The 47,953-nt window shown below is 67.2% G+C and carries 42 protein-coding genes and 1 tRNA gene (1 of these 43 only partly in view); 22 read left to right on the top strand and 21 right to left on the bottom strand.

Going from position 1 to position 47,953, the window contains the following annotated elements; all coding sequences use genetic code 11:
- Positions 1–429: 429 nt before the first annotated feature.
- Positions 430–2,361, bottom strand: a complete 1,932-nt coding sequence (locus IPF36_RS03935) for an ATP-binding cassette domain-containing protein (RefSeq protein WP_195427352.1) — start codon at positions 2,359–2,361, stop codon at positions 430–432.
- A 606-nt stretch (positions 2,362–2,967) separates the two neighbouring features.
- Between IPF36_RS03935 and IPF36_RS03930 the strand changes: the two genes are divergently transcribed.
- A complete protein-coding gene (locus IPF36_RS03930) occupies positions 2,968–3,861 on the top strand; it encodes an amino acid ABC transporter substrate-binding protein (protein ID WP_135706296.1) in 894 nt (297 codons plus the stop codon).
- 145 nt (positions 3,862–4,006) lie between these two features.
- Here the strand turns inward: IPF36_RS03930 and IPF36_RS03925 are convergent, their stop codons facing one another.
- Positions 4,007–4,516 carry a hypothetical protein gene (locus IPF36_RS03925; RefSeq protein WP_135705604.1) on the bottom strand — a complete coding sequence of 170 codons (510 nt, stop codon included), beginning with the start codon at positions 4,514–4,516 and terminating at the stop codon, positions 4,007–4,009.
- 251 nt (positions 4,517–4,767) lie between these two features.
- On the opposite strand from IPF36_RS03925, the gene IPF36_RS03920 reads away from it, so the two are divergent.
- On the top strand, positions 4,768–5,100 hold the full coding sequence (locus tag IPF36_RS03920; protein WP_133093043.1) for a multidrug efflux SMR transporter: 333 nt from the start codon (positions 4,768–4,770) through the stop codon (positions 5,098–5,100).
- 570 nt (positions 5,101–5,670) lie between these two features.
- Positions 5,671–7,350, top strand: a complete 1,680-nt coding sequence (locus IPF36_RS03915) for a 4-hydroxyphenylacetate 3-hydroxylase N-terminal domain-containing protein (RefSeq protein ID WP_195427351.1) — start codon at positions 5,671–5,673, stop codon at positions 7,348–7,350.
- A gap of 76 nt (positions 7,351–7,426) precedes the next feature.
- Here the strand turns inward: IPF36_RS03915 and IPF36_RS03910 are convergent.
- Positions 7,427–7,501 (bottom strand) — tRNA-Arg (locus IPF36_RS03910).
- Between the two features lie 376 nt (positions 7,502–7,877).
- Here IPF36_RS03910 and IPF36_RS03905 point away from each other — a divergent pair.
- Both IPF36_RS03905 and IPF36_RS03900 read left to right on the top strand, forming a co-directional pair.
- On the top strand, positions 7,878–8,171 hold the full coding sequence (locus tag IPF36_RS03905) for a hypothetical protein (RefSeq protein WP_133093045.1): 294 nt from the start codon (positions 7,878–7,880) through the stop codon (positions 8,169–8,171).
- Positions 8,172–8,252: 81 nt separating this feature from the next.
- Positions 8,253–9,029 (top strand): PP2C family serine/threonine-protein phosphatase, encoded by a 777-nt coding sequence (locus tag IPF36_RS03900; protein WP_133093046.1) that lies wholly within the window; start codon positions 8,253–8,255, stop codon positions 9,027–9,029.
- Between the two features lie 49 nt (positions 9,030–9,078).
- On the opposite strand, the gene IPF36_RS03895 is transcribed toward IPF36_RS03900, so the two are convergent.
- From IPF36_RS03895 to IPF36_RS03850, 10 genes are all read right to left on the bottom strand, one after another.
- Positions 9,079–10,431 carry a sigma-54-dependent Fis family transcriptional regulator gene (locus IPF36_RS03895; RefSeq protein WP_133093047.1) on the bottom strand — a complete coding sequence of 451 codons (1,353 nt, stop codon included), beginning with the start codon at positions 10,429–10,431 and terminating at the stop codon, positions 9,079–9,081.
- Positions 10,428–13,568 carry a peptidase domain-containing ABC transporter gene (locus tag IPF36_RS03890; RefSeq protein ID WP_240745890.1) on the bottom strand — a complete coding sequence of 1,047 codons (3,141 nt, stop codon included), beginning with the start codon at positions 13,566–13,568 and terminating at the stop codon, positions 10,428–10,430. Before IPF36_RS03890 ends, IPF36_RS03895 begins: the two co-directional genes overlap by 4 nt.
- A complete protein-coding gene (locus IPF36_RS03885; protein ID WP_133093048.1) occupies positions 13,549–14,301 on the bottom strand; it encodes a peptidylprolyl isomerase in 753 nt (250 codons plus the stop codon). The genes IPF36_RS03890 and IPF36_RS03885 overlap by 20 nt, the downstream gene beginning before the upstream one ends.
- Positions 14,302–14,394: 93 nt before the next feature.
- Positions 14,395–15,774 carry an HlyD family efflux transporter periplasmic adaptor subunit gene (locus IPF36_RS03880; protein WP_133093049.1) on the bottom strand — a complete coding sequence of 460 codons (1,380 nt, stop codon included), beginning with the start codon at positions 15,772–15,774 and terminating at the stop codon, positions 14,395–14,397.
- A complete protein-coding gene (locus IPF36_RS03875) occupies positions 15,771–18,416 on the bottom strand; it encodes an FHA domain-containing protein (protein WP_135705607.1) in 2,646 nt (881 codons plus the stop codon). The genes IPF36_RS03880 and IPF36_RS03875 overlap by 4 nt, the downstream gene beginning before the upstream one ends.
- A gap of 272 nt (positions 18,417–18,688) precedes the next feature.
- Positions 18,689–20,116 carry an efflux transporter outer membrane subunit gene (locus IPF36_RS03870; RefSeq protein ID WP_165971429.1) on the bottom strand — a complete coding sequence of 476 codons (1,428 nt, stop codon included), beginning with the start codon at positions 20,114–20,116 and terminating at the stop codon, positions 18,689–18,691.
- Positions 20,117–20,350: 234 nt separating this feature from the next.
- Complete coding sequence (locus IPF36_RS03865; protein WP_133093052.1) at positions 20,351–20,614, bottom strand: hypothetical protein; 264 nt, start codon at positions 20,612–20,614, stop codon at positions 20,351–20,353.
- Positions 20,615–20,671: 57 nt separating this feature from the next.
- A complete protein-coding gene (locus IPF36_RS03860) occupies positions 20,672–20,941 on the bottom strand; it encodes a hypothetical protein (protein WP_133093053.1) in 270 nt (89 codons plus the stop codon).
- A 332-nt stretch (positions 20,942–21,273) separates the two neighbouring features.
- Positions 21,274–21,708, bottom strand: coding sequence for a DUF4399 domain-containing protein (locus IPF36_RS03855; protein ID WP_133093054.1), 435 nt, complete (start codon positions 21,706–21,708; stop codon positions 21,274–21,276).
- Positions 21,709–21,753: 45 nt separating this feature from the next.
- Complete coding sequence (locus tag IPF36_RS03850) at positions 21,754–22,179, bottom strand: DUF4399 domain-containing protein (protein ID WP_133093055.1); 426 nt, start codon at positions 22,177–22,179, stop codon at positions 21,754–21,756.
- Positions 22,180–22,460: 281 nt separating this feature from the next.
- Between IPF36_RS03850 and IPF36_RS03845 the strand changes: the two genes are divergently transcribed.
- Positions 22,461–23,675, top strand: coding sequence for a formylglycine-generating enzyme family protein (locus IPF36_RS03845; protein ID WP_135705608.1), 1,215 nt, complete (start codon positions 22,461–22,463; stop codon positions 23,673–23,675).
- A 50-nt stretch (positions 23,676–23,725) separates the two neighbouring features.
- On the opposite strand, the gene IPF36_RS03840 is transcribed toward IPF36_RS03845, so the two are convergent.
- Positions 23,726–25,774 carry a protein kinase gene (locus tag IPF36_RS03840; protein WP_135705609.1) on the bottom strand — a complete coding sequence of 683 codons (2,049 nt, stop codon included), beginning with the start codon at positions 25,772–25,774 and terminating at the stop codon, positions 23,726–23,728.
- Between the two features lie 426 nt (positions 25,775–26,200).
- On the opposite strand from IPF36_RS03840, the gene IPF36_RS03835 reads away from it, so the two are divergent.
- The 5 genes from IPF36_RS03835 to IPF36_RS03815 all read left to right on the top strand — a co-directional run bounded on the left by IPF36_RS03835 (position 26,201) and on the right by IPF36_RS03815 (position 30,270).
- Positions 26,201–26,470 carry a hypothetical protein gene (locus IPF36_RS03835; RefSeq protein WP_116320898.1) on the top strand — a complete coding sequence of 90 codons (270 nt, stop codon included), beginning with the start codon at positions 26,201–26,203 and terminating at the stop codon, positions 26,468–26,470.
- A gap of 50 nt (positions 26,471–26,520) precedes the next feature.
- Entirely contained in the window at positions 26,521–26,790 is a 270-nt protein-coding gene (locus IPF36_RS03830; protein ID WP_133093058.1) for a hypothetical protein, read from the top strand.
- 91 nt (positions 26,791–26,881) lie between these two features.
- Complete coding sequence (locus tag IPF36_RS03825) at positions 26,882–27,154, top strand: hypothetical protein (RefSeq protein WP_133093059.1); 273 nt, start codon at positions 26,882–26,884, stop codon at positions 27,152–27,154.
- Between the two features lie 115 nt (positions 27,155–27,269).
- The gene (locus IPF36_RS03820) at positions 27,270–27,512 is read left to right on the top strand and encodes a hypothetical protein (RefSeq protein ID WP_133093060.1); all 243 of its coding nucleotides are present in this window, start codon (positions 27,270–27,272) and stop codon (positions 27,510–27,512) included.
- 859 nt (positions 27,513–28,371) lie between these two features.
- Positions 28,372–30,270: a DEAD/DEAH box helicase gene (locus IPF36_RS03815; RefSeq protein ID WP_195427350.1), complete on the top strand. Its 1,899-nt coding sequence runs from the start codon at positions 28,372–28,374 to the stop codon at positions 30,268–30,270.
- A gap of 83 nt (positions 30,271–30,353) precedes the next feature.
- Here the strand turns inward: IPF36_RS03815 and IPF36_RS03810 are convergent, their stop codons facing one another.
- The gene (locus tag IPF36_RS03810; protein ID WP_195427349.1) at positions 30,354–31,613 is read right to left on the bottom strand and encodes an SUMF1/EgtB/PvdO family nonheme iron enzyme; all 1,260 of its coding nucleotides are present in this window, start codon (positions 31,611–31,613) and stop codon (positions 30,354–30,356) included.
- A gap of 154 nt (positions 31,614–31,767) precedes the next feature.
- Positions 31,768–32,871 (bottom strand): L-histidine N(alpha)-methyltransferase, encoded by a 1,104-nt coding sequence (egtD, locus tag IPF36_RS03805; protein WP_195427348.1) that lies wholly within the window; start codon positions 32,869–32,871, stop codon positions 31,768–31,770.
- A gap of 524 nt (positions 32,872–33,395) precedes the next feature.
- Between egtD and IPF36_RS03800 the strand changes: the two genes are divergently transcribed.
- The 4 genes from IPF36_RS03800 (at position 33,396) to ilvA (ending at position 37,345) form a co-directional block, all read left to right on the top strand.
- A complete protein-coding gene (locus IPF36_RS03800; RefSeq protein ID WP_133093064.1) occupies positions 33,396–34,100 on the top strand; it encodes a TerC family protein in 705 nt (234 codons plus the stop codon).
- A 131-nt stretch (positions 34,101–34,231) separates the two neighbouring features.
- On the top strand, positions 34,232–35,026 hold the full coding sequence (locus tag IPF36_RS03795) for a thymidylate synthase (protein ID WP_195427347.1): 795 nt from the start codon (positions 34,232–34,234) through the stop codon (positions 35,024–35,026).
- Positions 35,023–35,523: a dihydrofolate reductase gene (locus tag IPF36_RS03790; RefSeq protein ID WP_133093066.1), complete on the top strand. Its 501-nt coding sequence runs from the start codon at positions 35,023–35,025 to the stop codon at positions 35,521–35,523. The genes IPF36_RS03795 and IPF36_RS03790 overlap by 4 nt, the downstream gene beginning before the upstream one ends.
- A 214-nt stretch (positions 35,524–35,737) precedes the next feature.
- The gene (gene ilvA / locus IPF36_RS03785; RefSeq protein ID WP_195427346.1) at positions 35,738–37,345 is read left to right on the top strand and encodes a threonine ammonia-lyase, biosynthetic; all 1,608 of its coding nucleotides are present in this window, start codon (positions 35,738–35,740) and stop codon (positions 37,343–37,345) included.
- A 47-nt stretch (positions 37,346–37,392) separates the two neighbouring features.
- On the opposite strand, the gene pmbA is transcribed toward ilvA, so the two are convergent.
- Entirely contained in the window at positions 37,393–38,760 is a 1,368-nt protein-coding gene (gene pmbA / locus IPF36_RS03780; protein ID WP_133093068.1) for a metalloprotease PmbA, read from the bottom strand.
- A gap of 66 nt (positions 38,761–38,826) precedes the next feature.
- On the opposite strand from pmbA, the gene yjgA reads away from it, so the two are divergent.
- Entirely contained in the window at positions 38,827–39,432 is a 606-nt protein-coding gene (yjgA, locus tag IPF36_RS03775; protein WP_304524018.1) for a ribosome biogenesis factor YjgA, read from the top strand.
- Positions 39,429–40,076 carry a molybdopterin adenylyltransferase gene (gene mog / locus IPF36_RS03770; protein WP_135705615.1) on the top strand — a complete coding sequence of 216 codons (648 nt, stop codon included), beginning with the start codon at positions 39,429–39,431 and terminating at the stop codon, positions 40,074–40,076. The genes yjgA and mog overlap by 4 nt, the downstream gene beginning before the upstream one ends.
- Positions 40,077–40,128: 52 nt before the next feature.
- Here the strand turns inward: mog and IPF36_RS03765 are convergent, their stop codons facing one another.
- Together IPF36_RS03765 and orn are read right to left on the bottom strand one after the other, a co-directional pair.
- Complete coding sequence (locus tag IPF36_RS03765; RefSeq protein WP_195427344.1) at positions 40,129–41,010, bottom strand: AEC family transporter; 882 nt, start codon at positions 41,008–41,010, stop codon at positions 40,129–40,131.
- Between the two features lie 115 nt (positions 41,011–41,125).
- Entirely contained in the window at positions 41,126–41,779 is a 654-nt protein-coding gene (gene orn / locus IPF36_RS03760; RefSeq protein ID WP_195427343.1) for an oligoribonuclease, read from the bottom strand.
- Between the two features lie 96 nt (positions 41,780–41,875).
- Here orn and IPF36_RS03755 point away from each other — a divergent pair, with 96 nt between their 5' ends.
- Genes IPF36_RS03755 through IPF36_RS03745 form a run of 3 tightly spaced genes read left to right on the top strand, consistent with a single transcriptional unit; the run spans position 41,876 to position 44,453 of the window.
- Positions 41,876–43,123, top strand: coding sequence for a M48 family metallopeptidase (locus tag IPF36_RS03755; protein WP_135705618.1), 1,248 nt, complete (start codon positions 41,876–41,878; stop codon positions 43,121–43,123).
- The gene (rsgA, locus tag IPF36_RS03750; protein WP_195427342.1) at positions 43,120–44,115 is read left to right on the top strand and encodes a ribosome small subunit-dependent GTPase A; all 996 of its coding nucleotides are present in this window, start codon (positions 43,120–43,122) and stop codon (positions 44,113–44,115) included. The genes IPF36_RS03755 and rsgA overlap by 4 nt, the downstream gene beginning before the upstream one ends.
- Before the next feature lie 32 nt (positions 44,116–44,147).
- Entirely contained in the window at positions 44,148–44,453 is a 306-nt protein-coding gene (locus tag IPF36_RS03745; RefSeq protein ID WP_133093075.1) for a DUF2007 domain-containing protein, read from the top strand.
- 33 nt (positions 44,454–44,486) lie between these two features.
- On the opposite strand, the gene IPF36_RS03740 is transcribed toward IPF36_RS03745, so the two are convergent.
- Positions 44,487–45,479: a CobD/CbiB family protein gene (locus IPF36_RS03740; protein WP_195427341.1), complete on the bottom strand. Its 993-nt coding sequence runs from the start codon at positions 45,477–45,479 to the stop codon at positions 44,487–44,489.
- Between the two features lie 167 nt (positions 45,480–45,646).
- A complete protein-coding gene (locus IPF36_RS03735) occupies positions 45,647–46,345 on the bottom strand; it encodes a pirin family protein (protein WP_133093077.1) in 699 nt (232 codons plus the stop codon).
- A 161-nt stretch (positions 46,346–46,506) separates the two neighbouring features.
- On the opposite strand from IPF36_RS03735, the gene IPF36_RS03730 reads away from it, so the two are divergent.
- Together IPF36_RS03730 and gluQRS are read left to right on the top strand one after the other, a co-directional pair.
- Entirely contained in the window at positions 46,507–47,427 is a 921-nt protein-coding gene (locus tag IPF36_RS03730; protein ID WP_133093078.1) for a LysR family transcriptional regulator, read from the top strand.
- Positions 47,428–47,437: 10 nt separating this feature from the next.
- Positions 47,438–47,953 carry the 5' portion of a tRNA glutamyl-Q(34) synthetase GluQRS gene (gene gluQRS / locus IPF36_RS03725; RefSeq protein ID WP_135705620.1) on the top strand. The gene runs 390 nt beyond the window's last position, so only the first 516 of its 906 coding nucleotides appear in the window; the start codon lies at positions 47,438–47,440; the stop codon falls past the right edge of the window.

The following is a 47,953-nucleotide window of genomic DNA, read 5'->3' as shown; positions in this document are numbered from 1 at the left end:
AAGCCCGGATCAGGACGTGGGCGCAGCCCTGCCACCTTAGGGCCGGCGCGCAGCGCAGCAGCCGTAGGCGTTCCTACGTTGCGGTCGGCAGCAGGGGCCCGCCACAGCTCTGGGCTCGTTCAAACATCGCTTTAATCGCAGGCCACCTTGGCGCACCAAGGCGTCAGGCAGTCCTGCTCTGCAACGAAGCAAAGCCCCGTACGAAAGCCCAAGCCCACTACGATAAGAGTGACCGCCCGCAGGGCAGTAAACGCGCTTTTTGGTTACTTTTTGTCGCTCGGACAAAAAGTGACCCGCCCAGGAGGGCGGAACCAGGCGGCTCAACGGCCAACAGCATGTCATAAGCAGCGACAGCGGACGCATAAACAGCCGACAGCATGTCACCAACAGCGACACCGGCGCTTGAACAAGCCGAGAGCCTGTCGCTCCTTATATCCCCTCCCCCTTCACCTTCCCCTCCAACACCTCCCACCGCTCCAACGCCTCCAGCAATTCCATCTCGATCTCATCATGCCGCGTTGCGAGCTGCGCCGCCTTGGCCGCGTCGCTGACATAGAGCGAGCCATCCTCCAGCTGCGCCGATATCGTCTTCTGCTCGGTCTCCAGCGCGGCGATGCGCTCCGGCAGGCCATCCAGCTCGCGCTGCTCCTTGTATGACAGCTTGACCGAACGATTGGCGCCGCGCGCCTCGCGCGACTCCTTGCCCCTGGCCGACTCGGCCGCCTTCTGCTCCGGCTTGCGCGCAGCCTGGATCCCGGCGGCGCGGGCCGATTGCTCGACCCAGTCGGAATAGCCGCCCACCGACTCGCGCCACACGCCTTCACCCTCGGCGGCGATGGTGGAGGTCACCACGTTGTCCAGGAACGCGCGGTCGTGAGAGACCAGGAACACCGTGCCGCTGTAGTCCTGCAGCAGTTCTTCCAGCAGCTCCAGCGTATCGATATCGAGGTCGTTGGTCGGCTCGTCCAGCACCAGCACGTTGGCCGGCCGCGCGAACAGCCGCGCCAGCAGCAAGCGGTTGCGCTCGCCGCCCGACAGCGACTTGACCGGCGAACGCGCGCGCTCCGGCGCGAACAGGAAATCGCCCAGGTAGCTCATCACGTGCTTGCGCTGCCCGTTGACCTCGACCCAGTCGCTGCCCGGGCTGATGGTGTCGGCCAGCGATTTTTCCAGGTCAAGCGCGGTGCGCATCTGGTCGAAGTACGCCACCTGCAGGTTGCTGCCGTTGCGCACCGTGCCGCTGTCCGGCGCCAGCTCGCCCAGGATCAGCCGCAGCAGCGTGGTCTTGCCGGCGCCATTGGGGCCGATCAGGCCAACCTTGTCGCCGCGCATGATGGTGGCGGTGAAATCGCGCACCACCACCTTGTCGCCATAGGCCTTGTTCACGTCGGTCAGCTCGGACACGATCTTGCCGGAGCGGTCCGCCTGCGATACCTCCAGCTTGACGTTGCCCTGCACCTCGCGGCGCGCGGCGCGCTCGGTGCGCATCGCCACCAGGCGCTGGATGCGAGATACGCTGCGCGTGCGGCGCGCCTCCACGCCCTTGCGGATCCACACTTCTTCCTGCGCCAGCAGCTTGTCGAACTTGGCCTGCTCGACCTGCTCGGCGGCCAGCATTTCTTCCTTGCGCGCCTGGTAGGCGGCAAAGTTGCCGGGGAAGGACACCAGCCGGCCGCGGTCCAGCTCGACGATGCGAGTGGCCACGCGGTCCAGGAAGGCGCGGTCATGGGTAATCAGCAGCACGCTGCCGCGGAAGGCGAGCAGCAGGTCTTCCAGCCAGCGGATCGCCTCCACGTCGAGGTGGTTGGTCGGCTCGTCCAGCAGCAGGATGTCGGGTTCGGCGACCAGCGCCTGCGCCAGCGCCACGCGCTTCTGCAGGCCGCCGGAGAGCGCGTCGACGCGGGTGTGCGAATCGAGCCCCAGCCGGGCCAGCGTGGTTTCCACGCGGGTGCGCAGCTGCCAGGCGCCGGCGGCGTCCAGCTCGGACTGCAGCCGGTGCAGTTCGGCCAGCGCGGCTTCGTCGTCGTGGTGCTCGGCAACGCGATCGGCCGCGGCCTCGTAGCGCACCAGCAGGTCATGCGCATCGCCCATGCCCTGCGACACCGCGTCGAACACGGTGATGCCCGGCTCGAACTGCGGCTCCTGCGGCACGTAGGCACTGGTCACACCGCTCTGGCGTGCGATCAGGCCATCGTCAGGCGCCGACAGCCCGGCCACGATCTTCAGCAGCGAGGACTTGCCCGAGCCGTTGCGCCCGATCAGGCCCACGCGTTCGCCAGACTCCAGCGAAAAATCGGCGTGGTCGAGCAAAGCCACGTGCCCGAAGGCGAGCTGGGCGTCGGTAATGGAAAACAGGGCCATGGGAAAAGACGACGAATGGAAAGACGGAGCCGGATCGGACGGGGATGGTTGCCGGGCATGGCGCGGCAGCCCGCATTGTAGACGACCCCGGCCGCAGGCGGCCCCAGACACGCGGCCCCCGGGCAGGCGGCCCAAAAAAGAAGGGCCCGCGCACTGCGGGCCCAAGAGTCTCTCCTCGGTGCCCTGCTCGCAAGGCACGCAAACAGAGTATCAATGGGCCCGGTCCCGCTCCAGTCGGACAAATCCGTAAGGGAAAGTCCCGTCAACCCGGCGTTGCTCGCCGGGCACGCTTGCCGCGCCGCCAGTTGTCCGGACCCGGTGCCGCGTGGAACAATGGCTTGTCCTGCACACCCGGGGTGCCGGCACGACAGGCAAGACGACACGCAAGACGACAGGCAAGACAACGCAGAGCCGGCGCCACAGCCGGCCAGAAGACGGAACGGGTGGTTGGCCTCCGGCCGCTGCCCGCGCCGGTTCCAGTCATTTTTGTACGGGGGTTACATGTTCGATCCGGGTCCGGGGCGCCTGCCTTCCTGCGGGAAGCGCGCGCCCGTCTTGTCATGCCCTGCCCTGGCCGCGCTGGCAGTGGCGCTGCTGGCTGCGGCCATGCCGGCACCATCCGCCGCCGCCAGCGCATCCACCACTGCCACCGACCCTGCCGCCGCGGCGCCGTCCGACGTCGCGCCGGTGCTGCGCCGGATCAGGCAGACCGGCGCCATCCGCATCGCCCACCGCGAAAGCTCGGTGCCGTTCTCCTTCGTCGCCGACGGCAAGCCGGTCGGCTATGCCGTCGACCTGTGCCTGAAGGTTGCCGACGCCGTGCGCGGCGCGCTGAAGCTGCCGTCGCTGCGCGTGGACTGGGTGCCGGTCACGCCGGCCAGCCGCATCCCGGCCATCGTCGAGGGCAAGGCCGACCTGGAATGCGGCTCCACCACCAACAACCGCGAGCGGCGCGAGCAGGTCGCCTTCACCATCCCGCATTACATCGCCGGCAGCCGCATGCTGGTCAAGGCGGCGTCGGGCATCAACCGGTGGCCGGACCTGCGCGGCAAGACCGTAGTCTCGACCACCGGCACGACGCCGCTGGCCACGCTGCGCAAGATGGATGAGTCCGGCGCGCTGCAGCTGCGGCTGGTCGAGGCCAGGGACCACGCCCAGGCCTTTGCCATGGTCGAGGCCGGCAAGGCCGATGCCTTCGTGATGGATGACGTGCTGCTCTATGGCCTGCGCGCCAACGCGGCGCGCCCGGACGACTACCGCGTCACCGGCGACCTGCTCACCATCGAGCCCTACGCCATCATGCTGTCGCGCCACGACGCGGCCTTCAAGCAGCTGGTCGACAAGACGCTGGTGGCGTCGATCTATGACCAGGACACGCAGCGGCTGTACCGCAAGTGGTTCCAGGCGCCGATTCCGCCGCACGGCATCCGGCTCGATATCCCGATGAGCTACCTGCTGCGCGACTCGTTCAAGTTCCCGAGCGACAAGGTGTCGGACTGACGTAGCCAGGCCAGGGGAAGGCGCGCCGCATGGACCTTCCTGATGGCCGCGCTGGTGATGGCGGCCACCGGCATGACCGGAGGTTCGACAAGCTGAGGCGCCCGCGCGCGCCCTGAACGACCCTGAGCGTCCCCCCCAGGCGCCGCTACAGCATCATGAAGGCAACGTCGGCGGCGCTGACCGCATCCGGCGGCACGCCCTTGCGGCGCTGGAACAGGATGTGCTGCAGCACGCGGTCGCGGTGCGTGGCGAAGGTCTGCGGGTCCAGCCGCAACGCCATGCGGGCGTAGTGCTCGGCCATCAGCTTGTAGACCCGGTGGCGCACCAGCAGCATTTCGTTTTCTGCCTTGAACCGGCTCATCGTCCCCGTGTGGTCGTCTTCCAGCTGGCGCATACCGACCACCACCCGCGCGTGCATGCCCCGGTAGCGGTCGATTTCCGCATGGGCCTTGCGCAGTTCTTCGCGCAGCGACCGGACCTCCTGCATCAGCTTGAGGTTGTGCTGCACGCCCCGCTGGATGCGCGTGGCTTCTTCCAACGCATGGTCCGCCGCGGCGATGGTGTCCTGCCATGGCGTCGTGTCCGCCTCCAGCGCCTTCTCCCCGGACTGCGTCGTTGGCCAGACGGCCGCGTCTTCGATGCCGGTGTGATTCATACCGCTCCCCTTACCCAAAAGCCAGCCGCCGGCATCGTAAGGTTCGTGCCGGCTTGGTCAGGCCGCAATACCGCGACTGCCTGGTAATGCACGCCCGCGGGGCGTGCCTAGTTCTGTATTTTGTTTCATTGAAAACCGCAATGCCGCTGCGCACAACCACCACGACGGAGGGACGCGGCTTTGGCGCAACATGGCGGCGGCGCTAAGATGCCGGTCTGGCTGCGTTGCCGCCCCTCTTTCCAGCCCCAACCATGAACGGATACCTGCTCCTCGCCCTCGCCATCGTCGCCGAAGTCATCGCCACCAGCAGCCTGAAGGCCTCGCAAGGATTCACGCGGCTGGTGCCCAGCGTGCTGGTGGTGGGCGGCTACGTGGCGGCGTTCTGGCTGCTGATGATGGTGATGCGGACCGTGCCGGTAGGGATTGCGTATGCAATCTGGAGCGGGGCCGGGATCGTGCTGGTGACGCTGATCGCGGTGGTGCTGTACCGGCAGATCCCGGATCTGGCCGCTTGCCTGGGGATCGGCCTGATCATTGCCGGCGTCGCGGTGATTCAGCTTTTTTCCAAGTCCAGCGCGCACTGAACAACGCCATGCCCAGACTGCAGGATGCAACGCCGCTTGGCCTGCTGGCAGCCGAACGATTTACCGCACCTCGCACGGCCCGGGCGTACATGTCACGGTGGAACCCGGCGGCACGATGATGGTACGGCCGCTCGGCGGCGGATCGGAAACGGTGCGTTGCACCGAGATGCAACTGGCGAGCCCAAGAAGCGGCAACAACACTAGTGAACGTACGAGAAGTCCGACGCGTACCATGGCGATCTCCCTGTAGGGCAAGGCCGCTGCCGGCAGGTGTCGGGAACGCAACCTTTGCCTTTGCGGAAGTATAGGCAAGCAAGGCGCAATTGGCCCCCTGGTGATCGAATCGGGATGGGGGAATTTGCCTGAGGCTGTCGCCAAGAATCGAATCTGCATCTGGCCGGATTCACATTCAGACATAGCGAAAGCGGCCCCGGACACAAACGCCGCGTCATTGCCATGGCATAACAATGTATCGTCAATGCAGCTTCGGCCTGCGCGTTTGCGCACCGAAGCTCTGGCGTGCCCGCCTTGCGGTACGGCACATACTCTTTCCGCGAGAAGCCAAGCGATATGTTCGACGACCTGCGCAATACCTACGACCGCGTCTATGTGCCGTTCACCGGCAAGGAATTCCTGCAAAGCCTGGACGATGGGCGCGAAGTGTGGATCTACGGAGAGCGTGTACGCAATGTCGCCGAGCATCCGGCCTTTCGCAACATGGCGCGCATGATTGCCCGGATGTACCAGGCGCTGCACGATCCGGAACGCCACACCGAACTCTGCGTTCCGACCGAATGGGGCGGCTTTACCCAGCGCTTTTTTCGCGCCCCGCGCGATGCGGCCGAGCAGGTGGCGCAGCGCGATGCGATTGCTGGCTGGCAGAAGTGCGCATGGGGCTGGATGGGACGGTCTCCGGACTACAAGGGCTCGTTCCTGGCCACGCTGGGGGCCAACCCGGCGTTCTACAAGGGCTACGAGGAAAACGCCCGACATTGGTATCGCAAGGCTCAGGAGCGGACCTGGTACCTGGGCCACGCCATAGTCAATCCCCCGGTGGATCGCGATCTGCCGCCGTCGGCCACATCGGACGTATTTGTGCGTGTGGTCCATGAAGACGATGGCGGCATCTACGTGAGCGGGGCCAAGGTCGTTGCCACCGGCGCGGCGCTGACTCACTACACCTATGTTGCCAATGTCGACGCCACGCCAGCGCGAGGGCCCAAGTTCATCGTACCCACCAACGCCCCGGGATTGAAGCTTCTGTGCCGGGTCTCGAACGAATATCGGGCCGCGGTACTCGGCAGCCCGTTCGACTATCCCCTGTCATCGCGCCTGGACGAGAACGACGCCATTCTCGTGATGGACAATGTTTTCGTGCCGTGGGAGAACGTCTTCATGCACGGAGAGGTCCCGCAGGCGGACGCCATACAATCCGGCTCCGGATACCTGGAGCGCGCATCGCTCCACGGCTGTACGCGTGTCGCGGTCAAGCTCGACTTTATCATCGGACTATTGGCCCGCGCGCTGGAGATCACCGGCACCCGCGGCCTGTATGGCGTTCAGGTGCACCTCGGCGAGGTGATCGCATGGCGCAACGCTTTCTGGGCCTTGTCTGATGCGATGGCCAAGAGCGAAGTGCCCTGGCATGGCCACGTCCATCCCGATCCGCACTTTGCCGGCGCCTACCGCGTACTGAACCAGGAGGCATTGCCGCGCGTGCGCAATATCATCGAGCAGGTCGTAGCCAGCGGCCTGATTTACCTGAACTCACATGCGATCGACTTCAGCGTGCCCGAGATACGAGCCTATCTCGACAAGTACCTGCGCGGTTCCGGCGGCGCGCCGGCCGAGGAACGCGTCAAGGTCATGAAGCTGCTGTGGGATGCCATCGGCACCGAGTTCGGCGCACGTCATGAACTTTACGAGATCAATTACATCGGCGGCAACGACGCCACGCGGTTGACCAACCTGTCGGCGGCGCAGAACACGGGCAACCTGGACCAGATGAAGGCTTTCGCCCGTTCGGCAATGGATGACTACGACCTGACCGGCTGGACGGTTCCAGACCTGGTCAACCCCGACGATGTCAGTGCGCTTCCGCGCAACCCGCGTGCCGCGGGGCAGAAACGTGGCAATGTCATAAATGACATTGCGGCCAAAACCGCCAAGCCAAATAGAACTGCTCCACCTCGCACCACCGCTAACGGCGCAATCGCCGTACCAGGCTGTTCGGGCCCGAGACGGCGCTGACCCTGCCCTGCCAGGGCCCTGGGACTCCGGCCGCCCGCCTGCTTGTTTGGGGATGGGAAGAAAGCTGAAGCGTGGATGGTCCCGCCGACAGGAATCGAACCTGTATCTAGCGCTTAGGAGGCGCTCGTTCTATCCATTGAACTACGGCGAGGGGACCCTGAAGCAGGAGGGGAGTATATCAAAATCCTCTTGCCGGGAGTCAGCCGACACCGCTGCGGCGCAGATGCTGCATCGGTGGTCCGCGGCACATATCAGAGGACAGAGGAGGAAAATTACGGCTGCAGCGGGGTTATGCCGGGGTGCAGAACAGTGCCGGGGAATTTCCGACAGCTGGTCGCGCCGGTGTCGGTGCCAGCCCAACGCATAGCGACGATCCGCTGATGGCGCGTCGCCGTGCCGCCAGCCGCCAACCCGCGCCGCACGGCGCCCTGGCGCCGACCCGGGCAACGGCCGCGAGCGCTGGCACGCGCCTTGCTGTATTCCGGTACCGCGCCGGCACCAAGCCGCCACTAACTGGAGACAGAAATATGGCCACCCTCGCTATCCACGATCTTGCCAGCTGCCGCGAACTTGCTTCCGACACCATGGCCCGCGTGCGCGGTGCCGGCGGGCAGTGGGTGTTCGGGTGGATCCGCCCGTTCGTGCCTTCATCGCCATTGCCGGCCGGCGCGGTGTTCAACTTTTACGAGATCAATTACAGCTTCTATGCTGATCAGATGAACAACCAGTTCCAGAACATCGATATCCGCAACAACGCGCCCAACTCCAATATCAGCGTCCAGGGCGACCAGGGCGCAAGGAACGACGGCCGCCTGGTCTGAGCGAGCGTCGTGGCACGCCCCGGCGCGACGGGGCAAGAATGGGGCAATAAAGGGGCGCGCGATGCGGAGCGGAGGCTAGATTTGGGTTTCGATTCGCACTTCCAGTGGACCTCGGCGGCCTGTACCGACGTCGGCCGCGTACGCGAACGCAACGAGGATGCGTGCCTGGACCTGCCCGCGCAGCAGCTGTGGGCGGTCGCCGACGGCATGGGAGGTCACGCCGTCGGCGACTTCGCCAGCCAGGCCGTGGTCAAGGCGCTGGCCGCGCTGCCGCCGCAGCCGCTGCTGGAAGACCGGATGGAAGCCACGCGCGCGGCGATGCAGGGGGTTAACCTGGCGCTGGTCGACGAAGCCGCGCGGCTGGGGGTGCGCTGCATCGGCAGCACGGTGGTGGTGCTGCTGGCCGGCGACCGGCGCTGCGGCTGCCTGTGGGCGGGCGACAGCCGGCTGTACCGGCTGCGCGGCGGCGAGCTGGTGCGGCTGACGCGCGACCACAACCAGGTCGAGCGCCTGCTGGCGCGCGGACTGATCACGCCCGAGCAGGCGCGCCACCATCCCGCGCAGAACACCATCACGCGCGCCGTCGGCGCCGCGGCGACGCTGGCGCCGGAGCAGCTGCTGACCGAAGTTGCCGATGGCGACGTCTTCCTGCTGTGCAGCGACGGCCTGAGCAATGAGGTCGACGACCCCGACATCGCCGCGGTGCTGGCGCAACAGGATCCGCCGCAAGCCGCGCAGACGCTGCTGCAGATGGCGCTCGATGCCGGCGGGCGCGACAACATCTCGGTGGTGGTGATCCGCGCTGCCGATCCGTACGGCTCGGACAAGACGCTGGTCAATCCCGAGCTGGACACCTGAGCAGCGCCCCTACTCCTTACTACCCCTTGCTACCCCTTGCTACCCCTTGCTACCCCTTGCTCCCGTCAGCCTGCCGGCTGGCGCGGAAATCCTTGGAATGGATGCCGTGCTTCTTCAGCAGCATCTGCACGTGCGAGCGGTTCATGTCGAAGCGCCGCGCCAGCTCGGCGACGGTGCCGCCGACTTCCTGCAGCCCGCGCTCCAGGAAGGCGCGCTCGGCTTCGTCGCTGGCCGCGCGCTTGGCCTCGCTGAGCGAGGTGGGCATGGCGATGTCGGCCCCCGCTCCCCCTGCTGTTGCCGTCCCCACCACCGCCAGCGCCGCCGGCCTGGGCCGGATGTCCTGCGGCAGCTGCGCCAGGTCGGCGGTGTCGCCAGCCAGGCAGGAAAGCCGGTACATCAGGTTGCGCAGCTCGCGGATATTGCCCGGGTAGTCATAGTGCAGCAGGAAGTCGCGTAGCCGCGGCGTCAGCCTGACCGGCGCGCGCTTGAGCATGCTGGCGGCCTCGTCGCTGAAGTAGGACACCAGCAGCGGGATCTCGTCGTGCCGCTCGCGCAGCGCGGGCAGGCTGACATGGATTACGCTCAGGCGGTAGAACAGGTCTTCGCGGAAGGTGCCGGCCTCGCTCATCTTGCGCAGGTCCTTGTTGGTGGCGGCGACGATGCGCGCATCGACCGAGATAATCTCGTCCGAGCCCACGCGCTGGATCTCGTGCGCTTCCAGCACGCGCAGCAGCTTGACCTGCCCCGTCAGCGGCAGCTCGCCAATCTCGTCGAGGAAGATGGTGCCCGTATGCGCGCTTTCGAACTTGCCGCGCCGGTCGTTGCTGGCGCCGGTGAACGCGCCCTTCTTGTGGCCGAACAGCTCGGACTCGAGCAGGCTGTCGGGGATCGCGCCGCAGTTGACCGAGATGAACGGCTTGTCGGTGCGCGAACCGTTGGCGTGGATCACCTTGGCCATCAGTTCCTTGCCGGTGCCGCTCTCGCCGTCGATCAGCACCGGCAGGTCGGTCGGCGCGGCTTTCTCGGCGATTTCCAGCGCTTCGAGCAGCTTGGGGTTGTCGCCGAAGGTCCCCTCGAAGATAAAGCTTCGCTCCATCAGCGCTTGGCGCCGCTCGCGCGGCATGCGTTCGACCTCCTGCTGCGGCGGCGCGTTCTTGGCCGCGCTGTCGGCCCCGGTTTCGGCAGAAGACGCTGCCTGCACGAAGCGTTCCTTGTGCGACAGCCCCATGACCTCGTCGCGCAGCGTGGTGGCCTGCTTGAGCAGCTTCTCGATCTCGGGCCGGTCGAGGCGCGACGCCCAGCGCAGCGTCGAGCGCAGGATCTCGATCTTCTCGATCAGGCCGGCGAACGACACCGGCGAGGTGACCGAGGCGGGGGTGGCACCCTGGTTGTATAGCTTCATGCTGCGCTCAGTTGCTTCTGCACCAGTTGGTAATACATGCCCTTGCGTTCCAGCAGCTCTTCATGCCGGCCCTGCTCGACGATCGCGCCTTCATACAGCACCAGGATCTTGTCGGCCTGCATGATGGTGCTGAGGCGGTGCGCGATGATGACCGCGGTGCGCCCGCGCAGGATCTCCTGCATGTTCGCCAGGATGTTGCTCTCGGACTGCGTGTCGAGCGCCGAGGTCGCTTCGTCGAACACCAGCAGCCGCGGGTCGTGGTACAGCGCGCGCGCGATGCACAGCCGCTGGATCTGCCCGCCCGACAACCCCATGCCGCGCTCGCCCACCACCTGCTCGTAGCCGAGCGGCAGCTTGCTGATAAAGGCGTGGGCATCGGCCATGCGCGCCACTTCCTCGATGCGGCGCCGGTCCGGGCTGTCGTCGCCGCAGGCGATGTTCTCGGCGATGGTGCCCGAGAACAGCAGGTTGGACTGCATCACATAGCCGACCTGCGCGCGGTAGAACGCCGCGTCGATCACGTTGAGGTCGTAGCCGTCCACCGACATCGAGCCCTCGGTCGGCTTGTAGAAGCCCACCAGCAGCTTGGCCAGCGTGGTCTTGCCCGAGCCGCTGCGCCCGACGATGGCGACCATCTCGCCCGGCCGGATGGTAAAGCTGATGTTCTCCAGCACGTAGGGCGTGTCCTCGCCGCCATAGCGGAAGTACAGATCCTTCATCACGATCTCGCCCTGCAGGTCGGGCAGCATCACGCGCGACAGCACGTCCTGCGGCTTCTGCTCCGGCTCCAGGTCGAGCACGTCGCCGAGCCGCTCCATCGCCACGCCGGCATCGTTGAGCTGGCCCCACAGCGCCACCAGTCCCATCAGCGGCGCCAGCACGCTGCCCATGAAGGCGTTGAAGGCGATCAGCTGGCCGATGGTCAGCTCGCGCTCGAGCACCAGCGTCGCCCCCACCCACAGCACCGCGATGGTGGTCGCGGCATTGAGCAGCTGGCTCGCCAGCCCCACCAGGATATGGAAAGCCTGCGCCTTGTATTGCGCTTCCAGCGCCTTGGTGTACTTGCGCTCCCAGCGCAGCCGCACCGGCCGTTCGATGCCCATGCCCTTGACGGTCTCCGCGCCGCCCAGCGTTTCCATCAGGTAGGCCTTGGCATCGGTCGACGCGGCAAAGACCTCGCGCGCATAGGTCTTGACCCTGGGCGTCACCACCACCGTCAGCGCCGCGATCGGGATCACGAAGGCGATCAGCAGCAGCGTCAGCTTGACGTTGTAGAGGAACATGATGGTGAAGTAGATAAACACCATCAGCAGGTTCAGCGCCGTGGTCACCGTCGACTCGGTCAGGAAGGCGCGGATGGTCTGGTTCTCCTGGAAGCGCGCGAAGATGTCGCCGGTCTTGCGCTTGGCGAAGAACGACAGCGGCAGCGACAGCGTGTGCTTGAAGAAGTGCGACATCATGGCGAAGTCCATGTTGCGCACCATGAAGTTGGCCAGGTACGCGCGGATCGTCGACATCAGCTGCGAGAACACGTTGGAGATGATCAGCCCCACGATCAGCAGGTGCAGCAGCCCCACGTTCTGGTGCACCACCACGCCGTCGAGGATGTTCTGGATGATCAGCGGCGGCACCACGCCCAGCATCTGGATCACGAAGGTCGCCAGGAACAGGTGCGCCAGGATCTTCTTGTACGGCGCCAGGTAGCCGATGAAGCGCAGCCACGGCGAGCGCTGCACCGACAGCTGCGTCATGCTCTCGCCCGGCGAGAACAGCAGGCAGGTGCCGCTCCAGCCGCGCTCGAACTCCTCCGCGCTCATCTTGCGGAAGCCGATGGCGGGATCGGCCACCCACACCCAGCGCGACGAGATGCCGTACACCACCACGTAGTGGTAGCCCTCCCAGTGCACGATGAACGGCAGCTCGAAGCCCATCAGCGAGTCGCGCGTGCATTGCACGCCGCGCGTGGTGAAGCCGAGCGATTCACCGGCGCGCGCCAGGCTGTCGAGCGTGGCGCCCTGCGTGGTCACGTTGGCCAGTTCGCGCAGCTTGCCCAGCGTCATCGGGATGCCGTAGTGCCGGCAGATCATTGCCAGGCAGGCCGCGCCGCAGTCCATTTCCTCGGCCTGCTCGACCAGGCCGAAGCGGCGGATCAGCTTCTCGCCCAGTTCGGGCCTGGAATGCAGGTCCAGCAGCACGGGACGCTTGCGCCGCTCGGCCAGCTTCTTCTGCCGATGCAGCTCGCGGTCGAGCGCGCGGATGCGCTCCTCCAGCACCTCGCGCAGGCGCGGGTTGCGCTCCAGGATCAGCTGCACGGTCTTCTCGGGAATGACCAGCAGGCGCACGTCGGTCTCGGCGACGGCCGCTGCCAGCTGCTCCTGCCGCATCACGCAGGCGCGCTCGCCGAAGATGTCGCCCTGCCCAAGTGTCGCCAGGGGGAACTCGCTGCCTTCTTCGCTGCGCACCACGCGCACGGTGCCCTGGCGCACCACGTACAGGCGCCGGTCCTCGCGCCCGTCCTGCTTCAGGATTTCCTTGCCGGCGCTGACGCGCTTGACGCCCACGCTGCGCACGGCGTCGGCCAGTTCCTGCTTGTCGAGCTTGCCGCGCAGGTCGAACAGCCGCGCGACAAAGCCGCCGGCGGAACTGATCGCGACATAGCTGGTGACAAAGGCCAGCGCGGCCGGGTTGCCCGCGACCACCGGCTCGGCCACGCTGCGCGGGATCATCAGCAGCTCGGTCTTTCCCGAGGCGCGCACCGACGACTCGTGCCGGTACTCGCGCAGCAGCGCGATATCGGCAAAGACCTCGCCAACCTTGCGCACGCCCATGCTGATTTCCTTGCCGTGTTCCTCGTTGAACACGCGCACGGATCCCGACTTGACGATAAACAGGCCGGGCGCCGCATCGCCGGCATTGCAGACGGTATCGCCAAAGCCGAAGGTCAGCACCTGCGCGGCCTCGGCCAGGCGCGACACTTCCTCCGGCGTCAGCACCGACAGGATTTCGACGCCGGCCAGGAACGTGGCCAGCGCGGATCCGCCCTCGGGCCGTTCCGGTGCTGTCGGCGCTGTCGGTGCGGCCGGCGCAGCGGCAGCGGCGGCGCCTTCGCCAGACTCGCTAGCGGGCTTCGATGACATGTTCCTGCGCCCTGCCCATCAGCCAGTCTTCGCGCAGCAGGCGCCGCACTTCCACCGCAACCTCGGTGTCGAGCGTGGCGGGATGCTTGGCGCGCACCAGGAAGACTTCAAAGAAAGAGCGGTCCGGCGCTGGGAACGGCCCCAGCAGGTCGCCCGGCTCCGCGTTGAATACCTTGGCCTCGATATCGGTCTTGAGCGAGCCGCGCAGCACCTTGCCGATCGCGCCGCCGTGCTCGCGCGTGTCGGCGATCGAATGCTCGCGCGCCATGTCGGCGAACGCGTCCGGATCGTCCTGCAGGTAAGAGATCAGCTCCTTGGCCTTGCCTTCGCTGTCGACCACGATATGGCTGACCTCGATGCTGTCGAAGCGCGGCGAGTTCAGCGCAAAGTACTCCTGCACCGCGGCGTCGCTGCAGACCTGCTCCATCATCCGCTCCTGGTACAGGTTGTCGGTGATGAACGCCTCGAACTCGTCGAGGCTGACATTGAGCGCATCGAGGTAGTGGTTCATGTCGGCGGCGCGGTGCAGCCCCTGCACGCGGCGGAACTGGTCGGCGCGCTCCTGGATTTCTTCGGGCGTGACCACCATGCCCTGACGCTTCGCGGCGTGCACCGTCAGCTTGTCGCGCACCATCTGCTCGACCAGACCTTCGAACTGCCCGGTCAGCTTGAGCAGCCGAACGAATTCCTCGACGCCGAGCACCTCGTCGTCGATACGGACAATGCCAGTCATGTCTAGGCTCCTTTTGACGGCCCTATGCGTTAGCACGGGCATCCGGATTGGCTGTTCCTGTATTCCCCCGGCTGCTGCCGGTGCTGCCGGCGGTTACCCCGCCACCTCGCGGAAGGGGTCGAGCCCCAGGTCGATCAGGCGGCGCTCGCGCACCACGATCTCCGCCGTGGCGGTCATGCCATAGCGCAACGGATACTTGTTGTCGGCCACGGTGTAGTAGTCGCGCGCCAGGCGCACCCTGCCCTCGTAGACCGGCTGCTTGTCGGGGCCCGGCTTGGTCGCGGGCGAAATGAATTCCAGCGTGCCTTCGATGATCCCGTAGCGCTGGTACGGGAAGGCGCTGAACTTGAGCTTGACCAGCAGCCCCTCGCGCAGGAAGGCGCGGTCGCGCTCGGCAATGACGATCTTGACCACCGGGCGCGCATCCTTGGGCGCGATCCCGCCCAGCGGCGTGTTGGCCTGCACCTTGTCGCCGCGCTGGGTGGAGGTGACATCGGTGATCACGCCCGACACCGGCGCCAGGATCAGCAGGAAATTGTCCTTGTCGATATTCTCGAAGCGGATGCGCGCGGCGGCGTCCGCCACCAGCCGCGCGGTCTGTACCTGCAGCCGCAGCTTGTCTTCGGTGCTGGCGATCTCGCGCAGCGCCGCGTCGTACTGCACGCGCAGCCCGGCCAGGTCCTGCCCGCTGCTTTCGAGCAGCGCGCTGGCCTGGGTCATCTCGCGGGACAGCCGGGCATCAAGCTCGCTCAGCCGCGACTGCGCCACGCGCAGGTTGTTCTCGGCGTCCTGCGCCGCGGCGCGCTTGGCATCGAGCTGCGACTGCGACACGCCGCCGCCGCCGGGCAGCGCCAGCAGGCGCGCATAGCGGTCCTGCTCCTGGCGCGCAAACTCGCGCGCGCGCCGGGCGTTTTCCAGGTTGCTGCGCGCCTCCTGCAGCTGCGCGCGCTGTTCCTCGGCCAGCCGCGTGGTGCCCTGGGCAAGGCGGTTCTCGTGCTGGCGCGTGGCCACGTCGATCTGCTGCTTGAGCGCGTTGGCGCGGCGTTCCATCAGCGCCTTTTTCTCCGGGAACTGCTTCCATTCGCGCTCGGAATCCTCCAGCTTGAGCTGCGCTTCCAGCGCATTGGCGGCGGCCTCGATCGCGCCGCGCGCGTTCAGCCGCGCCAGCACGTCATCCTTGGACACCGGCTGGCCTTCGGCGACGTACAGGTCGGCCAGCTCGCCGTCGACAGGGGCATAGAAGCGCCGCACTTCCGATTCGGGTGCCAGCGTGCCTTGCGCGGTGACGATGACATCGGCATGGCCGACGAAGGACCACACCAGCCCGCATACCACCAGCGCAAACGTGGTGACGATGGTCAGCATGCCCAGCCGCGACGGTTCGGCGGTAAGCAGGCCGATACCCTCGGCGCTGTGGTCTTCGAGCGCTTCCGACAGCGGCTTCAGGCCGGCCTGGCGGGAATCGTCTTTCATGGCTGCCTCGCTGGCTGCTGCGGCGCGGGGTTCGCCGCGTTGGCCGCGTTGGCCGCGTCACTCGGGGCGGCATCCGCGGGCACCTTGCCGCTGTCTTCGCCGCCGATCAGCTCGAGCTTGGTCTTGAGGACGGCGGGATCGAGCACGGTGCGCAATTCACGCAGCGCATGGCGCTGCTGGTCGGCCTCGGCGCGGATCTCTTCCTCGACCTTGGCCAGCTGCGCCAGGTCCGCACTTTCGCCGGCGCGCAGCTGCGTAAAGATGCGCATGCCCTGGCGCGCATCGTCCTGCGCCTGCGACAGCAGCCGGGCCTGCGCGCGGAACCTGGGCGAGATGCCGGGTTCGAGCCGCTGCTCGCTGCCGATCACGCCGTTGCTGCGGTATTGCTTCCACGCGGCCACGGCGCTGCCCATCAGTTCGCGCGCGCGCCGCAGCGCGCTGTCGCGCACGCCGTTGACATCGGCTTCCACCGCGCTGGCGAAGAACTTGTCTTCGTCGGCGTCGAGCATGGCGTAGAAGCCGAGCAGGCGGTCTTCATAGCCCTTGCTGCCGCGCGCGGCCTGCAGCTCGGCAAACTGCGCCGCCACCTTCTGCTTGTGCGCGAGGTCGCGCGCGAGATCGTCGCTCCATGCGCCGCCCTGGATGCGCCTGAATCCCGCTAGCGCGGTGTTGCTGTCGCCCTGCTGCCACGCGCTGGCCGCACTGGCGTACTGCGTTGCCATCTCCGGCGGCGGCAGCCGCGGCGACAGTTGCGCGAACTGCGCCTGGAACGGCGGCGTGGCGAAGCGGCTGTCCGCCAGCCGCGCCACCAGCGTGCCGGGGCGGCGCGCGCGCAAGGCCTGCAGCAGCGCGGTGTAGCGGTCCAGGTCCGCCTGCACCTGGTCCAGGCCCGCCAGCCGCGGGTATTTCTCGCGATAGTCGGCGATCACCGGCTGCAGCGCTTCCGGCCGATCGCGGCCGAGTTCGGTGGCGATGCTGGTGTCGAGCCGCCCGATCGCCGCCAGGTAGACAGACGCATCGTTCTGCAGCCGGCGCACGTCGCTGAGCGCATCGGCATAGAGGTCGCGGAATGCCGGCACGTCGGCGGCAATGCGGCCCAGCGCGCGCTGGTGCGCGATGGTGTCCTGGTTCCAGTGCGCCAGCAGCTCGCGGATCGGCGCCTCATCGGCGTAGAGGCGGATCGGCGCATCGGCACCCCGCTGCGCGGCATAGCGTTCGAGCCGGCCGATCCATTCGAGTTCGGCCACCAGCGGCCGGGCGTCGGCGTTATTCGCGCCGAGCTGCCGCATCTGCGCGAGCGCGGCATCGGCACCGCCGAAGTCGCCGGCCTTGAGCTTCGCGACCCAGCCGGGCACGTAGGCGCGCAGCAGCGCTTCGGTGCCGAGCGCCTGCACCTCTGCATCGCCGGGATGGCGTGCGAGATAGCGGTCGGCCGCCTTCGCCGCGCCGGCGTAGTCGCCCGCCGCATGCAGGGTCTGCACCGCGCGCTCGTCGGCGCCGCGCCAGTAAAGCGCCGCGCCGGCCAGCACGGCCAGCAGCAACAGCGCGCCGCCCCAGCGCGCGGCGCGCCGCAGGCGTGCGCCGTCGTCGAGGCCGAAGCTGCGCGCCGCCTCCGCCAGCAGCAGCGCAATGCGTCCGCGCTTGCGCGGCGGATGCGCGCGGTCTGGCGCGGCGGTCGCGGCAGCGGCCTGGGCTTCGGCGTCGGCGTTGACTTCGTCTTCCTGGTGCGAGGCGTAGTCGACGCAGAAGATGTCCAGGAAGGAATCGGCGGCGCCGACAAAGGTGGTGCGGTCATCTTCGTCGTGTGCGGCGTCGTGTGCGGCCGGTTCAGCCGGCACCTGCGCCGGTACGGCGGGCTCCAGCGTGGTCCGCGTCGCGGTGGCATCGTCGTCGCCGGCGCGGCGGACCTCGGCCTTGTAGACGAAATGGCTGCCGCCGAACGCAATGCGGTCGCCGTTGTCCAGCGGCACGCCGTGGTCCGCCAGGCGCCTGCCGTTGACGAAGGTGCCGTTGGTGCTGCCCAGGTCTTCCAGGAACGGCACGCCGCCCTTCAGGTACACGTGCGCGTGCCGGCGCGACAGGTAGTTGACCTGCTGCGGATAGTTGTCGCGATAGCGCGCAAAGGCATCGTCGGCCTTGCTGATCAGGTACGGGAAGCCGTCGACATGAATCGGCTGCAGCCCGACATCGTCGCGTTCCGGCAGCAGCGTCAGCGCGACCCGCGGCGGCTCCGGCTGCGGTGCCCGCGGCGACAGCCGCACGCGGAACGACAGCGCCGGGCCGAATGCCAGCTCGTCGCCATCGCGCAGTTGCGCCGGCTGCCGCGCCACCGCCGCGCCGTTCACGCGCGTGCCGTTCTTGCTGCCCAGGTCGGCAACATAGACCGCGCCTTGCTCGGCAAAGATGCGCGCATGGCGCCGCGACAGCGGCGCCGCGAGGTCTTCGGGATAGGCGGCGAATGGCAGCTCGGTGCGGCCGACCGGGAACAGGTCTTCGTCGATGCGGATCTCGCCCAGGTCCGGCCGCGAGACCGGCGTCAGGAACACATCGAATTCCCTTGCCAGTTCCTGGCTCGACTCCCGAGCGATCCCCTGGGCCATTTTCACCGGCATTTCCATGATCAGTGCTTCGTCAGGAGCCATGTTTCCAGGGAGCCAACAGCGCGGCTGCCGCGGCGGCCGGCCAAGGGGGGTGAAGCGACTAAGAACATAGTAGGCGACGGCTTAGGCTAGTCAATCGGCTGCGGCACGCGTGCAGGCGCGTGTTTTCACTGAGTCGGGCAGGGAAAGAGGCAAGGGCTGCACGCGTGGCGCAAGGCATTGCGCAACGCGTTGCGTACGCATGCGTCACGCCGCGCGTGAAGGTCGTGGCAGGTACCGCAGGCACCGGCCCGCGCCGCGCGGCAGCGAGCGCACTATTGCGGCTGGCTGGCCGCCGTGTTGCGCACTTCGGTGTCGGGCCAGCCGCCGCCAAGCGCCTTGTACAGCGTGACAGTGTCGGCCAGAATCTGTTGGTGGACCGCCAACAATTGCAGCTGTGCGTTCAGCAGCGAGCGCTCGGTCTCGAACACTTCGAGCTGCGAGACCACGCCTTCCCTGAGCTGCGCCTCGATCTGCGCCGACACCACGCGCAGCTGCTCCACCTGCTGCTGCAGCTCTACGCGCTGCTTCTTGTGCGCATCGACGTTGACCAGTGCACTCTCCACCTCTTCGAACGCCGTCATCACGGCGCGGCCATATTCGTTTTCCGCCACGCCCACCTGCGCTTCGGTGGTCTTCACGCGCGCACGCACGCTGGGATCGAGCATGGGCAGGTTGATGCTCGGCATAAAGCCGAAGGTGAAGGACTTGAGCAGGTCGCTCAGCGCAAAGCTGGCGGTGCCGCCGCGCGCGGTCAGGCTGATGCTGGGCAGCTGCGCCAGCCGCGCCTGGCCGACGATGTTGTAGGCCGCCAGCACGCGATATTCGGCCGCGACGATGTCGGGCCGGCGCGCCAGCAACTGCGACGGCAGGCCGGCCGGCACGCTGGGCGGCTGCACGCGGTCCTGCAGGCGTCCCGCCGGTACCTTGAGGTTGCCCGCGGGCACGCCCACCAGCGTGGCCAGCGCGTTTTCCGCCACATCGCGCGAACGGCGCAGCTCCAGCAAATCCTTGTTGAGCCGGTTGATTTCAGCCTGCTGCTGCATGACGCGGATCTTGGGCGCCAGGCCATTCTGGTACATGGCCTGGTAAGTGGTGAGGATCTGCCCGTTCTTGGCGACGGTGCGCGTCTGCTGCTCGATCTGCTCGTCGAACTGCAGGATCGTGAAGTAAGTGGTCGATACATTGGACACCAGCGTCAGGTAGCCGGCGCGCCAGTCGGCCTCGGTGGCGCGGAACTCGGCGGTCTGCGCCTGCACGCCCTTCTCGACCTTGCCCCAGATATCGATATCCCAGTTCAGCTGCGCGCCCGCGTTGTAGGTCCAGGTGGATTTCTGCCCGGTGCTTTTCTCGAAGCTCGCACCGGCGCCGATATCGATCACCGGCAGCCCGCCGGCACGTGCTTCGCCGATCTGCGCATTCGCCACGCGGATGCGCGCGGCCAGCACCTTGATGTCGTAGTTGCCGGCCAGCGCCTGGTCGATCAGGCCGTCGAGGTACGGGTCGTTAAAGTTGTGCCACCAGTTGGGCTGCACCGCGTCCTTTGGCGACACCGTGATCGAATCCTGGCGCGACCATTCGGCCTTGGCCGGCGTTTCCGGACGCTGGTACACCGGCGGCCGGAAATCGGCGCAGCCGGCCAGCAGCGCGGCGCATGCGGCGGAAGCGAGCCAGGCCAGGCGGCGCGAGGCTTGGGTCGGCATGACCCGGGGAGCGGCAGTAAGGGATACGGGCACGGTGCGATCCTGCGTGCGTGCGCGGCGGGGAACGCACTGGCGTGCCGTGGCCGCGGAGGTCTGTCTGTATTGTGGTGCGCGCGGGCGCGCGCTCCAACCCCGATCTGCATCAGGCGAAATCCGATGCAGTCGGCCATGGATGGGCACATGAGGCGCGCCGCGAGGACACCCTCGCGGCGCGGCGCCATCTCAACAAGCTTCTCAACGATAGATATTGTTGCTGGCGTTCTGGTTGGTATCCACATGCGAACGGACATGGTCAAGGAAGGCCGAGCCGTTGCCATTCAGGTTGGTGACGGTCTGCATCTGCGCGATTTCCTGCGTGGCGGTGATGCTGCTGTCTAGCTTGAACTTGATCGGGGCGTAGACCGCCGCGAAGGGCATGTAGGCGAGACCGCCGCGCACGGCTTGCATGCGCTTGCTGTCGAGGGTTTCGGTGGCGGCCAGGTCTTTGATGGTCAGCATGATCGTTCTCCGGGTATCGATGTGTGCGTGGGTGCGTGGGCAGCTATGGCGCGGGGCTCAGCCGTAGATGTTGTTGGTGGCGTTCTGGTTGGTGTGCACGTTCGACTTGACGTGGTCCAGGAACGCCGAACCGTTGCCGTTCATGTTGGTGACGTTCTGCAGTTGCGCGATTTCCTGCGTGGCGGTGATGCTCTTGTCGATCGACAGCTTCAGCGGCATGTAGGCGGCGACGAACGGGACATAGGCGAAGCCGCCGCGGACGGCGTGCATGCGCTTCTGGTCCAGGGTGTCGATGGTGGTCAGGTCGTTGATGGTCAGCGTGGTCATGATGGGCTCCTGGTGAGGATGGTGTTGCCTGGGTTGGGGTTCGAGCATCGGGTTGGTGTCGCGCTCGGTTGGGATATCGCAGGGAGCGTGCCAGGAGGGTGCGGCTGGGGGTTGGCGTTTTGTAAACGCCTGAAAATAAGGGATTTTTTATTCGACCTTGCCCTTCAGGCTCAGGTTGCCGCTGCTTTTGAAGGGCACTGGCTGGTGGGTTCGACCCAACACGTTGAGGGTGTGTGTTGGGTGTGCTGTGACAGCAGGGCCGGTACCCTGCTGCTGACGGCAACGCAGGAACGCCTTCGGCTGCGCTGCGCGCCGGTCACATGGGGGGCCTTTTACTTTACGTAGATTGTGATTCGCTTTGAATACACGGGCGGATTTGTGGGGATGTGCTTGTCATCCCCCATGATCAGCTGCAGCGTATGCTTGCCGGGCGGCAGTTCCAGCATGGTTTCAGTCTCTCCCGCGCCGAAATGCAGGTGGTTCCGGTCGTTCGGGATTTCCTTGTCCATTGGCGGCAGCTCGACGTCGATCAGCAAGTGGTGGTGCCCGGTGTTGGCATACTTCACATCCTTTGGCGCCACCCCCATGTTGCGCAATCCAAACCATACCTTGAACGGCTTGCCGGCAGGCATCACCTGCCCGTCATTGGGCCAGCCGATATAGAGATAGGCATTCGGCGGCGCCGGCGTGGATCCGCCCTGGGCTGCGAACGACACCAGCACGCTGGCAGCGAGCGCAGCGGCAGCAAGTAGTCTGGATCTGGACATAACCCTCTCCCGTGGTGGCCGTGCGATGCCACGCCGCACGCAACGCTAGCGCACGGTGATCGTGATCTTCTTCGAATAGATCGGCGGCTCGAACGGTATGTGCTTGGCGTCGCCCATCAGCAGTTGCAAAGTGTGCTTGCCCGGTGGCAGTTCGATGCGCGCATCGGTCTCGCCCGCGCCGAAGTGCAGGTGGTTCCGGTCGTTCGGGATCTCCTTATCCAGCGGCGGCAGCTCGACGTCGATCAACAGGTGGTGGTGGCCGCAGCGTGGCAGCTCGATGCCTTTGGGGCACACACCCATGTTGCGCAGCCCCATGCGCACCCAGAACTTGCCGCCGGTGATCACCGTGCCGTCGTGCGGCCAGATGATGTAGGCCTCGGCGTTGGGTGGCGCGGCTGTCGACAGCGACAGCGATGGCGCGGCCGCGAACACGGCGGCCGCCGCCAGGCGGAACAGGAATCGTCTGGACATACGCCCTCCCCGGAGATCTGCCCGAAACCCGATCACGTTGTCCCGTCAGCCCATTCTTGTTGCTTGTTGGCCAGCGCTCGGCGATTCGTCATTCAGGTTAGGACGCAAGCCCGGAAAATGCGACCCCGGCGAAGCGGGGCGGCTTTGCAATGCTTGGCCCGGGACACAGGCGCTGTGCTATCTTGAAGCAAGCCGGTCTAGGTCTCGGCAACACCACAAAGCGTCCGCAACGCATGTGCCGGCATGCAATCGGGTTCGCTGCCGTCCGACGAGGTGTGAAGATGTGGCGCAATCTACCAGTCGTGCATCTGGCCGCGATGGCCGGGATTCTCGCCTCCACCGCACTTTCCATGGGTGCGGCGTCCGCTGCGTCCACGGACACGCTGCTGCTGGCCGGCATCCTGCCCAAGAACACCGACGAGCAGTATGAGCTCAGCTTCTGGGAATCGATCAAGAACAGCAACTATGCCGCCGACTACGAGGCGTACCTGAAGCAATATCCCAACGGGCGCTTCGCGGTGCTGGCCAAGTCACGGCTCGAGCGGCTGCGTGCTTCGGCATCGGCGCCGGCACCTGCGCCCGCGCCTAAGGCACAGAAGCAGGCCGCGCCGCCGCCCCGGTCCGGCACTTCCTCGGGCGGGCAGGTTTCGCGAGCGCCGGCCGCGTCGGCACCTGCCGCTGCCCGTTCCGAGCCGGCCCCTGCTCCGCCCTCAGCGGCAGCACCCAAGGCCGGCGCCGCGGCCGGTGGCTCGATCAGCGTTGCGCCACCGCCAGCCCGCGCCGGCGAAATTCGCGATTGCCCGACATGCCCGGTGCTGATCCCGCTGCCCGCGGGCAGCTTCACCATGGGCAGCAGTGCCAGCGACCCGGCGGAGAAGCCGCCGCATCACGTCACCATCGGCCAGCCGTTCGCGATCGGCCGCTTCGAAGTCACGGTCGAGCAGTGGAATGCCTGCGTCGACGCCGGCGGCTGCCAGCGCGTGCCGACCATTGCTGAAAGCGCGAAGAACTCACCGGTCCGCGATGTCAGCTGGGACGATGCGCAACAGTACGTGGAGTGGCTGAGCAAGACCACCGGCAAGGCCTACCGCCTGCCGACGGAAGCGGAATGGGAATACGCGGCGCGCGGCGGCACCGCCAGCGCGTTCTGGTGGGGCGACCAGATGCGCAAGGGCAACGCCAACTGCAAGGACTGCGGCGATCCGTGGAGCAACGATGCGCCGGCGCCGGTGGGCTCGTTCGCCGCCAACCCGTGGGGCCTGCATGACGTCAACGGCAGCGTGTGGGAATGGGTGGCCGACTGCTGGCACAGCTCGTACAAGGGCGCTCCCGCGGACGGGCGCGCCTGGAACGAGAACGCGTGCGGCTCGCGCGTGATCCGCGGCGGCTCGTGGCGCGAAGGGGCCGGCTACATGGTGTCTTCCACGCGCTTCAAGTACAGCCCGAGCGTGCGGCAGTCGCAGAACGGCTTCCGCGTGGCGCGCGACATGAAATAGCGTGCGCGCACGAAGCCCGTCGGTGAAGCGCAAGCCAACGCGTGCGCCCGTCAGCGCGCACGCGTCGAGATCTGCACTACGTCCGCGCTGATGCGGTCGTTGCCATAAGTGCGCGCCATCTGCGCCAGCGGCTTTTCCAGCGCGCGCAGGTAATCCTGCTGCCCTTCCACCTCCGTGCGGCGCCCTTCGAACAGCGGCACCGGCGTCGTCAGCAGCACCACCAGCTCGGTGCCGAAGGGGGCCGACACAACCCAGGCGCCACCTTCGCCGATCGTCGCCTGGTGCCCTGCCGGAGCCTGGTGGGCGGACACCCGCGAGCTGGGCACCATGTGCGCGACCTTGCCGTCGGCCGCGAAGTAATCGACGTAGACATAGGACTCCTGCGCCGGCGTACGCAGCTCCAGCACCAGCGGCGAGCCATCGGTCAGCTGCGAGCTCTTGCCACGCAACCGCAACGACGAGGCGGTGCCGCCTTCGCGATTGCCTGACCAGTACGGCGCGACCAGTTTCGCCACCTCGCACTTATCATCCGCAAGCGGCTGCGTCTCGACGGTCACGCCCTTCACGCCGGGCAACTTCGCCAACTGCTCGCGCAGGCGCGCCGGCCCCACGCTTTCGGCCAGGAAGCCGCGCACGCGCAGCGTATGGGCCTTTTCGCTGGCGTTGAGCAGCGAACACGGCACGGCGGCGAGCGCCTTGGTAACCTCGGCCATGGAAAACACCGCTGGGCGCGCCGGCGCTGGCGCTTCTGGCGGCGCGGGAGGTGTGACAGGCTGCGTGGGGGGCGCCTCCGCACGCGTCTCGGCCGGCGCCGTGGCGGGCTGCCGCTGCGCATGCCAGGCGTAGTAGCCGATCGCCGACACCCCGGCGAGCACGGCGGCGACACCGCCGATCATCATCGGCGAACGCTGCGACGGCGTGGTCATCGGCACCGCGCTCATGCCATGCAGGAAACGCGCGACGGTTGGCGTGCGCGTGGCGCGATTCAGCGACAGTGCCTCGCGCATCGTTTTCCACTGCGTGCGGCTGAGCTGCGGGGGCTGCGGCGGCTTGACGCCCGCCTCGCGCGCCTGGTTGGCCGACATGCGCTGGTACGGGTGCTTGCCTGTGATCAGTTCGTAGGTCACGCAGGCCAGCGCGTAGATATCGTCGCGCGGGTCTGGCTCGCGGTGCTCGAACATCTCCGGGCTCGCATACGCCGGCGTCATGCCGCCCAGCGAGCCGGGATCGAACACGGTGCGGTCGGACTCGTCAGCCGGCGGCAGGAAGCCGCGCGCGATGCCGAAGTCGATCACCTTGACCTCGCCGCTGTCGGTCAGAAACACGTTGGCAGGCTTGAAGTCGCAGTGCACGAAGCCGCGCTCGTGCGCATAGGCCAGTGCATTGCCCATGCCGTTGATGATGGGCATGGCGCGCGCCATCGGCATGCCGCTGAAGCCGGGCGCCTTCAGCACGTGGTTGAGCGAATTGCCCGACAGGTATTCCATGGTCAGGAAGACCACCGGCCCGTCGCGGTCGAAGTCGTAAACGGTAACGATATTCCGGTGCGCCAGCGTCTGCGCCTTGCGCGCCTCGCGCTGCAGCGCGATCAGCGACTTGGGATGGCCGCTGAACTGCAGGTTCAGCACCTTGATGGCGATATAGGGCTTGCGGTCGGACGCCTCCAGCTTGCGCAGGTCGAGCGCCTTGTACACCGTGCCCATGCCGCCCACGCCCAGGCACTCTTCCAGCACGAAGCGGCCGTTCAGCGTATCGCCCACGCCCTTGGCATGTGCCGCCGGCGGCAAGGTGCCGGCCTCGGGTGAGGTCGCGTAGAGCGAACCTGTCTGCGGCCCGGTGGCCATGCGCGTGGCTTCGGTAACGCCCTCGTACTGGGTCGCACTGCGGCGCTCGATGCGCCGCATCACTTCGGCATAGACCGCGGGCGGGAACGGGAATCGGGTGTTTTCCTCGATGACCACGCGCGCCGCCTGGCTGGGCGAAGTGGGGTCCTGGGCCAGCGCAGTCTCGAACGACGCAACGAATTCGTCGTCGGACAGTCCGCCGCTCTGGAACTTTCGGATCAGGTCTTTAAGACTGGCCACGGCTCGCCCTGACATGGTTTTCGGGCAGGGTTGCCCGCGCTGTGTGCAGTGCGAAATTGCCCTGTCTTCGATGGATACTAGTGCGCACCCATGGCATGCGCAATCCGTGCGCTTGCGCTGCGCTGCCGGCACGCAACGCCGTGCGCGTGCGGCGCCGGCATTCGTCGGCCGCGATCGGCGCCGACTGTCACTGCGGGGCCAACACCGGCGCCACACATGTTGGCCGGGCACCGCCATCCAGTGGCCCGCAATGGCGCACACGACCGGTGCCGGAAAGCCGACATGCCCGTCAAAAACCCCTTGTTTTCAGGCATTTGCGCGCGGCGCGCGCAGCCGGCTGCGGCGCTGGCACGCTCCCTGCGATATCCCAACCGAGCGCGACACCAACCCGATGCTCGAATCCAAACCCAAACGCAATACCTTCCGCCACTGGAGACCATCATGACCACGCTGACCATCAAGGACCTGTCCTCCGCCGAAACCCTGGACCGCAAGGGCATGCAAGCCGTGCGCGGCGGCATGACCTACATGCCGTTCGCCGCGGTGTACATGCCGCTGAAGCTGTCGATCGACAAGAGCATCACCGCCACGCAGGAAATCGCGCAAATGCAGTCTGTCACCAACCTGAACGGCAACGGCTCCGCGTTCCTGGACCACGTCAAGTCGAACGTGCACACCAACCAGAACGCCACCAACAACATCTACGGCTGAGCCCCGCGCCATAGCTGCCCACTCACACATACCGAGACCCGGAGACCATCATGACCACGCTGACCATCAAAGACCTGTCCGCCGCCGAAACCCTCGACAGCAAGCGCATGCACGCCGTGCGCGGCGGCCTCGCCTACCTGCCCTTCGCCGCCGTCTACGCGCCGATCAAGCTGGCGTTCGACGGCAGCATCGACGCCAAGCAGTCGATCGCACAGATGCAGACCGTTACCAACCTGAACGGCAACGGCTCGGCCTTCCTGGATCACGTCAAGTCGAACGTGCACACCAACCAGAACGCCACCAACAACATCTACGGCTGATCCAGCCACGGCCGCGGCGCGCGGTGGCCATATGCAAGCCCCGCGCCAGCCGCTCCGGAACCCTCATCGAATCACCTGAAGGAGCGCCATCATGTCATCCATCATCGTTCGCGACCTCGCCGTCAGCAAAGACCTCGACCGTGCCTCGCTGCGCGCCGTGCGCGGCGGCAATTCCTGGCTCACCCGCGGTGTCGGCAACGTCGGCCCGCTGGCCAACGTGACCGTCAACGTCAACCAGAACATCGCCCAGCTGCAGAGCATCAATGTCAACACGCTCAACAACAGCTTCGTCGGCCACGGCGCAGGCCCTGTGAGCGTCGATGTCAACCCGTCGCAATGGGCCGGCAACTTCGCCGCGGTCTGAGCGCCTGGGTAATACGGGGAGCGGCGGCCGGCCCGCGAGTGCACCGCGGGCCGCCGCCTATACTGAAGCGGTCCCGCGGCCGCATGGCCGTGGCGCCGCATTACCGGAGACAGCCATGGCAGTAATCGTCATCAAGGATTTGTCCGACAGCGTGGATCTCGACCGGCAGGCCATGACCGCCATCCTGGGCGGCGGGCGCACCGCCGGCGGCCAGGGATGGCATGGGCTGCGGCGCAGCGGACCGGCGCGCATCGTCGATTACCCGGGCGGCCTGCCCGGCAATCGCCACGTGATGCCGCGGGAAGTCCCGCTGGGCCGGTTGCCCCGAAAACCTGCAGACAAGGGGACGGGCGGCTAAGCGCGGGCGGCAACGGGTAGAGAGAAGCGGTCGATCAAATGAAAAGCCCGCCAGTCACTGGCGGGCTTGGTTGCGGACGGGCCCGGACCTTCTCGGTCACGCGGTCAACAGTTCGGTCATTCTTTGCCAGGCAGGCTTCCCATGATTCCGCCCATGAAGCGGACGCCCATCCGGACCACCCGGAGAGTCGCAGGAAGACTGGCGCTTGGGGCAATGACCGCAATGCTTGCCGCTAGCAGTGGCGCAATGCCGCTGGAGGAGGTCAAAGCGGGAACGTTTTTCGTCCGCCCCGTGCGGGCATCCTGTGTGCTCGCGCCTCCAGTATAGGCAGGGGCCGCGGCCTTTCAACCCGGCCGGCGCCTGCGGCGCGCCAGGGTGTCGCCAGCGGCGCATGCAGGTGACGCCAGGCTGACATATCTGGTTACGTTTTCGCAGTGCAACAAAATTTTCTCACTCTGCTATAATCCGCGCCGTGAGTTTCGCAACTGTGAGATCCGCCAACCGCCCGGCACCGGCTTCACCTCAATGCCGCGGCGAATCCGCTGCCCTCCCAAGCTCTGTTTCCTCGCTGCCGGACGCCTAGTTGTTGTTTGCGCCAGCCGCCCAGCAGAACGCACCGCTCACCTGACGTCGCCTCGTCTCCGATCCTGTTGAACAGCCTGAAACCTGAGCTGTTTGCCTGCCAGGGACATGGCCGGACCGCCCAGCGGAACCAGCCAACGCCCTGCCTGCCGCCGTACTGCCAGCTGTGTCTGTCGTAACGGCCTCACCGATTGGCGCCGAAGCCTTTTTAAGACTTTGCACTGCGCCCACCCCATTCTGCGTTCGGGGTGCCATGCATTTATTTGATCATTACGACATGACCCAGCACGACATTCGTGCGGAGCAAGCTATTGCCTCCGCGACCGACGCTTCGATCACTTCCGACGCTGCCCAGATTATCGAGAGCCCGCTCGACAAGCTCGACGCCATGCTCAACGGCAGCCAGGCAGCCGAAGCCCAGGCCGCCACTGAAACCGCTGCGACCGAAAGCGGCTTTGCCAAGCTTGGCCTCGACGCGGCCATCCTGCGCGCGCTTTCCGAACTGAACTACAACACGCCGACTCCGGTGCAGGCCCAGGCCATTCCCGCCTTCCTGGCCGGCCGCGACCTGCTGGTGTCGAGCCAGACCGGCTCGGGCAAGACCGCCGCATTCATGCTGCCGGCGATCCAGCGCATCAGTGAAATGCCGGCGCCGCAGCGCTCGACTGAACCCGCCAAGCGCATGAAGGGCAAGCGCCCCCGTCCGTCGCCGGCCCAGCCCGCGCTGCTGGTGCTGACCCCGACGCGCGAACTGGCGCTGCAGGTGACCGAAGCCGCCGCCAAGTACGGCCGCAACCTGCGCCGCATCGTCTGCGCCAGCATCCTGGGCGGCATGCCCTACCCCAAGCAGCTGGCCGCGCTGTCCAAGATGCCTGACATCCTGGTGGCGACGCCGGGCCGCCTGCTCGACCATATCGACGCCGGCCGCATCGACCTGTCGGCACTGCAGATGCTGGTGTTCGACGAGGCCGACCGCATGCTCGACATGGGCTTTGCCGACGACATCGACGCCATCGTCAACGCCACGCCGGCTTCTCGCCAGACGCTGATGTTCTCGGCCACGCTGGATGCGCGCATCGCCCAGCTCGCCTCGCGCCAGCTGAAGGATCCGCAACGCATCGAGATCGCCGCGGCCCGCGCCGACCAGAGCCATATCGAGCAGCGCCTGCACTACACCGACGACATGTCGCACAAGGAGCGCCTGCTTGACCACCTGCTGCGCGATGTCGGCCTGAAGCAGGCCATCGTCTTCACCGCGACCAAGCGCGATGCCGACTCGCTGGCCGAGCGCCTGTCCGACACCGGCTTTGCCGCCGGCGCGCTGCACGGCGACATGACCCAGGGCGCGCGCAACCGCACGCTGACGGCCCTGCGCCGCGGCAACCTGCGCATCCTGGTGGCCACCGACGTGGCCGCACGCGGCATCGACGTGCCCGACATCACCCACGTGGTGAACTTCGACCTGCCCAAGCAGGCCGAGGACTACGTGCACCGCATCGGCCGCACCGGCCGCGCGGGCCGCTCGGGCATCGCCATCAACCTGGTCAACCACGGCGACGTGTTCCAGTGGCGCCGCATCGAGCGCTTTACCAACCAGCGCGTCGACGCTTCGGTGATCGAAGGCCTGGAGCCGCGCCGCCAGCCCAAGCCGCGCTCGAACTTCGGCGGCAAGCCGGGCGGCCGTGGTGATTTCCGTGGCAATGGCGGCGGCTACCGTGGCGGCGAACGCAGCTTCGGTGACCGCAAGTTCGGCGGCAACGGCGGCGAGCGCAGCTTTGGCGACCGCAAGTTCGGCGGCGAAAGCCGCGGCTTCGGCAACCGCACGGAAGGCGCGCGCCCGTTCGGCGACGACAACCGCGGCGGCTTCGGCAACCGTGAAGGCGGCTACCGTGGCCAGGGCGGCAATGGTGGCTACCGCGGCGGCAACGACGGCGCCCGTGGCTTCGGCAACCGCGAAGGCGGCCGCAGCTTCGGCGATGACAACCGCGGCGGCTTCGGCAACCGCGATGGCGCCCGCAGCTTCGGCGACGACAACCGCAACGGCGGCGGCTACCGCGGCAACGGCGAAGGCCGCAGCTTCGGCAACCGTGACGGCAACCGCGGCTTTGGCGGCGGTTATGGTGGCAACGGTGGCAATGGCGGCAACCGCAACAGCCGCTCGCGCTACGAGCGTTGATGGGCCGGTGCGCTGAGCGCACCTTGCCACCGGCAGCAAAAAGGGCACCCGAGGGTGCCCTTTTTGCATGCGCGCGAAAGACGCTACAGCGCGCAGGTCCGGAAGCCGACGAACGCCAGGTCATCCTCCGGCAGCAGCGCCCAGCGCGCCCGCGCATGGCGCAGCCGCGACGGGCTGGCGAACGATACGCCGCGCACCGCCTGGTGCGTGCTGAAGCGGCCGACAAACTCGCCGTCCGACGGCGCCGCGTTGAAGCCCGCGTAAGGCTCGTACGGCGTCGCCGTCCACTCGCGCAACGCGCCCCATTGCAGCCCGCGGTTCTGCGTGGCTGCCAGCTCCCATTCCGATTCCGCCGGCAGGCGCCGGCCGGCCCACACACACCACGCCTGTGCTTCGAACAGCGTCACGTGGCGCACCGCTTCGTCGGGATTGAGCGTGCGCAGCGTGCCGAAGCGCTCCACCATCCATTGGCGCGAGTCCGGATGGCGTGACCAGTAGCGCGGGGACGAGCGCTCCTGCGTCATCAGCCACTGGCGGCCCGACGCCGACCACCACGCGGGCCGCTCGTAGCCGCCGTCTTCGATGAATTCCAGGAACTGCGCGTTGCTGACCGGCGCGACATCCATCTCGAAGGCCGGCACATAGGTCGGTTGCGGCGGCAGTTCGTCGGGCCACGCAAAGCCGTCCGCCTCGCTCCAGCCCAGCGTGAAGCGCCCGCCCGGGAACTGCAGCGTGCCGCCCTGCCCGGCTGGCCGGGCAAGGCCCGTGGCGGGCGCCGATTCCGCGGGCGCCATGCCCAGCGCCTGCAGCAGCGCGGCCAGCCCCTCGCCCTGCCCATCTTCATGGAACAGCGCGCGGCGGTACGGGTACAGGGTCAGGTCGCTGTCGCCGGGCAGCAATGCCACCCGGCGCAGCAAGCCGTCGAGCACATCGGCGGCATAGCGCTTGACCACGGCCACGTCGGGCAGCGTGACTTCCCAGCGCTCGTCCGGGCCGATACGGTCGGGATCGAACCATTCGTCGGCGCCGTCGAGCAGCGAGGGCTCGGACGCCACCGGCACCGGCACGCCGCCGCGGTCTACCTGGCGCACGCCGCGCAGGCACCACCACTCCGCATGCCAGGCAACATGGCCCAGTGTCCATAGCGGCGGGTCGGCGTCATACTGGCGCGGCACGTCCCAGGCGCGGCGGGTCTGGCCGAACGGTGCCAGCCATGCCAGCGTGCGGTTGCGCGTCTCGACCAGCGCCTGCGCCAGGCCTTCGCGCGGCAGCCGGCGCGGGTCGGACCAGGCCGCCTTGCCGCCGGTGAAATAGAGATCGGGAAGCATGGGAAAGCCGCTCATCGACAAGTCCGCGCAGTTCGCAGTTAGATGGAGTGGGGAGGCAATGGCCGCACCGGCGTGCAGCCTGCAGCGCACGCCGGTGCGGCCATTATGACACCACCTGCCGGCCCTGCCCGGAGCAGCCCGGCGGCAACCCGGGGCAGGGCCGGCAGGCTCAGCCGCGCGCGTGGAACACCGCGAACCAGCCGCGCGGATCGGTCCAGCAGACCGGGTCCTCAAACCCGGCCGCTTCGAGCAGCAGCGCGAAATCGTCAGGCTTGTACTTGTACGAATCCTCGGTGTGGATGCGCTCGCCCGCGCCGAACTCGCGCGCGCCGCCCTCCCACTGCACGCGCACGTCGCGGCATGCCGCCAGGTGCATCTGGATGCGCGACGCCTCGCGGTCGAAGCTGGCCACGTGGCGCCAGTCTGCCAGCACGAAGTCGGTGCCGACGATCCGGTTCACGTTGCGCAGCATATTGCGGTTGAAGGCAGCGGTGACGCCCAGCGCATCGTCGTAGGCGGACACCAGCGCCGCCTCATCCTTGTGCAGGTCGACGCCGATGAGCACGCCATCGCCGCGCCCTGCCGCGCCGCGCAGCCGCTGCAATAGCGCCAGCGCTTCCATCGGGGAGAAATTGCCGATGCTCGAGCCCGGGTAGAAAAACAGCCGCCTGCCGCGCCTGACATTGCGCGGCAGGTCGAACGGCGAGCACAGGTCGGCGCCCAGCCCCAGCATCGGGATGGCGGGATGTTGCTGCTGCAGCGCCGACAGCGTCGTGCGCAGGAAATCGACCGAGATATCGAGGGCCACGTACTGTGCCGGCCGCAGGCTGCCGAACAGGCGCGCGGCCTTCTCGCAATTGCCGGCGCCCAGGTCCACCAGCACGCAGCCGCTGCCGGCGCGTGCCGCGATGGCGGGGGCGGCGCTGGCAAAGATCGCTGCCTCGGTGCGTGTCGGATAGTACTCGGGCAGGTCGGTGATCGCCTCGAACAGGCGCGAGCCCAGCACGTCGTAGAAGAACTTGGGACTGATCGCGGCCGGCTCGGCGCACAGCCCGGCCAGCACTTGCCGGCGCAGGGCGCCGCTGTCCTCGCAATACTGCTGCACGAACTCGGGCTGTGGCGGCGGGCGGTGGGCGTGGCCGTCGGCCAGGGCGACCAGCGCGGGCTGGGCGCCGGGCGCCGGCGAGACGGCATGGCCGTTGTGGTGGTTGCGGGGAGTGGTCTGCTGGGTGTGCTGGGAAGGGGCGTTCGGCGGGTTCGGGACAGCCGGCATGACGTTTCCTTGTGTGGTCGCGAATGGTCACTGCTTCACTGCGTATTCCCCAAGGTCGCGCTGTGCATGTCGTGCGCGCCGGTCTCCGCAACCCGCTCCTGTGCTGTCCGGCGCGCATCGGGCGGAACCGAGCTTCAAGGATAGGTGCATCCGGCGGATTGCGCACCGTTGCATGCCGGGAGGGGCACGATGCAGCACCCACCGCAACTTGAGTCGGTATCTCCCCTAATGCGCCACACCGGCAACAGTTCGTTTATAATGCCGCCCAGCGCGGCCTCCGTGGCCCGCGACCCTCAAAGGGGAGTAGCTCCGGGGCTGATGCCCTTAGCACAATCGTCATTCCGGGACTTCGTCTCCGGTTGTGCTGACCACCGGTGCGCATACCGCGCTTGTGGTCGAGCAAGACCTTTGCAACCTGGACTTCATGGTTTGCAAAGGCGCCCCCATGCCCCGTGCTCCGCGAATCCAGGCGAACCAACGTTAAGCGTGCGCGTTTGCGCTGTTTTGTACCCTGAGGAGAGTTCATGGAGTGGTTTACCGATCTGTTCACGATGCAGTTCCTGACGGCGCTGCTGTCGATTGTCGTCATTGACCTGGTGCTGGCCGGCGACAATGCCATCGTGATCGCACTGGCGGCACGCAACCTGCCCCCGCACCTGCAAAAGAAGGCCATCATCTGGGGCACCATCGGTGCCGTGGTGGTGCGTTCGGCCATGACGATCGGCGTGGTCTGGCTGCTGAAGATCCCCGGGCTGCTGCTGGTCGGTGGCCTGGCGCTGGTGTGGATCGCCTACAAGCTGCTCTCCGACGAAGGCGGTGAAGAAGGGCACGGCTCGGGCGCCGCGACCCTGTGGGGCGCGATGAAGACCATCATCATCGCCGATGCGGTGATGGGCGTGGACAACGTGCTGGCCGTGGCCGGCGCCGCGCACGGCAGCTTCCTGCTGGTGGTGCTGGGCCTGCTGATCAGCATCCCCATCGTGGTGTGGGGCTCGAGCCTGGTGCTCAAGCTGATGTCGCGCTTCCCGGCCATCATCTACGTGGGCGCGGGCGTGCTGGCGTTCACGGCGGTCAAGATGATCGTGCACGAGCCGCTGGTCAAGGCCTTCTTCGAGGCCAACCCGGTGGTCAACTGGGGCCTGTACGTGCTGATCATCGGCGGCGTGCTGGGTGCCGGCTACCTGGTGCAGAAGCGCCGCGACCAGCAGGAACCGGCTGGCAGCCACTAAGGCTTGCCGCCGTGCCGGGGCAGCCGCCCCGGCCCGCTGACGGAAGGGCCGCCCGGAAGGGTGGCCCTTCTTGCTTTAAAATGCCTGCTTTGCGGGTCCAGCGCCCGCGTCACATCCCCTGCCCCGCGCCGATGAAACAGTATCTCGACTTCATGCGCCATGTGTACGAGCATGGCACCGACAAGGCCGACCGCACCGGCACCGGCACGCGCTCGGTGTTCGGCTACCAGATGCGCTTCGACCTGCTCGAAGGCTTCCCGGTGGTGACCACCAAGAAGCTGCACCTGAAGTCCATCATCCTGGAACTGCTGTGGTTCCTGCAGGGCTCGACCAACGTGCGCTGGCTGCAGGAAAACGGCGTCAGCATCTGGGACGAATGGGCCGACGAGAACGGCGAACTGGGCCCGGTGTACGGCTCGCAGTGGCGCTCGTGGCCGGCGCCGGATGGCCGCCATATCGACCAGATCACCGACCTGATGGCGCAGATCCGCGCCAACCCGGACTCGCGCCGGCTGATCGTGTCGGCCTGGAACGTGGCCGATATCCCGCGCATGAAGCTGCCGCCCTGCCACGCGTTCTTCCAGTTCTACGTGGCCGACGGCAAGCTGTCGTGCCAGCTGTACCAGCGCAGCGCCGATATTTTCCTGGGCGTGCCCTTCAATATCGCAAGCTATGCGCTGCTGACGCACATGATCGCGCAGCAGGCCGGGCTGGAAGTGGGCGACTTTATCTGGACCGGCGGCGACTGCCACATCTACAACAACCACTTCGAGCAGGTGCAGACCCAGCTGGCGCGTGAGCCACTGCCGCTGCCGCGACTGAAGATCGTGCGCAAGCCCGACAGCATCTTCGACTACCGCTACGAAGACTTCGAACTGGACGGCTACCAGTCGCATGCCGCCATCAAGGCACCGGTGGCCGTATGACGATCCTGACGCTGGTAGTCGCCAAGGCCCGCAACGGCACCATCGGCCGCGACAACACGCTGCCGTGGCGCCTGCCCGAAGACCTGGCGCATTTCAAGCGCACCACCATGGGCGCGCCCGTGATCATGGGCCGCAAGACCTGGGACTCGATCGGCCGCCCGCTGCCGGGCCGGCGCAATATCGTGGTCAGCCGCAACCCGGACCTGCGCATCGAAGGCGCCGAGGTGGCAACGTCGCTGGAAGACGCGCAGCGCCTGTGCGTGGGCGTCGACCAGATCTTCCTGATCGGCGGCGCGCAGCTGTATGCCGAGGCGATGCCGAGCGCCGACCGGCTGGTCGTGACCGAAATCGATGCCGACGTGGAAGGCGACGCCTTCTTCCCGCCGATCGACCGCACGCAATGGCTGGAAACCGCGCGCGAGACGCATCATTCCGAGGCCAACGGCTTCGACTATGCGTTCGTCACCTACGATCGGCCGCCTTCGGAAGAGTCCTGAGCCGATGCCGGCGGCATTGACAAATCCCGCCGCATCGCCCAAAGTCTGCCCCATGGACCGCCGTCACCTCCCCATCGCGCGAATTATTCGCACCATTCTCCGAATGGTGGGTTAGCGCGCGTCCAGAACCAGATTTCCGCAAACACCCGCCCTGCAGGCGGGTGTTTTGTTTTCCGGCTCCAGGGCAATCGACAACGAATCCCGGAGCCACTCCATGCAAGCCACTGCCGAAGCGACCACCGAAGTCGCCACCGAAGTCGCCACCGAAGTCGCCACCTCCGCCGCATCCGACCATCACGCCTACCTGAAGCGCATCCTGACCGCGCGCGTCTACGATGTGGCGCGCGAGACGGAGCTGGACTTTGCCAGGCACCTGTCCGCGCGGCTGCACAACCAGGTCTACCTCAAGCGCGAAGACACCCAGCCGGTGTTCTCGTTCAAGCTGCGCGGCGCCTACAACAAGATGGCGCACCTCAGCCCGGAAGCGCTGCGGCGCGGCGTCATCACCGCCTCGGCCGGCAACCATGCGCAAGGCGTGGCGCTGTCCGCGGCGCGGCTCGGCGTGCGCGCGCTGATCGTAGTGCCGACCACGGCGCCGCAGGTCAAGGTCGACGCAGCGCGCGCGCACGGCGGGCCCACCGTCGAGGTGGTGCAGGCCGGCGACTCCTATACCGACGCCTACCGTCATGCGATGCAGCTGCAGGCCGAGCACGGACTGACTTTCATCCCGGCATTCGATGACCCCGATGTCATCGCCGGCCAGGGAACCGTCGCGGCGGAAATCCTCAACGCGCACCGCGGCCCGATCCACGCGATCTTCGTGCCGATCGGCGGCGGCAGCCTCGCCGCGGGCGTGGCCACCTACGTCAAGGCGGTGCGGCCGGAGATCAGGGTCATCGGCGTGCAGACGGACGACTCGTGCGCGATGGCGCAATCGGTGCGCGCAGGGCGGCGCGTCGAGCTGGAGGAAGTGGGACTGTTCTCGGACGGCACCGCGGTCAAGCTGGTCGGCGAAGAGACCTTCAGGCTGTGCCGGCGCTATCTGGACGAGATCGTCACCGTCGACACCGACGCGCTGTGCGCGGCGATCAAGGATGTGTTCGAGGACACCCGCAGCGTGCTGGAACCCGCCGGCGCGCTGGCGGTGGCAGCGGCCAAGCAGTATGCGATGCGCGAGGGCCTGCGCAACCAGACGCTGGTGGCGGTGACCTCCGGGGCCAATATCAACTTCGAGCGCATGCGTTTCGTCGCGGATCGCGCCGAACTGGGCAATGCGCGCGAAGCCATGTTCGGCGTGACGCTGCCCGAAACCTGCGGCGCGTTCCGGCGCCTGTGCGCCCGCGTGGGCCACAGGCAGATCAGCGAGTTCACCTACCGGATTGCCGATGCGCAGACCGCGCACGTCTTTGTCGGCATGCAACTGCGCACGGCCGGCGAGGCGACGGAGATCCTCGACACGCTGCACGCCGACGGCTTCCCGGCGATCGACCTGACCGCCGACGAGGTGGCCAAGGAGCACGTGCGGCATATGATCGGCGGCCGCTCGCCGCTGGCGCGCGGCGAGCGCCTGTTCCGCTTTGAATTCCCCGAGAAGCCGGGGGCATTGATGGCCTTCCTGTCGGCGCTGGCGCCGGACTGGAACATCAGCCTGTTCCACTACCGCAACCAGGGCGGCGATACGGGATCGGTGCTGGCCGGCATTCAGGTGACCGACGAGGTGACCGACGGCCAGGTGCAGGCTTTCCGCGAGCGGCTGGCCACGCTGGGCTATCCGTGGCAGGAAGTCAGCGACAACCCGGCGTACCGCATGTTCCTCGCGTAAACGCAAGCGAGCCGCCCGCAGGCGGCTCGCCAGTCGGTCAGTGCCGATCAGTTGCCGGCGATGGTCATCTGCTCGATCAGGATCGAGCCGGTTTCCTTGGTGCCGCGGATCAGCGAATCGGCGCCGATCGCAACGATCTGCTGGAACATCTCGGCCATATTGCCGGCAATGGTGATTTCTTCCACCGGGTACTGGATCACGCCGTTCTCGACCCAGTAGCCCGACGCGCCGCGCGAATAATCGCCGGTGACGTAGTTGACGCCCTGCCCCATCAGTTCGGTCACGAGCAGGCCGGTGCCGAGCTTGCGCAGCATCGCCGGGAAGTCGTCGCCAGGCTCGGTCAGGTTGCTGTGCAGCGTCAGGTTGTGCGAGCCGCCGGCGTTGCCGGTGGTCTTCATGCCGAGCTTGCGCGCAGAATAGGTCGACAGGAAGTAGCCCTGCACCACGCCGTCGCGCACCACGTCGCGCTCGCGCGTGCGCACGCCTTCTTCGTCGAACGGGGCGCTGCCCATCGCGCCCGGGGTGTGCGGCTGCTCGTGGATCTGCACGTGCGGCGCGAACACGGCCTTGCCCAGCGTATCGCACAGGAAGGTGGACTTGCGGTACAGCGCCCCGCCCGACACCGCCTGCACGAAGGCGCCCAGCAGGCCGGCGGCCAGCGGCGCCTCGAACAGCACCGGGCAGCGGCGCGTGGACAGCTTGCGCGCCTGCAGCCGCGCCAGCGCGCGCTCGGCGGCGTAGCGGCCGATGTCCTCGGGGTTGGCCAGTGCCAGCGGCGCGCGCTTGGACGAGTACCAGTCATCGCGCTGCATGCCGCTGCCGCTGCCGGCGATCGGCGCGCACGAGATGAAATGGCGCGAATACGGATAGCCGCCCGAGAAACCGCGCGTGGTCGCCAGCACGAACTGCGAATGCTGCGCCGACACGCTGGCGCCGTCGCTGTTGCGGATACGCGGCGACACCGCGAAGGCGGCGGCCTCGGCGCGGGTGGCGATGTCGATGGCGGCCTCGGCATCGATGGTCCACGGATGGAACAGGTCCAGGTCCTGCGGCGAGCGCTCCAGCAGCTCTTCCTCGGCCAGGCCCGCACACTCGTCTTCCGCGGTGAAGCGGGCGATGTTGTAGGCTGCCTCGGCAGTGGCGCGCAGCGCGGCCGGCGAGAAGTCCGAGGTGCTGGCATTGCCGCGGCGCTTGCCGATCATGACCGTGACGCCGACCACCTTGTCGCGGTTCTGCTCGATCGTTTCCACCTGCCCCTTGCGCACCGATACGGACAGGCCGCTGCCTTCGGAGATCTCCGTGGCGGCGTCCGTTGCGCCCAGCTCGCGTGCCACACGCAGCACATCGGCGGCCATCTCGCTGAGCTGGGCCTGGGTGTAGGTGAAATGCGCGGTCTGTTCTGCGATCTGGTCCATGGGGGATCCGTGCCTGGGGGTCATCAAAAGTCCAAGCGGGAATCATAGCAAGATAAAATGCCGGTCATGACGCGAAATTCCCGTAATTCCCAAGGCTCGCGCTTCCCCGGCGCGTTTTCGCCGGAGCCTGAAGACGACGAACCGAAAAGCAAGTCGCAGCGCAAGCGCGACATGACCGCCCTGCAGGACCTTGGCGCCGAGCTGGAAGCGCTGCCCAAGGACCGGCTGGCGCGCGTGCCCATGCCCGAGCCGCTGGCCGACGCCATCCACGAGGCCCGCCGCATCACCAGCCATGAAGGCAAGCGCCGCCAGATGCAGTTCGTGGGCAAGGTCATGCGCGGCCTGGACGACGACGAGGTCGATGCGATCCGCGCCGCGCTGGAAGGCTTCAAGGGCACCAGCAAGGCCGAGACCGCCCGCATGCACCTGATCGAGCGCTGGCGCGAGCTGCTGCTGGCCGACGACGCGGCGCTGACGCGCTTCCTCGGCGAGCACCCGGTCGCCGACGTGCAGTCGCTGCGCAACATCATCCGCAACGCACGCAAGGAGAAGGAGCAGGCCAAGCCGCCGCGCTACTTCCGCGAACTGTTCCAGGCCATCAAGGCAGCGCTCGACGCCAAGGACGGCGCTGCCTCCACCGACGCAGCCCCTTCACCGGAGCCCGAGGCATGACCCAGACCACGCAGTCGACGCAGCCGGTATCCCGCAACCATCCCGACGAACTCGTCGTCGGCTTTGTCTCGGTCTCGGACCGCGCCTCGGCCGGTACCTACCAGGATGAAGGCATCCCGGCGCTGCGCGAGTGGTTCGGCCGCACGATGACCTCGCCGTGGCAGGCGGTGGAGCGGCTGATCCCGGATGAGCAGGCGCAGATCTCGCGCACGCTGATCGAGCTGGTGGATGTGGCCGGCTGCGACCTGGTGCTGACCACCGGCGGCACCGGCCCGGCGCGGCGCGATGTCACGCCGGAGGCCACGCTGGCCGTGGCGACCAAGGAAATGCCGGGCTTCGGCGAGCAGATGCGGCAAGTAAGCCTGCACTTCGTGCCGACCGCGATCCTGTCGCGCCAGGTGGCGGTGATCCGCGAGACCGCCAGCCGCGCCGCGCTGATCATCAACCTGCCCGGCCAGCCGCGCGCCATCCGCGAGACGCTGGAAGGCCTGCGCGATGCCGACGGCAAGCCGGTGGTGCAAGGCATCTTTGCCGCGGTGCCGTATTGCATCGACCTGATCGGCGGGCCTTACATGGAAACCGACGAGGCCGTGGTCAAGGCCTGGCGGCCGAAGAACGCGGTGCGCGCCAAGCCTGCTGCGTAAGTCACACCCCAACCGCGCCGCCGGCGCCTGCCGGCGGCAGCCATCCCGCGCCTCAGCGCAATCCCAGGTACAACCCCAGCGGCACGAACACCACCGCGGCAATATTGCCGAGCAGCACGATCGACGCGACCTGGTCGGGCTCCTGCCGGAAATGGTCGGCGATCAGGAAGTTCAGCACCGCCGGCGGCAGCGCCGCGAAAACGAACAGCAGCCCGCGCTGCAGTTCCGTCAGCGGCACCCACTGCGCCAGCAGCAGCGCCACCGCGACGCCGGTCAGCGGGCACGCCACCGCGCCCACCACGCCCATGCCCCAGTTGCGCAGGCTCACGTCCTTCATGCGCACGCCCAGCGCGAACAGCATCAGCGGCACAGTGGCATCGCCCAGCAGCTTGACCGACTGGTAGACCGGGTCCGGCATGGTGAACCAGGGCCGCGCCAGCGACAGCCCGACACCGGCCACCGTGGCCAGCACCATCGGGTTGCGCGCGATCTGTGCCATCGACGCATGCCGGTTGACGATCTTCAGGCCGAGGGTGAAGTGCATCAGGTTCGACGCCGCGAACAGCGCCACCGCCGGAGCCAGCCCGGCGTGGCCGAAGGCAAAGACCGACAGCGGCAAGCCCATGTTGCCGCAGTTGTTGAACATCATCGGCGGCACGAAGGTACGCGGATCGACCTTGAGCAGCCGCGCCACCGCCCACGCCAGCACGCCCGAACCGAGCACCACCGCCACCGCGCAGACCAGCAGCGCCAGCTGGTCTGCCAGCACGAAGTCCTTGCTGACAAAAGCCGACACCACCAGCAGCGGCGCGATCACATCGAGGGTGGCGCGATTGATCCCGGCCATGTCCGGGTGGGCCTTGCGCCCGTACAGCCACCCGACCAGGATGATCAGGATGACCGGCGTGATGATGGATACGATGCGCTCGAACATGGCAGGCTCGACGGGAGGTGCCCGGGAGGGCAGCGCGCGCCCCGTCGGTGGTGGTTGGTTGTTGTTGTCGGAGGCCGCGAAGCCGGCTTATTAGCGCCGGCTTATTAGCGTCGGCTTATTGCGCCGGGGTGTCGGCAGCCGGAGTATCAGCAGCCGGAGTAGCGGCGGCCAGAGTAGCGGCGGCCGGTGCGCCCGGCGGCGTGTGACGGATAAAGTGCGTGCGGTAGTAGCGCAGCTCTTCCACCGATTCCAGGATGTCGGCCAGCGCCGTGTGCAGCTGGCGCTTGACGAAGCCCTTGTGGATGACCGGCTCCCAGCGCTTGCACAGCTCCTTGAGCGTGGACACGTCCAGGTTGCGGTAGTGGAAGAACGCCTCCAGCTTGGGCATGTAGCGCGCCATGAAGCGGCGGTCCTGGCAGATCGAGTTGCCGCACATCGGCGACTTGCCGGCCGGCACCCAGCGCTTGAGGAAGGCCAGCAGCTCGGCCTCGGCCTGCTCCTCGGTCAGCGTGGACGCCTTGACCTTGTCGATCAGGCCGGAGCGGCCGTGGGTGCCCTTGTTCCAGTTGTCCATGCCGTCGAGCACGGCGTCGCTCTGGTGGATCACCAGCACCGGGCCTTCGGCCAGGATATTGAGCTCGGAGTCGGTAATGACGATCGCCACTTCGATAATGCGGTCGGTATCCGGCTGCAAGCCGGTCATTTCCATATCGAGCCAGATCAGGTTGTGTTCGCTCTTGACGGATTTGGCGGTGGCGTGGGTGGTCATCGGGACTGCTGAGAAAGGGATTTGGGGAAGCGTCGGCGGCGGAGGCGGACGCGAACAACTTATAATTCTCGCATATCCGTTCCAAGGCTCTTGCCGATGTTCACCTTTGTCTTCCTCGCCGCGCTGGTGCTGATGGTGCTGACCAAGCTCTGGCTGGCCGCGCGCCAGGTGCGCCATGTGGCACAGCACCGCAACGCGGTGCCGGCGCGGTTTGCCGACACCATCTCGCTCGCCTCGCACCAGAAGGCGGCCGACTACACCGTCGCCCGCACCCGGCTGTCGATGCTTGAAGTGCTGGCAGGCGCCGCGGTGCTGATCGGCTTCACCATGCTGGGCGGGCTGCAGTGGCTCAACCAGTTCTGGCTGGAGACCTTCGGCCCGGGCTATGCGTATGGCGTGGCGCTGGTCGCCAGCGTGGCGGTGATCGGGGGGCTGGTCGACCTGCCCTTCGCGCTCTATGGCCAGTTCGGCATCGAGGAGCGCTTTGGCTTCAACAAGATGACCTTCGGCCTGTGGCTGGCCGACATGGTCAAGATGCTGGCGGTCGCCAGCGTGCTGGGCCTGCCGCTGCTGCTGGCGGTGCTGTGGCTGATGGAACGCGCCGGCTCGCTGTGGTGGCTGTGGACGTGGCTGGTATGGATGGGCTTCAACCTGTTCCTGCTGGTGGTGTTCCCGACCTTTATCGCGCCGCTGTTCAACAAGTTCGAGCCGCTGGCCGACGAATCGCTGCGCCAGCGCATCGAGGGCCTGATGCAGCGCTGCGGCTTTGCCAGCAAGGGCCTGTTCGTGATGGACGGCAGCAAGCGCAGCGCGCACGGCAACGCCTACTTCACCGGCTTCGGCGCGGCCAAGCGCATCGTCTTCTTCGACACGCTGCTGGCGCGCCTGTCGGGCGACGAGATCGAGGCGGTGCTGGCGCACGAACTCGGCCACTTCAAGCGCCGCCACGTGGCCAAGCGCATCGCCGTCACCTTTGCGCTGAGCCTGGTATTCCTGGCGCTGTTGGGCTGGCTGGCAACGCGCACGTGGTTCTACACGGGCCTCGGCGTGGCGCCCAACCTGGGCGTATCCAACCATGCGCTGGCACTGGTGCTGTTCTTCCTGACGCTGCCGGTGTTCACCTTCCTGCTGGGGCCGCTGTCGAGCCAGTCGTCGCGCCGCCATGAATTCGAGGCCGACGCCTTCGCCGCCGACCAGACCAACGCCGGCCACCTGGTGTCGGCACTGGTGAAGCTGTACAAGGACAACGCTTCGACCCTCACGCCCGATCCGCTCTACAGCGCCTTCTACTACTCGCATCCGCCCGCCGCGCAGCGGATCGACCGGTTGCTGGCGCACGCATGAGCCGTACCTCCCGACACCGCGGCGCCGGCGGCGCCAATAATGCCGGCGCGAATGCACGCGCAAATGCAGGCACAAGCGCCGAGCCCGCACTGATCATCGCCGCGCACGGCCGGCACTACGTCGTCGAGCTGGCCGACGGCACGCGCATGCATGCCTTCCCGCGCGGCAAGAAGAGCGACAGCGCCGTGGGCGACCATGTCAGCGTCGAGCGCGCCGCGGCGGACCAGTGCGTGATCACCAGGGTCCAGGCGCGCAAGAACCTGCTGCACCGTTCCGACCAGTTCAAGTCCAAGCTGCTGGCGGCCAATATCGACCAGGTCATCATCGTGCTGGCGACCGAGCCGGGCTTTTCCGAAGACTTGCTGGGACGTGCGCTGGTATCGGCCGAGGCGCTGGAGATCCGGCCCCTGATCGTGCTCAACAAGACCGACCTGCCCGAGCGGCTGGACGAGGCGCGCCGGCGCCTGGCGCTGTACCGCGAGCTGGGCTATGAGACGCTGGAACTGTCGGTGCGCGCCAACCCGGAACAGGCGCTGGCGGCGCTACAACCGCGGCTGGCGGGGCTGTCCAGCATCCTGATCGGCCAGTCGGGCATGGGCAAGTCGTCGCTGCTGAACCTGCTGATTCCCGGGGTGGATGCGCAGACGCGCGAGATCTCGGCCAAGCTTGATTCCGGCAAGCACACCACCACCTTCACGCGGCTGTATCACCTGCCGGCGGACTGGGGCATGGTCGACGGGCGCCATGGTGCGCTGATCGACTCGCCCGGTTTCCAGGAATTCGGCCTGTACCACCTGAGCGAAGGCATGCTGGAACGCGCCTTCCCCGAGTTCCGTCCGCTGCTGACGGAGTGCCGCTTCTACAACTGCCACCACACCAACGAACCCGGCTGCGGCGTGCTGGCGGCAGTGGCGTCGGGAGCGATCGCCGAGCGCCGCCACCAGCTCTACGCGCAGCTGCTGCACGAGTCCAGCCAGCAGAAGCCGTGGTAAGGTGAATGCGCCTGGGTAACCGGTGAGTCGCCATGAAACTGCTGCTGTACGCCACCTCGCTGGTTCACGCCGCCCATTGCCAGAATGTGCTGCGGGCCGCCGGCATCCGGGCGGAACTACGCAACACCTGGCTGGGTGGCGCCACCGGCGAGATCCCATTCCGGGAAAGTGCGCCGCAGGTCTGGCTGCTCGATGACGACATGGAAGCGCAGGCGTGGGCAGCCCTCAATGCCGCCGCGAACCCGGTGCCAGGGCCAAGCTGGCAATGCCGCCACTGCCACGAATGGCATGAGGCGCAATTTGGCGCCTGCTGGCGCTGCGGCGCGGCGCGCGACTAGCGCCGGGCGGCCCTTTCATATACGACGCCGGTATCAGCCCACCCACAGCGCCAGCGACACCATGGCGAGCAGCAGCATCCACAGCACCACCGCACGCCATACCAGCCCGACAGCCGACTGCAGCGTGCGCACGCCTGGCTCGGCGCCGAACTCCGGCGCCGACGGCTCAGGACCGTTGTCCTCTTCCATGCCCGGCGCATAGTCCACCGCCGGGCCGACCGCGCTGGTACGCAGCACCACGGTGGAATCGTCCTCGGCCAGCGGCGTGCCCAGGCGCACGCCCAGCGCCCCGCCGCCGCTGGCGAGCAGGATGCCGTTGACCGCATCGTTCCACTTGCGCGCATGGTTGCGCCACGCATACACCGCATCCTCGAAATTGCCCACGATGGCAAAGCCGATTGCGGTCAGGCGCGAGGGGATCCAGTCGAGCAAGTAGAACGCGCGCGCGGCAAAGCGGCCCAGCGCGGGGCTGCGTTCGGTCGACGGCTCGTTCCAGTGGCGGCCGAGGTATTCCGCGACGCGGTACAGCACCACGCCGCCGGGTCCGATCGGCAGCAGGAACCAGAAGAACACGCCGAACACATGCCGGTGCACGGCGATGATCGCCGCTTCCAGCGTGTGCCGCACGATCTCGGTGACAGGCATATCGACTGTGTCGATGCCGGTCCACTCATGCAGCAGCGTGCGCGCGGTATGGACGTCGTCGCGGTTCAGCGCCTCATGGATATCGGTGAAGTAGTGGCTGAACTGGCGGAAGCCCAGCGTCATGTAGAGCACCAGCACGTTCCAGGCGAGCGTCAGCGCCACGCTGATCGATGCGAGCAGGTAGTGCACCACGACCACTGCCAGCGTCAGCGGCAGCACCACGGTGAACCACGCCAGCGCCGCATCGCGGGGGCGGCCGGTATCGAAGGCATGCTCGGCGCGGTCGCCCAGCGCGCGCACGATCTCGTGGATCGGGTTGTTGCGGCCCAGGGCGCGGAACTGCTCGGCGATCAGCGCCAGGAGAATAGAAACAAAGGTCATCTTGGTACGGGTGTTCCAAGGGGGCGCGCCCCGCCCGATGTGCCGGCGCAGGCGCAATGCATAGCGAGAAGATAGCACAGCGGTACCTGACCCTACCCGTTGCGACACAAAAAGCAAAAGCCCGCCGGTTGGCGGGCAGGATATTCAAGCGAATCTACGCGTGATGGTCAGGGCAGGTCGAACACCAGCACCTCGGCGTCATCGCCACCAGACAGCGCGACCTCGCCGACCGACTCCAGCTTGGCCGCATCGCCCGCTTCCAGCGCCTTGCCGTTGACCAGCACGCGGCCACGCGCGACATGGACATAGGCGCGGCGACCCGGCGCGAGGGCCAGCGTGGCGGCCTCCTCGCCATCGAGCAGCCCGGCGTACAAGCGCACGTCCTGGTGCACCACCACCGAGCCGTCGGCGCCGTCCTGGCTGGCCACCAGGCGCAGCTTGCCGCGCTTGTCGGCCGCCTCGAAGTGCTTTTCCTCGTAGCCCGGCTCGATGCCATTCTGCGCAGGCATGATCCAGATCTGCAGGAAGTGGGTCGTATCGTGCGCGGCGTGGTTGTACTCCGAGTGCCGCACACCGGTGCCGGCGCTCATGCGCTGCACGTCGCCCGGACGGATCACGCTGCCGTTGCCCATGCTGTCCTTGTGCGCCAGTTCGCCTTCGAGCACGTAGCTGATGATCTCCATGTCGCGGTGGCCGTGCGTGCCGAAGCCCATGCCCGGCGCGACGCGGTCCTCGTTGATCACGCGCAGCGGCCCGAACTGCACATGCTGCGGATCGTAGTAGTCGGCAAACGAGAACGAATGATAGGACTTCAGCCAGCCGTGATCCGCATAACCGCGCTCTGCAGACTTTCTGATTTCAATCATTTTGATGGCCCTCCTTGGCCTGTATCCGTGTCGCCACCGGCATCCGAACTGCCTGGGACCGCTGGATGGCATGTATTGCGTTGTTGATGCTAGGAAGTTTAGGCCTCGACGCGTATATTTACGGGGACCGCCTTAGAAGCACTCATTCAGTTTTTCTGAATATGCCACTCTCACTCGAATCCCTCGAAGTCCTGGACGCCATCGAGCGCAAGGGCAGCTTCGCCGCCGCCGCCCACGAGATGGGCAAGGTGCCCTCCGCGCTGACCTATGTGGTGCGCAAGCTGGAAGAAGACCTGGACGTGCTGCTGTTCGACCGGCGCCGGCACCGCGCCGAGCTGACCCCGGCCGGACGCGCACTGCTCGACGAAGGCCGCCACCTGCTGCACGCCGCCGACGACCTGGCGCGCCGCGTCAAGCGGCTGGCCACCGGCTGGGAAGCCACGCTGACCATCGTGGTGGACGACCTGATCAATTTCCGCGCGCTGCTGCCGGTGGTCCACGACTTCTATGCAGAGAACACTGCCACGCGGCTGCGCTTTGCCAAGGAAGTGCTGGGCGGCGCCTGGGACGCGCTGGTCAGCAACCGTGCCGACCTGGTGATCGGCGGCGCCTACGACGCGCCCAGCACGCAGGGCTTCCAGATCCGCCCGCTGGGTACGATGCCGTTCGTGTTCGCGGTGGCGGCGCACCATCCGCTGGCCACCGAGGAAGGCCCGCTCACCACCATCCAGATCGCCAGGCACCGCATCGTCGCGGTGGGCGATACCTCGCGCAACCTGCCCGCGCGCACCCATGGCGTGCTGGCCGGCCAGGACGTGCTGGTGGTGCCGACCATGCGCGACAAGCTGGAAGCGCAGATCCGGGGCCTGGGCTGCGGCTGGCTGCCGGCGCCGATGGCGCAGCCGCATATCGAGAGCGGCGTGCTGCAGGCGCGCGAGACCGTCGAGGTGCGCGCCCCGGGCAACTTCAAGGTGGCGTGGCGCACCAGCAACCGCGGCAAGGCGCTGCAGTGGTGGGCCGGCAAGCTGGAAGACCCGCGCTTGGCGCAGGCACTGCTGCTGCAACCCGAACTCGCCGGCTGAGGGTGTCCGCATGGCAGTGACGGCTGCAATGTTTGCCTCGGCGGCCGGCTACCGCGGCCGCTTTGCCCCCTCGCCGACCGGCCCGCTGCATATGGGCTCGCTGGTCACCGCGCTGGCCAGCTGGCTGGATGCGCGCGCGCACGGCGGCCAGTGGCTGGTGCGTATCGAGGACATCGACATGCCGCGCTGCGTGCGCGGCGCCGACCAGGACATCCTGCAGACGCTGGCGCGCCTGGGCATGACGCCGGACGAGCCGCCCGTGTGGCAGAGCCGGCGCGAGGCGCACTACGCCGAGGCGCTGCGCCGGCTCGATGCCGCCGGGCAGCTCTACCCCTGCGGCTGCTCACGCAAGGAAATCGCCGATTCGCTGGTGCACGTGCGCGAGCGGCACCAGACGCTGGGCTACCCCGGCACTTGCCGTCATGGCCTGAACGGCAAGCTGCCGCGCGCGTGGCGCGTGCGCGTGCCGGACGGCCCGGCCGCCACGATCTGCTTTGACGACCGCTGGCAGGGGCGCCAGTGCCAG

Origin of the sequence: Cupriavidus sp. IK-TO18 (genome assembly GCF_015549295.1) — a bacterium.
Taxonomy (GTDB): Bacteria; Pseudomonadota; Gammaproteobacteria; order Burkholderiales; family Burkholderiaceae; genus Cupriavidus; species Cupriavidus oxalaticus_A.
This window is presented reverse-complemented; position numbering and strand designations above follow the sequence as displayed.

Coding starts and splice junctions, on each gene's coding strand:
- IPF36_RS03935 (WP_195427352.1), bottom strand. CDS start 2,361: ATGGCCCTGTTTTCCATTACCGACGCCCAGCTCGCCTTCGGGCACGTG.
- IPF36_RS03930 (WP_135706296.1), top strand. CDS start 2,968: ATGCCGGCACCATCCGCCGCCGCCAGCGCATCCACCACTGCCACCGAC.
- IPF36_RS03925 (WP_135705604.1), bottom strand. CDS start 4,516: ATGAATCACACCGGCATCGAAGACGCGGCCGTCTGGCCAACGACGCAG.
- IPF36_RS03920 (WP_133093043.1), top strand. CDS start 4,768: ATGAACGGATACCTGCTCCTCGCCCTCGCCATCGTCGCCGAAGTCATC.
- IPF36_RS03915 (WP_195427351.1), top strand. CDS start 5,671: ATGTTCGACGACCTGCGCAATACCTACGACCGCGTCTATGTGCCGTTC.
- IPF36_RS03905 (WP_133093045.1), top strand. CDS start 7,878: ATGGCCACCCTCGCTATCCACGATCTTGCCAGCTGCCGCGAACTTGCT.
- IPF36_RS03895 (WP_133093047.1), bottom strand. CDS start 10,431: ATGAAGCTATACAACCAGGGTGCCACCCCCGCCTCGGTCACCTCGCCG.
- IPF36_RS03890 (WP_240745890.1), bottom strand. CDS start 13,568: ATGTCATCGAAGCCCGCTAGCGAGTCTGGCGAAGGCGCCGCCGCTGCC.
- IPF36_RS03885 (WP_133093048.1), bottom strand. CDS start 14,301: ATGACTGGCATTGTCCGTATCGACGACGAGGTGCTCGGCGTCGAGGAA.
- IPF36_RS03880 (WP_133093049.1), bottom strand. CDS start 15,774: ATGAAAGACGATTCCCGCCAGGCCGGCCTGAAGCCGCTGTCGGAAGCG.
- IPF36_RS03875 (WP_135705607.1), bottom strand. CDS start 18,416: ATGGCTCCTGACGAAGCACTGATCATGGAAATGCCGGTGAAAATGGCC.
- IPF36_RS03870 (WP_165971429.1), bottom strand. CDS start 20,116: ATGCCGACCCAAGCCTCGCGCCGCCTGGCCTGGCTCGCTTCCGCCGCA.
- IPF36_RS03865 (WP_133093052.1), bottom strand. CDS start 20,614: ATGCTGACCATCAAAGACCTGGCCGCCACCGAAACCCTCGACAGCAAG.
- IPF36_RS03860 (WP_133093053.1), bottom strand. CDS start 20,941: ATGACCACGCTGACCATCAACGACCTGACCACCATCGACACCCTGGAC.
- IPF36_RS03855 (WP_133093054.1), bottom strand. CDS start 21,708: ATGTCCAGATCCAGACTACTTGCTGCCGCTGCGCTCGCTGCCAGCGTG.
- IPF36_RS03850 (WP_133093055.1), bottom strand. CDS start 22,179: ATGTCCAGACGATTCCTGTTCCGCCTGGCGGCGGCCGCCGTGTTCGCG.
- IPF36_RS03845 (WP_135705608.1), top strand. CDS start 22,461: ATGTGGCGCAATCTACCAGTCGTGCATCTGGCCGCGATGGCCGGGATT.
- IPF36_RS03840 (WP_135705609.1), bottom strand. CDS start 25,774: ATGTCAGGGCGAGCCGTGGCCAGTCTTAAAGACCTGATCCGAAAGTTC.
- IPF36_RS03835 (WP_116320898.1), top strand. CDS start 26,201: ATGACCACGCTGACCATCAAGGACCTGTCCTCCGCCGAAACCCTGGAC.
- IPF36_RS03830 (WP_133093058.1), top strand. CDS start 26,521: ATGACCACGCTGACCATCAAAGACCTGTCCGCCGCCGAAACCCTCGAC.
- IPF36_RS03825 (WP_133093059.1), top strand. CDS start 26,882: ATGTCATCCATCATCGTTCGCGACCTCGCCGTCAGCAAAGACCTCGAC.
- IPF36_RS03820 (WP_133093060.1), top strand. CDS start 27,270: ATGGCAGTAATCGTCATCAAGGATTTGTCCGACAGCGTGGATCTCGAC.
- IPF36_RS03815 (WP_195427350.1), top strand. CDS start 28,372: ATGACCCAGCACGACATTCGTGCGGAGCAAGCTATTGCCTCCGCGACC.
- IPF36_RS03810 (WP_195427349.1), bottom strand. CDS start 31,613: ATGAGCGGCTTTCCCATGCTTCCCGATCTCTATTTCACCGGCGGCAAG.
- egtD (WP_195427348.1), bottom strand. CDS start 32,871: ATGCCGGCTGTCCCGAACCCGCCGAACGCCCCTTCCCAGCACACCCAG.
- IPF36_RS03800 (WP_133093064.1), top strand. CDS start 33,396: ATGGAGTGGTTTACCGATCTGTTCACGATGCAGTTCCTGACGGCGCTG.
- IPF36_RS03795 (WP_195427347.1), top strand. CDS start 34,232: ATGAAACAGTATCTCGACTTCATGCGCCATGTGTACGAGCATGGCACC.
- IPF36_RS03790 (WP_133093066.1), top strand. CDS start 35,023: ATGACGATCCTGACGCTGGTAGTCGCCAAGGCCCGCAACGGCACCATC.
- ilvA (WP_195427346.1), top strand. CDS start 35,738: ATGCAAGCCACTGCCGAAGCGACCACCGAAGTCGCCACCGAAGTCGCC.
- pmbA (WP_133093068.1), bottom strand. CDS start 38,760: ATGGACCAGATCGCAGAACAGACCGCGCATTTCACCTACACCCAGGCC.
- yjgA (WP_304524018.1), top strand. CDS start 38,827: ATGACGCGAAATTCCCGTAATTCCCAAGGCTCGCGCTTCCCCGGCGCG.
- mog (WP_135705615.1), top strand. CDS start 39,429: ATGACCCAGACCACGCAGTCGACGCAGCCGGTATCCCGCAACCATCCC.
- IPF36_RS03765 (WP_195427344.1), bottom strand. CDS start 41,010: ATGTTCGAGCGCATCGTATCCATCATCACGCCGGTCATCCTGATCATC.
- orn (WP_195427343.1), bottom strand. CDS start 41,779: ATGACCACCCACGCCACCGCCAAATCCGTCAAGAGCGAACACAACCTG.
- IPF36_RS03755 (WP_135705618.1), top strand. CDS start 41,876: ATGTTCACCTTTGTCTTCCTCGCCGCGCTGGTGCTGATGGTGCTGACC.
- rsgA (WP_195427342.1), top strand. CDS start 43,120: ATGAGCCGTACCTCCCGACACCGCGGCGCCGGCGGCGCCAATAATGCC.
- IPF36_RS03745 (WP_133093075.1), top strand. CDS start 44,148: ATGAAACTGCTGCTGTACGCCACCTCGCTGGTTCACGCCGCCCATTGC.
- IPF36_RS03740 (WP_195427341.1), bottom strand. CDS start 45,479: ATGACCTTTGTTTCTATTCTCCTGGCGCTGATCGCCGAGCAGTTCCGC.
- IPF36_RS03735 (WP_133093077.1), bottom strand. CDS start 46,345: ATGATTGAAATCAGAAAGTCTGCAGAGCGCGGTTATGCGGATCACGGC.
- IPF36_RS03730 (WP_133093078.1), top strand. CDS start 46,507: ATGCCACTCTCACTCGAATCCCTCGAAGTCCTGGACGCCATCGAGCGC.